A 57,671-nucleotide genomic window follows, 5' to 3' on the forward strand; every position below is an offset into this window, starting at 1 on the left:
CGACGTATGCGATGCACCAGCCGCCGGCACTGACGGTGTGGATGTCGATGATCGGCAAGAGCTTCGGAAAATGACCGACCGTTGACTCCGTCATCACCCCGAGATCGCCCTCAATCACGCACACGTCTGAGGAGGTACCGCCCATGTCGAACGAGATAACGGCAGAAAAGCCCGCGGCCTCGGCGACAGCGCGCGCGCCGACAACGCCGGCTGCCGGCCCTGAGAGAATCGTCTGGACGGCCGTCGCCTTGGCGCTGGCGGCCGAGATTGACCCGCCGTTCGACTGCATGAGACTCAGTCGGGCACGAGCCAGCTTCTCCTCCAGCCTGGAGAGGTACCGTGCCATCAGGGGCGTGACGTACGCGTTGACCACCGTGGTGCTCCACCGCTCGAATTCCCGGTACTCCGGGAGGATACGATGCGAAGCCGAGATGCAGAGTCCTGTCTTCGCCAACTGATCGGCGGCGAGTTGCTCGTGGACCGGGTTGGCATACGAGTGGAGCAGGCAGATCGCGACCGCCTCCGAGCCGCTCCGCAACAGCTCCTCGGCAAGTACGCCCATTGCCGCTGGATCGAGCGCCAAGACGACGTCCCCTTCGGCGGTGACGCGCTCGACCACAGCGAAAATCATCCCCGGCTCGACCAGAGGCCTTCGATCCTCCACAAAAATGTTGTACAGCTCGCGGCGGGTCTGCCTGCCGATGGCGAGCACGTCCTCGAACCCGGCGGTGGCCAGGAGCGCGACGCGGGCGCCCTTGCGCTCCAGAACGGCGTTGGTCGCGACCGTCGAGCCGTGCACGATATCGGCGCCGTCGACATTTCCCATGAGATCGTGGATGCCCAGGAGAATGGCCTGCGACGGGTCGTGGGGCGTCGAGCGAACCTTGTGGACCGTGACGGCGCGCTCGTCGAGCATGACCAGGTCAGTAAACGTGCCGCCGGTGTCGATACCAATTCGAGGCATGAAAGACTCCGGTCTCCGGATCTCACAGCGATCGTTGGCGTCACTGGCTCGACGTCGCCGGTCTGGGCCCGCCGCGCGCTGCTTTGACCGGACGCGGGCGGAAGAACGAGAGCCGCACGCCGTCGCGGAAGTCCTCCTCGAAACGCTTGACCTCCCAGCGGCTGTCGTGGAGGAGCTTGACGTTCGCCATCAGGTAGCCGAACTGACCGCGGGCCGCCATCTTCTCCATCCACTCGGGCGAAGCCGTCTCGTCGGGCATGTCGCACCCGAGGTCCAGCACCGTGATCTCCGGGTGCCGGCTCAGGAAACTGCGTCCCTCCCGGCCGCCGCCGCCATCGCCGCTGTCACCGCGTGGCCGGCCCCACAGGGAATTGACGTAGATCTCCCGGCTGAAGGGGCCTCCCACGGCGAACGAATACGAGTGATCGAAGAGGATGTTCATGCCCTTGTAGATCTCGAGGCGGAACGGGTCTGGCTCGTAGCGCCTGGCATACTTCTCGAAGCGGTGCACGAGCCGCTCGTTTGTGGCCCGAATCGCCGGAACGCCCTGCACTTCCTCGATGATCCGCTCGCGCAGTTCCAGGCCGACAGGCTTATGATCCGGAAAGTTCGGATCGTCTATGTGATGCAGGTTGATGTGGTATCCGCGCGGAATCCAGAACGCCATGAACCAGGGCACCTTGTAGCCGGCAAACTGGTGAACCCATTCGTGGCTGGGGTACCCGTGGGGGTTCATGTAAATGTCCGGCAGCCACGTGTAGTAAAGCTTCCGGCGCACTAAAGCTTCAGGCAGCAACGGGTCTTCGTCCCACACGTAGGCGCCGACGTCGCGGGCAACCGAGCTCCAGTACCCCGCGTGGAGGATGTAGGTCGGCTGAAGCTTGTAGAACTCCTGATGATTGGCTGCCCCATCCGGGTTCTCCATCGGGTGGTAGGCGATGTTCATCCTCTTCAAGTACTTGCGATACTCAGGGTCGGTTGCCAGCAGTTCCGCAAGCCTGAGCGCCGCGCTGGTGGCCGACACTTCGTTCGAGTGCTGCCGCGTCGAAATCAGAAGCACCGGCTTGAGCGCGGTCGCTTTCGCCTGCGACCAGATCTCGGACTGGATCGGGAGCATCACGTCCATGGCCCACACGTTGCGGCCGCGATACGTGCGGCCGGCCACGTACGAATTGATCTCGGGGAAGTTGCGGAAGCGCGGCAGGATCTCGTCCTCGAGTTCCGCGGGACCGATCACGTGGTCCCATGTCACGATCCGCTGCCCCGGTCCCGCCGGCTTCAGAGGTAAGGCGGCGTGCTTGCGCCCGGCGGTGGGGCGGATACTCCGGACGACGGTGGCCGTCGCGGAACCGACCTCCACGTGGAGCTCGCCGAGGCCAGCGTAGGCCAGCGCGCCTGCGACTCCCCCCGCAGTCTGAATGCGCGTCAGGGCCTCAACCCGACGCGCGACGGAAGACGCCTGCTCGAAGCTGCCGGCGCCGACCGTCGCCGTGACGCTCGCGACGCCGTCAGCGCCTGCGCGGACGCGCACCGCCGTCACATTCGGCCGCCCGACGCCCGCGTCGGTGAGCTGAATCGTCCGCCGCTCGGTGGCTCCGCCTCGAGTCCTGTAGGAGAGCACCACTCTCGGCGTCGGCACGTTGTTTCCCTTGAACGTGATCGCGACGCGGGGCGCCCTGCCCGGCTGGACCGGATGGATCATCGGCATGATCCGACCGGGGGCCACGTCACGGCTGCCCGGCCGGTTGCCACTGAAGATCGACCAGAAGTCGATCGTGTCGAACATCAAGTCCTCATGAAGGGAATCGAGCGATGAGATCCGCTCCTCGTCCACGTCCAGCCTGAAGTCCGGCTCGCTCATCGTGATGTCGAAGATCAGGTCGCGGAAGAAAGGCTGGTTCTCGGGCCCGAGGCGACCGCCCGTATATTCGCGGACGTAGTCCATCATCCGGGGCAGCGCCCTCGTCTGGTAGTAGTCCCAGAAGCGCTCCGGGTCGGTCCGCACGTTGAAGTCCGCCACGACCTGCCCGTTCACCCGCGCGAGGAGACCGGCCGTCGTGTAGTGAATTCGGGCGGTCGGCTTCTGCGGGAAGTACTCGCGTTCGACGAAGCGGGGCGAGAACTCATCCGAGTACACCGGCCGGCCCGCGCGATCCCTGGCCTCCACCCGGTAGACGATCGGGCCGTCGTCGACTTTCTGGAATCTGGTGGCGTCGACGCCGATCTTGAGCTCGCGCGCGAGGATCTCGTCGATCGGAAACAGCTCCTGCAGCCAGCGAATCGGGAGGCCATACCAGGGCTGCGATGGATCCGGGGGTCTGGCGGTCGGGAACCGTATCGCGATCGAGTCCACCGACTTGGTTTTCAGAGCGGGAAGGACATAGTCGGCGAGCCAGCTGAATCCCTGCTTGTAGGCGCAGATAACGCGGACAGACACGTCCGAGGCGCCCGCCTGTTTCACCGCCTGGCGAAGCTCCGCCTCGATCTCCCGCCGAATCTGCGGCCCTTCGCTGAGCAAGACCTCGAGCCGCACGTTGCTCCCACTTCCGATCTTGGGCAGCACTTCAGCGGCGAAACGCCGCCGAAGCTCGTCCACCTCCCACCCCAGGTCCGGCGAATCCTCGAAGATCGTCACGGGGCCGTAGCGGGACGGCGCCGAGGCAGCAACACGCGCCCCCTGGAAGCGCTTCTTCAGCAGCGATTCGAGGAATGCAGCGACCTGGGGGCTTTCCTCCTCGAGGTAGACCTTCGCGTCGATCGTTTCGACCTCCTCCTCGATGGAACCAACCGCCGCCTCAATCGCAGCGACGCCGGCGGCGGCCTGGCCCGCGGAGGATCGAACTCGGAGAAAAGCGTGGAATTCGTCCTCGATGTCGGCGAAGGTGACCTCGCCGCGACGCGGCTTCCAGAGATGTGGAACGGAGCGGGCGAAGTAGAAGGCGGCCGCATTCACGCCGGCGGCGTCGGCGCCGGTGACGAGCACGGCCGGGAAGGATCCGAACGCCCTGGGCACGATGCGAATGCTGCCTTCGCCAGCATTGAGGCCGACGGAGGGCAGGACCGCGGCGAGCTTGCCTGGCCCGACCACGATCGGGTTGGGCACCGTCGATGGGTCGGCGATCTCGCTCTCCACCCGCGCGAGCGGCAGCGACGCGCCCGTGCTCTCGAGCGCAATACGGGCGGCAAGATCGATCGCGCCGACCGCGCGGCCTGCGCCTTCGCCCACAATCAGCGCCGTCTCGGTCTCGTCGGCGATGAGATCGTCCCCACGTGAGTCGCCCAGGATGCCGGACGTCGTGAAGATCGAAGCCAGGCTCCACGCCTCAACCGGCGGGGTCCAGGGGTTGCGCGGAAACCTGCTTCTGTACGGCGGGCCGAACCGGTCGATGCGGACGGTCCTGCCACGCGACAGCCGCACTTCAAGCGTTTCCAGGCTGTGATAGTTGAGCGCGTCGGCCCGCCGATCGGTAAAGTCCGCCTGCCCGACGACGTGAGCGCGCGCAATTTCCTCCAACACCGTAGCGGCGCTGGCCTCCGACCCCGGCGACACGTCCACGTCCAATGCGAGCGTGCTCACCTGTTCTTTGCCTTTGTCGTACACGACGCGGGTTGCAGCGGATCGCACCACGCGCACGCCGCGGCCGGCCAGGACGCGCCGCAGGTCCTCCTGAACAGACTTCAGTGAATCGCTTCGAAGCTGCCACAGGTACGGAAGGCGTGCCGAGGCGGCCGCGGCGGCGGCGGCCGTGCCTGCGTCATCGGCGCCGGCAACGACCAGGGCATCATTCCCGCCGAAGGCGGCGGGAACGAACGCCACGGTCCCTTGACCGGGCTTGATATTTCCAAGGTCCAGCTTCTTTTCCGAGATCAACCGCTGGATAAGACTGTTGGTACGCCCGATCAGGATGAGCGGCTGCTGGTCCGCCCTCGTGTCACTGTCGAAGGCGCCCAGGCCGGGTGTGAATGCCGCAGCCTCGAATCCGAGCCGAGCGGCGATGTTGGCGCCTGCCGCGATGTCCTCGGGGGTGCCGGCCGACGGGACGACGATCCGTGCCCTGATGGCGTCGATCACGCCATCGTCGTTCTGATCCTGGAGGAATGGTCCTTTCGCAAAGACCTGCCCGAGATCGACGGCAGCCGGGTCGGGCGGCTGCGTTTGAGGCGAGGCGAGCGATGCCAGGAGCAACGCGAGGGTTACACACAAGCGCCGGCGGGCACCAGATGTCATGTGTTCTCTCCGCGGTTGACGAGAGCTAGAAGTTGAGCCGGATCGCAAGCTCCCCCTGTCTGCCGCTCGCCACCGCGGTGGACTGGCCAAACAGTGGCGACAGAGCGTTTCCGACCGCTGGCAGGTAGTTCGCGCGGTTCGTCAGGTTGAAGACCTGGAAGATCAGCTCCAGGCTCCGCTGCCCGCCGAACTCAAAGGTCTTCGACGCCTGCAGATCCAGCGTGAGGTACCCGCCACAGAAGAAGCTCGTCGCAGGGGCCAGCCTGTTCGCCTGGCGGTATTCGTTGACGGCTCCCAGATCGAGATCCCGACAGCCGGTATTGCGTGTGATCCCGGGCGGACGATCGTTGGTGATGGTGTCGCCGTTGAGATCGCGGCCCGCAAGGATGTTGACGGCGAGGTTGCTTTGGTATTTCAGAATGCTGCTGAACTGCACATCGTAGAACGTCTGAACGATGCCGCTCAGCGTGAGCCTGTGGCGCCGGTCGGCATCCGCCCACCCGTAGTCCGCACCCGGATCGAAGTGGTCGGCCGGGAACCCCTCGTTCGTATTTCTTGCGTAGCCGACGGTGTACGACCCTGTGAATTGCCACTGATCGGCCATTCGCCTGGTGACGCGCATCTCGACGGCTCGATACCGAAGCAGACCCTCGGTGCGGTTCTCCTGCACCTGGCCGAAGTTGGCATTCGGTCGGCGCCTCGCCGCCCGGGCCGCAGCGTCGGCGAAGTAGTTGAGGTCGCGTGTCGTCGCCTGCTTGTACCCGTTTGCGACCGTCCCATCCACACTGACGGCCATGTTCGAGCCGATCTGCCGCGTGGTTCCAAGGCTGAACTGGTGCGTGTGCGGCGTGCGATTGGCATTTCCCTGAATAGTGATATTCCTGACCGTGGCCGCGAGGACGTACGGATCGCGACCCTGGTACGGATCCGGATAGTTTGGATTCGCGATGATCACCAGTCGCTGCAGGGGGGAAAGCTCCGCCCGCTGCGGGTTCGCACGATACCGGTTGTAATACAGCCCATACGCAGCGCGAATGACCTGGCGACCCGTTCCGCTGACATCCCACGTCATGCCGATGCGCGGGCCGAAGTTGTTCCAGTCTCCCCGCGTGCTGCCGTCGTAGAAAGGAAAGAGCGTGGGATCCAGTTTGCCGGCCGGCCGAAGCACGCGATCGACGAGCCGCACCTCCGGCTGTTCCTGTTCGAGCAGGTCCTCGTTCCACACGCCGGTCTGGACGTCGTACCGCAGGCCGCCGTTGAGAGTGAGCGTTGAGGTCGGGCGCCACGTGTCCCCCACGTAAGCGGAATGCTCCGTGCTCGGAACGCGATCGTGCGTCGGCGACAGGCGCTGCTGGAAATTAAAAGGGTACGTCGCCCGGTTGTTGGGGTCGAACGGCGCATCGGTTGAAAACGAGAAGCTCCGGTTGCTGCCGAAGTTGTCCGGCGTCCACAGGATCCAGTTCAGGTCCACACCGACCGCGAGCTCGTGGCTGCCGATCGTGTAGGTCAGATCGTCCTTGATCTCGAACCGCCGCTCGGGACCGATAAAGGAACTGGCGTTTCCGAGCCGGAGACTCGGCCGCGTGACGATGTCCGGCAGCGAGTCAAGGCGCTCCTGGGGGAACGACCCGGCCTTGGTCCACTTGAGGCCCGGCACCGACGGCCAGCCAATATAGGTCGCCATAGCCCGTTGAAAACGGAACTCGTTGACGGCGCGGTTCGAGATGACCCAGGTTTCTCCCACGACGACGGCGTCCCGCGGCGCACTGAAGTTGGACCCGGCGCTCGGCGCCGCGATGCCTCCCGAACCGGTGTTCGACAGCAGGTTCCGCTGCAGGGCATACCGCGCAAAGAGACGGTGCTGGTCGCTCACGGTCTGGTCGAAGCGTCCGACCGCCATGTGGTTCCACTGCGGAGCGAGATACGTCCCCTCGTATTCCGGAAAAATCCCCCGCGTGTTGACCGTGAAATACTGGGACTCATCGGTGTACTCGTAGGCCGCGAAGAACTGGGCACGGTTCTGCACGACGGGACCGCCGAGCGCCCCGCCCATCTGGTGGCGGCGGTAGTTCGGTTTCTCCGACTGGAAGATCGTCCTCGCGTTGAGCGACTTGTCGCGGTAGAACTCGAACAGGTCGCCGTGAAACTCGTTCGTCCCGCTCTTCGTGACGGCGCTGAGGTACCCTCCCTGCGCGAAACCGTATACGGGCGGCGCATTGAAGGAGTGCACGCGGAATTCCGCGATCGAGTCCTGCGGGAAGTCCTGCCGCGGCTCTCCCTGCTGCTGCCAGTTGTTGGTGACGTTGTCAACGTAGAACCCATTCGAGTAGTAATTGATCCCGGCCCCGATGTTGACGCTGTTGTAGAACTGCGCGCGGATCGCGTCCTGGCCCGTGCCCGGCATCAGCGTGGCCAGGTTGATCCACTGCCGGCCCGTCACGGGCAGCGTCTTGATCTGCTCGGCCGTCACGTTCCCCCCCACCTCGCTGCGCTCGATCTCGACGAGGGGAGACTCGCCGACAACGACCACGGCCTCACGGACGCTTGCGAGCTCCAGCGTGAAGTCCACGCGCACCTGTGCCTCGAGACCAAGCGCGATGTCCTTTCTAGTCATCGTCGTAAAGCCGACGAGCTCGGCCACGACGGAGTACACGCCGAGCGGCAGCCCGACAATACGGTAATCGCCGCGATCGCTGGTCGGCACCGACTGCTTCAAACCGGTTCCCTGATTTGTCACCGTGACCGTGACGCCGGGGAGCACGGCCTTGCTTGCATCGGCAACCGTTCCATAGATGACCGCCTGCTGCGCGGCGGCCGGCATTACCGCGACGCCGAGCACTCCGGCGAGTGCCATCATCACAAGCCCCTTCATTGGTTCCTCCTGATCGCGGAAGACGACATCACTCCAGGCGCCGGTACACCAACCGCACGCCTGGCCCCGGCGCAGGCAAACGAGCTGGCAGGTTCACGACGAGCCGATTTCCTTCGACCGAATACGTGGCGACCGATTCCTGCCCCACCAGGTCTGGTCCGTTCGCAACCTGCCACCGCCGCCTGAGCGTCTGCCCTTCGACCGTGTACTCGCCGGCCGTCGATGCGTAGCGAAGCAACTGCTCGTAATGCTTCACCTGCTCCACGGCCGATCGCCGCGACAGCTCCGCACGGGTCAGACCCTGCCGGCTCCGCTGCATGCGTGCGACGCAGTGATGTCGCGCCGTGAACATCCAGATGGCGTCAATGGCCTGCTGATCGTGCCGGACCGCTCCCGTCGCTGCATCCGTCTCCGATACGAATCCCCACACGCCGGTAATCGGCGTCGGTCGCTCGCCAGGTCCCTCGAGCCGGCGGTAGACCACGCGCGTGGACGGCCCACCCTCCGGAGAACGCCGGGGCAAATCGACCGTCAGGCGGTCGCCTGCAATCGCGTAGTTCCCGAGTGACTCCTGTCCGACGAGGTCGGGAGTGACGCTCACCAGCCATTTGCGGCGAAGCGTCGGGCCTTCAATGGTGTAGGTCCCCGCTGTGGAGGAAAAGTGAACGAGCTGCTCGTAGTAACGCAGCTGCGCATCCGGCGGAAGCTTCGCGAGTTCCTCGCTGGGTATGCTCTTCCGGCCGTTCTCCATGCGCGCGAGGCAGTGGTAGCGATCGCTGAACATCCAGATCCCGGTCCACGTGCGATCGTCCCGTACTACTCTGGCGGCCTCGGTGTCAGTGTCCGAAACCAGAGCCCACACGCCCTTAATCGCCGTCTCTGACCGGCCCGGTACTGCCGCCGTAACAACCACGACCGCCGCGAGAAGCAGCGCGGCCACCGTCGATGCTGGGCCCACTGGTCGTTCTGGCATCTGCGCTCCTCGTCGATAGAAGCATCCCGCGCTGCGGCGCTCATGGTTGCTCGCTGGTGACCGTGGCGGAGCGCCGGCTCGGGACGATGACCGATGGGATGCCCCGGTCGCGGAGCATGGCGTTGAACGCCCGCAGATCGGTCTCGAGAGCCTGGGCTGCCGCCGTGAGTTGCTCGGTGAGCCGCAGCTTCAGGTCGTGGAACCGCGCCGCCGCCCCGGTGGTCGGCTTCGCGTCGGCACTGGCGACATATGCGTAGAGCGCGCGGTATTCGGCAATGAGCTTGGGTGGTGCGTCGAGGTTCTTCATCAGATGGTCGCGGTCGGTCGGCACGAGCACGTTCTCGACGGAGCTCAACTTCTCCAGAAGCGGATCGGCAGCCTTCTTCACCTCCGGACCGTGCCCGCTCGGGGCCATCCGTCCGACCAGATCGGCAATTTGCCCGCGCACCTCACGGAGGTCGCTGGCGGCCTGCGCAACGGTGCCGATCGTCTCGTGGATCTGCAGGAGCAGCGTGAATTGCTGCTGAAGATCCGCGTCGGTCACGTTCGTTCTCGGATCGGGAAGCACACGGAAGGAATGCATCTGAGTCCAGTCACGTGAAGTCACCCGCACCTGGTAGGTACCGGGCAGGGCCCTGGGGCCAAGCGCGTTACCGGGCACGCCGGGATAGCGCAGGTTCCAGACGAAGCGGTTCAATCCCGCCTTCCAGAAGGTGCTGGCTGGCTTGAGCCACGGGGACTCCGGCCTGGCGACCAACGACGCGTCCTTCGCGGCGTCGGCACTTCGGAAGCTGCGGACCACCTTGCCGCCACCGTCCAGAATCTCGAGCGTGACGTCACCTTGTGGCTCTTTGGCGAAATACGTGTAGATGGTTGTCCCATCCGGCGCGTCCGTACCGAGACGATGCCGGTCGATGCGGGCAACGCCGAACATGTCCCGAAGATTGCTGACGTACTCCGTGCCGGCGACGTACGCCTGGCTCGCTTCTTCCTCCGATGTCTGCACGCGATAGGCATCGCGCGGCCTGAACAGATATGCGGGGGCCGTCGTCAGCCGATCGCTGAGCTGATGGAGCGGTGTCAGGTCGTCCAGGATCCAGAACGATCGCCCGTTGGTCGCCAGGACCAGGTCCTTGCGATGGACGCGCAGATCGGTGACGGGCACAACCGGCAGGTTCAGCTGCAGCGACTGCCAGTGGGAACCGTCGTCGAACGAGACGTACATCCCGAATTCCGTGCCGGCGTACAGCAGTCCCTTGTGATCGGGGTCCTCCCGCACGGCCCGAACAAAGTGGTTGGCGGGAATGCCATTCGTCCCGCTGGTCAGCAACGTCCACGTCTTCCCATAGTCGGTAGTACGGAAGATGTATGGCTTGAAGTCATCCATCCGGTACCGTTGCACTGCGAGGAACGCACGCCCAGGGTCGTGTGGGGAAAGCTCGATCATGTTGACGGTCGCTGACTGCGGCATGCCCTTGGGCGTCACGTTTTCCCAGCGACCGCCGCCGTCACGCGACACGTGCACGAGTCCGTCGTCGGTCCCCGCCCAGAGGAGGCCTTGCTGGTGAGGCGATTCCTCGAAGGCGAAGATCGTGCAGTAGATCTCGACCGTCGTCTGGTCCCGGGTGATGGGGCCACCGGAGTAGCCCTGCTTGCTGGGGTCGTTGGTCGTCAGGTCCGGACTGATGACCTGGAAACTGTAGCCGCCGTCGGTGGACTTGTGCACGACCTGAGACGTCGTGTAGAGCACGTTGGGGTCGTGCGGCGACACGCGGATGGGAGCCGTCCACTGGTATCGATACCGGAGGTTCTTCGCGGCCGTCCCGCCGATCTCAGGGTACGGTTTGATTTCCTGGATGTACCGGCTGCGATGGTCGTAGCGGGTGAGCCGGCCGACGCCGCCGGAATAGACGATATTCGGGTCCTTGGGATTGACGGCGACGTCACCTCCTTCGAACCCGCCGACGCCGTGCCAGTTCTGCGGGTGGAGCTTCGCGCCAAAGTTCGCCGAGCGACTTGGGAGCGACATGGCCTCGTACTGGTCCTGCTGGGAGCCATAGACGCGATACGGGAACTGGTTGTCGACAGCGACGCGGTAGATCTCCGCTGTGGGCTGGTTGAGCTGCGTGGACCAGCTCCTTCCTCCGTTGAAGGAGACCTGAGCGCCTCCGTCGTTTGCCTCTATCATTACGTTCGGATCATTGGGGTTCAGCCACAGATCGTGCTGATCGCCGTGCGGCACCGCGATGGGCGCGAACGAGCGCCCGCCATCGGTGGATTTCATAAAGTGGCTGCTGCCGACGTAGACAGCGTTCTCGTCGCGGGGATCCGCGAAAATGTGCATGTAGTACCATGGGCGCGCCTGAAGCTCCCGGTCATCGTTCACCCGCTGCCAGGTGCCACCCGCGTCCTCTGAACGGAATACGCCACCATCTTCCGCTTCGACGATCGCCCAGACCCGGTTCGCATTCGCCGGCGACACGGCAACCCCGATGCGGCCGACGATTCCCTGCGGCAGTCCGTTCTTCACCTGCGTCCAGGTGTCGCCGCCGTCGGTCGTCTTGTAGAGGCCGCCATCGGCGCTGCCGGAAGTGAACGTCCAGGGCTTGCGCTCGGCACTCCACATCGCGGCGTACAGGATGCGGGGGTTGGTGGCGTCCATGGAGAGATCGACGGCGCCGGTGCGCTCGTTGACGAACAGGAGCTTCTCCCACGTCTTGCCACCGTCCTTCGTGCGAAAGACGCCGCGCTCCTTGTTGGGACCGAACGCGTGACCCAGCGCCGCCACATACGCCACGTCTGCGTTCGATGGATGGACGCGGACCCGGGCGATCTGGCCGGCATCATCCAGGCCGATGTGTTGCCAGCTCCGGCCCGCGTCGGTCGACTTATACATCCCGATGCCCGGCGATACGTTTCCACGGATGCAGGCGGAGCCGGTGCCGACATACACCACGTTGTGATCGGAATCCGCGACGGCAATCGCACCGACCGATCCGGCTTTGAAATACTCGTCTGACACGTTCACCCATGTTTCGCCACCATCGGTGGTCTTCCAGACACCACCTGCGGCTGGCGCCATGTAGAACGTCTCCCGCTGGCTGGGCACTCCGGCGACGGCTGTCGAACGGGATCCCCGGTGGGGCCCGATCATCCTGTAGCGGAGAGCCTGGTAGAGGAGCGGGTCGTACACCACGTTTGACGGCGTCGGCGTGCGCGGCGCCTGACCATCAGCAACCACTCCCGCGGAAAGGCAGGCCAGCGTGGCGATGACGAGCACCTGTGGAGTGGATCGCAGAGTTCGCCTCATGGACCGATCCTCCGAGTGGGTCAGACCGCATCCGACGGCCGATAGAAACTGAAGTTTGCGACACGGATTGCCGGCATGACATTCCCGTCGAGGCCCTCCGAGCCAAAGAGAGCCGTCTTATAAGGCTTCGAAATGTCCTCGATCTGGCCGAGGACGTCCTCTATCCGCACCCGGTACCACGCGTTTTTCAGCGGAGTGGTCACCTTTCCGTTCTCGATCAGGAACAGTCCGTTCTTGGTCACGCCGTTGACGTAGCCGGCTGCGAGATCTCGCAGTGATCCACCGGCCTGCGTCACCAGAACGCCACGCTTCAGATCGGCGACCAGGGCCTCGATCGGCCGCGAGCTGCCGTCGACCACCAGGTGCTCGGCCGGTCCGGCCTCGCCGCCCGGCAGGTTGCGGACGATTCCCTTCTCGATCCAAATCGCCTCTCGTGCGGGATGGCCGCGGTGTCCGTAGGGACTCGCCATGATGAGCGGATGATCCGGCTTGCTTCGGACCGTGAGCCTCTCGCTCGCGCGCTTCTCGCCGACGCGGCCGGGCGCACCCCACTGGTCGACCGCCACCGAGCTGCCGCTGATGAGCCCGAGCAGCTGCCGCACGAAGCCGGCCGTCACAGCCGGCTCCAGGATGACCGTGTAGGCACCCATCTCGAAGGGCTGCGGGTTCATCGAGCGTCGTGCTTTGTCGATTGCGATCGCGGTCAAGCTCTCAATGTCGACGTCGTCCACGCGGCGCATGTCACCGATTCCCGCCCAGCCTGATCCGATGCGACTCGATTCGCGGCCTGTCGTGCTGTCCGAACGCACCGTCACGGTATAGCCCGTCTTGGTCGCACGCCGGTAGAACCACAACCCGGCGCTGGTCACGTGCGCCTCCAGCGTGTCGTCCACGTGGAAGTAGCCGGAGCCGTTCAGCTTTTCGCGCTGGAGCCGATCGAGCACAACTGCGACGTGCTGGTACCGCTCTTCCGCCGTGAGGCCGGCGGTGCGGGCGTCGTATCCCGCAATGACGGGATACTTCTGAGGTCCCAGAACGGGGCGATGGTCGGTCGTCGGTCTCGCGGCACGGGCAACCGCCTCGGCGCGGCGTACGGCGTCGACAATCGAGTTGCGGTCCAGCCGATTGGTGATCGCCAGCGCTTCGCGATTGCCGAAGGCTACTTTGACCGTCAGCGGATAACAGGGGCGGACGTGTGTGTGGTCACGAATGTAGTTGTTCGAAAAGCGGATGACATTCGTCACACCGCAGACGATTTCCCGATTCTGTTCGTTGTACCACGCCATCGACAGCTCGACGTCGTTCGCCGTCGCGGCGCCGAAAGCCGTCTTGAAGACGTCCCGGACGTCGCTTTCCGAGAGGCTCATATCGTCGGGCCTCCCACTTTCATGTTGCGGAAGCGCGCCCAGGGCGCTCCGTGCGAGTTGTGATTGCGCTGGGTGGGCTGGCCGATGTCGTCGGAGTCTAGAGCAGCCGGCTCCCAGGACGCACGGTTCGTCACCGCATCCATCGCCTGCCAGATCTCGCGAGGGTTGTCGCCCTGGTAGTACACGTCACGCAGCATGCGGCCTTTCTTGCCGTTCTTGATTTCCCAGACCGCGTCTGCCGTGTACGTATGATTCCGGCGCTGATGATCCTGGACGATAAAGATGGCGAAACCGGAAAAGAGGAGACCGTCCTTCGTGTCCGCAATGAGCTGGTCCGGGCTGGGGGCGTCGTCGCCGCCGCCCTCGAGCCCCAGATTCGGAATGCGCGCCTGAGGAACGCGGTCCCAGGACTCGGTGAGACAGCAGCCGCGGCTCCGCGGCTCGTTGAGGTATCCGGCAAAGTCTCGCGTGGTCTGAAATCCGACGAGCACGCCCTCGCGAATGATGTCCCACTGTTGCGTCTTGACCCCCTCGTCGTCGTAGCCGCACGTGGCGCGTAGCGTTGGCCGGCTCCGGTCTGCGACGACGTTCATGATCTTCGGGCCGTAGCGATAACGTCCAAGATCGGCGGGACTCAGGAACGTCGAGCCGGCGAAGTTGGTTTCGACGAGCAGGGTTCGATTCAATTCCGTCGGATGCCCGATCGACTCGTGCTCCAGTAGACAGATGTTCTGCGGATCCATGATTACCGTGGTCCGCTTCTCGCCCGACAGCCGTGCCGCCGTCGCCTTCTCGACGGCCTCTGCGGCGATTCGATCTGCCTCGTCCAGGAGCCTCGAGCGTCGAATGTACTCGTAGCCGATATTCAGCGGGTTCAGGAAGAACCGCCGTTGCGCGCGCACGCCGTTGACGAGCGCTCGCGCCATGTACGAACCATCCGAACGGACGATGCGCTGGTCGATCGAGGAGCCGTCTGAGTTGGCGTAATACTTCCTGTCGTCCCAGAAATCCAGCCAGGAGTACGCGCGATCGATGCGCGCTTCGCTCCGCAGGCGCTCGTTAATCCGGAGCAACAGGGAGAGTTTCTCGTCGAGCGGGACCGCAAAGGGATCTTCCTCGTGTGGCGTGACGTACGTGTCGACGTAGGCCGGCTCCGCGACGAGCGTAATGCGGGCCGGCATGGTCCGCGCACTCAGCTCGGCGAGATCGCAGGCCATATCGGCCACGGCGCGGCACTCGTCCTCCATGAACACCGGGCTTGCCGCAAATCCCCACGCGCCGTTCTTGAGCACGCGAACGTTGAACCCGACGTCCTGTTTCTCGCCGACGCGGTTCGGCCACGCGCCATAGACACGCTCGCCCACCCCAATCACCTGGTCGTTTTTCGCAACCAGCATCTGATTGATGCGGCGTACGATGCGCACGTCGGCAAAGGCGGCGCCGCGGCGCTTTGCCACGTCCAGGGCGATTGACGCAAAGGCACGCCGGCCTTCCACGGTGTCGGGCCAGGCATCGGCCGCCGCCGTTGGGGAAGGGCTCGAAGAGCGACACGCATAGGGTGCTCCGAGCACAACCGCCGACGAGCCACAGAGCCTCAGAAATCCGCGCCTGGACAGGTCCATACGTTTCGAGACCCCCGGATTGCAAGCGGCTTTCCAGCAGCGTCGGAGCGACGAGGCGCTGCGCCGGCCGCAAAACGGAATGACGGATCGCGTCCGCTGCCTGGCGCAGACCCTCATGGCGAAACAGACTGTTTCGACAAACTGTTGCACGCCGGCTCTAGTTGCGCCCGCGCGGTCACTCACTCGCAGCGCAGGGACGCCAGCCAGACAGTCTTCAAAACTGGATCAACGGCGTGAACTTCACGAGGAGGCTTTGTGACCGCAGGCCTCGCGGCATTTCAAGAGTCTCGCTCGTCCGGCTGTAGACGACGTACAGACTGCTGCCCGGGCGGTAGCGCCAGCCCAGCCGAGCGTTGATATCGAGCTCGCCGGTGCTGTTGTTCCACTGGACCAAAGCGGCGCCGTATAGCTGCGCCGTTGCCGAGTAGTTGAGACGCACGCCCAGCAGATGCGCCACGGCGCGCGCAAACGCGAGCCGGACGTCGTTGACCTGATAGTTCACGTCGGCGTAGAAATGCCGGTCGCCTTTGAGGGTGGCGCTGGCGGACAGCTCGCGCCGCCGGCCGTCGTAGTATCCGCCATCGCGGTACTGGATGCGGCCCGCAAGACGACGGCTTTTCGCCGTGTCCCAGCTGGCGATGTACTCGTTGAACGCGTACGACCCTGGGGCAACCTGTAGTCCGCGGCCGACGCGAAAGGACGCGCGTGGTGAGTCGATGCGCCGGCCGGCCGTGACCTGCACGACGTCAGCCGAGTGGAATTCGAGCTTGAACAGCGCAAGCAGGTCCCGGCTCTCCAGGCGTGCTGCGCCGTCGCGCACGTAATCCAGGCTGAGGGCGCCGTACGCCTTGCGGACCGGGCCGTGGCCGATCCTCGGACTCGCCTGCACCCTGCCGAACCACCGATCGATGTCGCGTCGGCGAACGAAGCCCGCCTGAGGATCGAAGTTCCGCCCGACTCTCAGGTAGTCGATCTCCATCGCGTAGCGGTCGTTCTCGTTGACCGCGTGGAGTCGGCCCGCCCAGCTGTCCTCTGCAAGCGTGGCCGTCCACGCCCTCGCCATCAACCCCTCGATCCGCGCCCGGCTGCCGAACGCGAAAAGCGCGTCCGCGCCGATCGCATCGTTCGCCCCGGATGCCTCGCGTCTGTCCACGGCGATGAAGCCGAGGCTCGAGCGGCCGAGCACGTCACGTTTCAGACGCACGACGCTGTAGGTCGCCGCGGGCGTCTGGCCGTCCTCGCCGGTCCTGATCGCCAGCGCGCCAACGGAGTAGCTGCCCGCCTTGCCGGTCAGGCGGGTACCTCCCACGATGGGGACCGGCTCATTCCCTTCGAGACCCACGCGCCGGCTGAAGAAAGGCAGCAACCGATAGTCGCCGGACTCGGACGGGTTCTGGGCCACCCCGAAGTCGAAAATGCCCTTCCCCTCCAGGAAGAACTGTCGCTTTTCAGGAAAGAAGAGGCTGAACCTGGTGAAATTGACCTGCTGTTCGTCCGCCTCGATCTGGGAAAAGTCGGTGTTATAGGTCAGGTCCAGCGTGAGGTTTGGCGTCAGGCCGTACTTCGCGTCGATGCCCTGATCGCGGCGTACTTCGGTCGGGCAATCGCCCGTCTCGCACCGCAGTTGCACGGCACCACCGAGCACGTACGGATGCAGCTCGAGGTTCAAGCTGCGGCGGCCGATCTCCAGTCCTTCGAGCACCGCCTCGGACGAGAACTTCCCTATGCCCTGTCCAGCCCATTCAGGCGGAATCGGCGTGGCGTAAACCCACTCGTTCTTCGCCAGGACGATGCGGCGGAAGTTGATGCCCCATCGCTGGGGCCCCTGCGTTTCGAATCGAAGGCTGCGAAAGGGCAGCCGGACTTCGGCTGTCCATCCCGACGATTCGATTGTGGTCCTGACATTCCACACGGTGTCCCAGTCCTGCGACCACACTCGGCCCTCGTCCCAGCAGGCCCAATCCGCCACCGCGCCGTAGGGGTTGAAGTAAAAGATGTATCCGTTCCGCCCGTCGAAAAACGTGTCGAGTGCGATCGTGAATGTGTCGTTCCGTTCGTGCATGCGGCCGGCATCTCGCCGCAGCTCGTTCGCCACGATCCTCACGCCTGGCTCCTGAAACGCGCGGACGCCCACGTACAGTGCGTCGTCGTCGAAGACGATCCGAACCTCTGTCCGCTCCGTTCCTGGAGCCCCTGGCCGGGGCACCTGCTGAACGAACTCGGAAAAGACCGGCGCGTCCTGCCAAGCCGCCTCGTCCAACCTCCCGTCGAGGAATATAGGTCCTCGGGCGCGAACCGCGTGGACGGTGATCCTGTCGGCCGAGGCCGCTGCCGGCGCCGCAAGCCACAGCAGGAGGAGAAGGCGGCAGCAGCGGCATATCAGTCTCACGTCGGCCTCCCGGCTGCGACGCCCGCGCTTGGACGATTTGTTTCAACAAACGGTTACAGCGTAACCACGTCGACGCCAGCCTGGACGAGGCGTTCAAGCGCCTGACCGCCGACGGGCAAACAGATCCAGGAGCGTCGCCAGCAGGACCGGCTTGACGAGCAGGGCCGCGTCGAGCGCGAAGGCACGGGCATGGTCCGCTTCCGTCAGCAGCGATGCAGTCATCAATACGAGGCCGATGGCGGGCCAACGCCGCCGGATTCGCTGCACCAGTTCGAAGCCGTTGACATCCGGCATCTTGACGTCGCAGACGACCCAGTCGTAGGGTCTGCGCTCCGTCAGCAGCCAGGCTTCAGCGGCAGTGGCCGCTGTGTCAACGGCAAACCCGTGATCTTCGAGACCAATCGCGAGCGAGTGGCGCGTGTTTCGATGGTCGTCAACAACGAGGATGTGCGTACCCAGTTGGTCGTTCATGCACGCCGCACCCTGGCGAGCGCAGCGCGTGCCGTGCAACACCTATTCCCGGCACGATCCTCTCGCGCGGCTTGGGAGGAGCGCGGACCCTCCACCCACCACGTGGGCCGAGAATCCGGGATCGTCAGGCTTGAATCCGGTATTCCCTCAGCTTCCGCCACAGCGTCGTGCGACTCATGCCGAGCGTTTCGGCTGCGCGACTCTGGTTCCAGCGGCACTGTTCGAGCACCGAGACTAGCCGTTCGCGCTCGTTTGCCTCCTCGAACGGTTGCACGCCGTGCGAGGCCGAAGCTCCGACGGTGACGGCGGCAGGAAGGTCGGCGTCGGCAATCTCCTTTCCAGAAGCCATATTCAAAGCCCGCTCGATTGCGTTTTCCAGTTCCCGCACGTTGCCCGGCCAGTCGTACGCCTTCAGGAGCGCCATGGCACCTGCTGAGAATTCGCATGGGGGTCGTCGCAACCTGGCGGCCAGACGTGCGACGAAGTGTTCGGCAAGCGGCTCAATGTCCTCCGGTCGCTCGCGCAGGGGTGGAATATGCAGCCCTACTACGTTGATGCGATAGAAGAAGTCCTGGCGAAACCGGCCTCGGGAGACCTCTTCTTCCAGCGAACGGTGCGTGGCGAGCAGCAGCCGGACGTCCACCTGTCTGGTCGCGGTGTCGCCGATGCGACGAACCTCGCCCCCCTGCAGGAACCTGAGCAATCTGACCTGCATCGATAACGGCATCTCGCCGACTTCGTCAAGGAACAGCACGCCCGAGTGCGCCTCCTCGACAAGCCCCTTTTTGTCGACAATGGCGCCCGTAAACGCGCCCTTCCGATGGCCGAACAACTCGCTCTCGAGCATCGTCTCGGGAATCGCGCCGCAATTGATCGGCACGAACTTGGCCGTTCGGCGTGGACTCTGCTCGTGGATGGCCCGTGCCACGAGCTCTTTGCCGGTGCCGCTTTCTCCGGTGATGACCACAGTGCTGTCGGTACGGGCAAGCTGGCTGACTCTCTGCAGCACGGCCTGCATCGCCCGGCTCTCCGCGACGATGCGATCGCCTCCGCCCACCTGAGCGCGCAGTTGTCTGATCTCGCGACCAAGCGCCCGCCGCTCGGCCGCGCGCCGCACGGCAATGAGCAGGCGGTCCAGATCGAAGGGTTTGGTCAGATAGTCATAGGCTCCCGCCTTGATCGCTTCGACAGCGGCGTCGATCGTGCCGAACGCCGTCACCAGTACGACCTCGNNNNCTCGATCTCGGCGTCTTGAGACTTGATGGAGCGAAGCAGCGTTGCGCCATCTTCCTCGCCGGTCATCCGGACGTCGGTGACGACGACGTCCACTTCCGCCTTCGCGAGGAGACCCAATGCCTCGGCCGCGCTGGACGCCTCATGAACCCGATGGCCATCCTGCTCCAGGCCGATGGCGATTGAGCGGCGCATGTTCAACTGGTCGTCGACGACAAGAACCCTGGCCATCACTCAGGCCCCCTCAGAGCCGGTCACCGCGGATGGCAGATCGATCGTGAATCGCGCACCCAGGCCTCGCACATTCGCGACCCGAATGGCGCCTCCGTGCTCGCGGACGATTCTCGAGACAACGGCCAGGCCCAGTCCGGTTCCGTGCGGCTTGGTCGTGTAGAACGGCTCGAAGATCGCCGCGACGTCGGCCACCCCGGGTCCGTTGTCCGTGACGGACACGGCCACCATCTGACCGCCATCGGCCGGCTGAGCATCGACGTCTATGGTGCCTGTCCAGGACGTCGCCTCGGCAGCGTTGGCCAGCAGGTTCCAGAGCACTTCCCTCATCTGTCTTGGATCGACCATGATCGCGGGACAGTCCGCGCTGCATCGTACCCGAACTTCCAGCCGATCGATGCCTTTCCGCGCACGCTGGAACAGCTCAACCGTGCTCTCCACAAGTGTTGCGACCTCGCAAGGTACCGCCGCCCGCGCGGGTGGACGGGCGAACATCAGGAACTCGCCGATGATCGTGTTCAACCGGTCGGCTTCTTCGCTGACGATGTCGAGCAGGCGTTGGTCGGCAGCCGCCGCACCTGACCTTCGAAGGACGTTGATGGAGTTGACGATAGCGCCGAGGGGATTGCGGATCTCGTGGGCGATGCTGGCGGCCATGCGGCCAAGATCGGCCATCCGCTCGGCCCGCGCGATCTGTTCCCTGAACTGCCGGCGCTCCGTGATGTCGTGTGCGACGCATTGGACGCCGGTCACGCCGCCAGATTCGTCGCGCAGCGGGACGGTGGTCTGCGAGAACCACCTCACCCGTGCGCCGTCGGCGTGAACCATCCGGAACTCGAGCGCCCGGAGAACCTCGCCTGACAGCATATGGGGAAGGCAGCTGGCCACCTCCTCGCGGTCGTCGGGATGGATCAGCGACAGGATTGTCAACCGACCCGCGTGAACGTCGCGCGAGCTGTGGCCGAGGAGCCGCTCGAACGCCGGATTTGCGTAGGCGATCCGGCCGTCTGGATCGGCGAGGTAAATCAGGTCCTCCGCGTTTTCAACCAGTCGCCGGAACTTCCGCTCGGAAGCGCGCAACTCGAAAAAAAGCCTCGTATTGGCGACCGCGAGGCCTATTTGCGACGCCATCGACGTCAGGAGTTGGACCTCCTCCTCGGAGAACGCCCGGTCGGCCCGGCTGTGGACGTTCAACGTGCCGTAGGTCTTGAAATTCGACCGCAGCGGCACTGACGCGAACGCCTGAAACTGCTCGGCCCTTGCAGCCATTCGGGTCAGCCTCGGATCGTCCTTCAGGTTACGAAGCACGATCGGCTCCCCTGTGAGGACGACGCGACCCGACAGCCCCTCGCCGAGCTTCAGGTGATCGAAATCGCGAGAGGCTTCGTCAGAGAGCCCGCGATGGACCCCCAGCTTCAGTTCGCCGCGCGCCTCATCCAAGAGGTAGACGCTGCCAGCCTCGGTTCCGACGACCTCCAAGACCTTCTCGAGCGCGTAGTCGAGCATGTCCTCGACGCTCGAGAAGCGGCCGATCGCTAACGCGACCGAATTGATCGCACGAAGGGCGTTCGTCCGCATTGAACGTTAGACCACCCGATAATCGGACCTTGAAACGAGAGATTCCCCCTAGCGCCGGAATCGGCGTGATACTACACCCGCATACGGGGACTCTGCTGGAGATTTAATCGTCCCCTTCGGATCAGCGGGAACTCCACGTCAACGTTTTGCCTGGCATAGAGTGCGAACCCCAACGTGGGTTCTGCGTCTTCCGCGGTTTCTGCGGTGAAGAGGCGGCCCTGCGGCTCAGAAATCGCCGCGCCGGTCGGCGCTGTTGGCGAACGCTCCGAACGCGGTCCGCTTGAAGTTCGTCCTTGCTGTTCTGACATTCCGGCGGTCACTCGATCCCGCCTTCCGCGGGCTCTGCGCGCGTCCTCCCTCTCCAAATCAGGTACACCGGAGCGCCGGCCAGCGCGAGCCCGAGTCCCACGGCCGCCCGGCCAGGCTGGCTGACGATGGTGTTGAGCACCAGTGCAATCGCCGCGAGGATGAAGGCGAGCGGGGTCAACGGGTACCCGGGCACGCGGTAAGGACGCTCGGCGTGCGGCATGCGCTTCCGGTAGATGAATACGCTGGCTGCGGCAAGCGCATAGAAGATCCAGCCGACGAACACGACGTACGTGAGTAGTTGCTCGAAGGTGCCGCTCACGGCAAGCACTGCCGCCCACCCCGCTGCGCCTGCCACGGCATACGCCGGCGTCCCGAACCTGGGATGCACCTCGGCGAAGGACTTGAAGAACAGGTGATCCCGTGCCATGGCAAAACACACGCGCGGCGCCGTGAGAATCACGGAATTCGCCGCGCTGAACATCGATATGAGGATCACGATCGTGACGAGCCTGGCGACAGCCGGATTGATGACCGTGGCCAGCGCGGTCGCCGCCACGCGGTTCGAGCGTGCGACGCCATCCGCTCCAAGCGCCGCGACGTAGCCGGCATTGGCGACCAGATAGATCACGATCAGCGCCGCTGAACCGGCGAGAAACGCGATAGGAAAATTGCGCTGCGGGTTCACGGCCTCACCGGCGCTGTAGGTGGCGTACTGCCAGCCTTCGTAGGCCCAGAGCACGCTGATCATGGCGACGCCAAAGCCCGAGGCGAGCGATCCCGTGCCGGACAACGAAAGCGTCGCGGCGGGCAATATCGAATGGCTTCCGAACCACAGCAGCGCGGCGCTCATCGCGAGGATGCCCGCAACCTTGATTCCTGTCGTCACGTTCTGAAGGTTCGCGCTCTGCCGCGTCCCCCGTACGTTGACGATGCCAATCACGCCGAGGATCGCGACGGAGACCAGTTTCCTCCCCCACGGAGTGAGCTCGACCAGCTCACCCAGGTAGTTGCTGAACGCGACGGCCAGCGTGGCTGCGGATCCTGAACTGATGACGAAGAACAACGTCCAACCGAACAGGAACGCGAGGAACGGACCGTAACAGTCCCGGATGTACACGTACAGGCCGCCGGTCTGGGGCTTCATGGCGCTCAGCTCTCCATACGTCAGAGCGCCGAGAAGTGAGAGCACGCCGCCGGTCAGCCACACGGCTGCTGCCAGCGTGATGGAATTGCCGAGCGGCTGGAGGATGGCGCCCGGCACAAGAAAGATCCCGGACCCGATCACCGTCCCCATCACCAGCAGGACCAGGTCCCACACTCCCAGAACCCGCTGCAGGTCCGCAGCAGGACGGCTCATGAGGTCGCCGCCGTGCCGGTCGTCGCGAGCGACAGCGTGTCGGTCCACTCCTTCCGGCGCACGGTCAGGGCATCGACGCGGTCGAGGCGCACCGCGTACCCGAGCCCGGGCGTGTCGGGCACGCGGATCGTGCCGCGCGATGACACTTCCACCGGCGGATCGATGATGTCTTCCTCCCAGTACCGGTGGCTCGCCGAGATGTCTCCCGGCAACGAGAAGCCGGGCAGTGTGGACATCGCGATGTTGTGGGCGCGGCCCACGCCAGACTCCAGCATGCCGCCGCACCAGACGGGGACCTGGTTCCGCACACAGTTGTCGTGCACCCGCCTCGCCTCATGGTGTCCGCCGACGCGACCGAGCTTGATGTTGATGACGCGGCATGCCCGAAGGCCGATCGCGGCTCCCGCTTGATGCGCGTTGTGAATGGACTCGTCCAGGCATAAGGGCGTGTGGAGCCTGGACTGGAGGGTGGCATGATCGACGATGTCGTCCCACTGCAGCGGCTGCTCGATCATCATCAGATCGAATCGATCCATCTGCTGTATCAGCTCGGCGTCGGCCAGCGTGTAGGCCGAGTTGGCGTCGGCCATCAGCTTGATGGATGGGTAGCGGCGCCGGATGCCTTCGAGCACCTCGATATCTTTGCCGGGCTTGATCTTGACCTTGATGCGCTGGTACCCGGCTGCCAGCTCCCGGTCGATGTTCGCCAGCAGGGCCTCCGGCTGCTCTTGAATCCCGAGCGACACGCCGCAGCCGATCTCATCCTGGGCTCCGCCGAGCAGGCGGTACAAAGGCATGCGTTCCATCTGCGACTGCAGATCCCAGGCGGCGTTCTCGACTCCGGCCAGGGCCATCTCGTGGCCGCGAATCGCGCTCGTGGATCATCGGAACGATGAAGTCCGTCAGCACGGACCAGGCTGTGTCGGTAGTCTCGCCGTTGTAGAACGGCGATTCCGGCGCCGTGATTTCCCCCCACCCCCGCAGCCCGCCAGACCGGATCTCAACCAGCAGAATGCGGCGATGCCATGTCGTGCCGAAGCTGGTCTCGAACGGCGCCCTCAGGCGCATGTGCAGCTCGCGCGCGGTAATGGATTCGATCTTCATAGAGGACTCGCGGCGATTAGCTCTTCGATCTCGCAGTCGGTGTGCGCGGCGAGCATCCACTCGTAATAGCGGCGTGCGCGCGCCGCGTTCGCCTCCGACGCGAGGCCGGACCGCATCTCGGCGCCGGGGATCGCTCTGGTGACACGCTCGGCGAGCTCGATCTCCAGCTCGCTGCGGGTTTGAAACGAAGCCGTTGCGGTGGTGACAAACATGTGAATCACTGACGGGCGCGTGCAGCGGCCAGCAGCCGCCGCGCCGCTTCCAAGGTCGGATCGATGGCGAGGGCCTGTTCGAGCGCAGTGATAGCCCCGGCACGATCGCCGATCTTCCAGCGCGTAGCACCCAGTCCGGCATGGGCCGCCGCCAGATCTGGTCGCAGTTCGACGGCTCGCTCAGCGTGCGCGCGGGCCTCGTCATCGTGGCGACCGGCGCCAAGCAGGGCGAGTGCGAGATTGATGTGCGCCTCCGCGTAGGTCCCTTCCGCTGCCAGGGCACGGCGATAGTACTCGACGGCCCGGTCCCGCCATCCGCGTTTCTCGGCAAGCAACCCGAGGTTGTTCAGCGCCTGCGGATACCCCGGTCTGAACTCGAGAGCCTGTTGATACGCGGCTTCAGCCTCGTCGTCTTGGCCAGCCAGGTCGAGGACGAGGCCGCGGTTGTAGTGGGCGGCCGCGTGCCTCGGGTCCGCTCGGAGCGCGCGGTCAAAGGCCGCCAGCGCTGCGCTGTGATTTCGTTGGGCGAGGTAGATTGATCCCAGGTTCACGAGACTTCCGACATGAGTGGGATCGAGCCGGAGGGCGCGGACGTACGCCGCCTCCCCCTCGGCCGCGCGGCCCGTGCGTCCGTAGGCAACACCCAGGTTGTATGCGGCGTCCGCATTTTCAGGCTCCAATTCGGCCGCCCGGTGCAAGGACGCCACGGCTTGGACTCCCTGGCCACGTTGGAGGAAAAGCAGCCCGAGATTGGTGTGCGCGATTCCGGCGCCAGGATTCATTGCAACAGCAAGCCGGTAGGCCTCTTGTGCCTGTTCGAGGGCTCCCATTTCCTCAAATGCAAGCCCCTGATTGAACGGGGGCTCCCAATTCCGTGGATCGAGACGGGCCGCATCCTCGAACTCACGCAACGCGGCGCCCGTGTCTCCCTGCGACAACTTGACCAGGCCGAGGCGATTGTGCGCGGACACGTCGGTAGGGTGTTCCTTCAGCCGGCCTTCGAGCAACCGCCCCCACGAGACCTCGGTCGCACGGACGTCGCCGATCAAACGGCCGATCTGCCGATCGCCCGCATTGATCGCTTCTGCTGCGCGATAGTACGCAATCGTCGTTCGATAGTCGTGATTCCCCCGTTGAAAGATCGCATGACCGCGGATCAACCGATCGGCGGCTCGCCAATACGCGTCAAACGCGACCCGGTCACGCTCGCTCGCCGTCCGCATGGACGGCGGATGCCGCTCGCGAAGCAGGGCGAGCAGGTTACGACTGATCGTGAATCCACTGAAGCCCCTGCGTGGCACCGAGAATTCGAGAATCGGGCGAGAGTCCGTGTTGATCGGGGCGCCCTCGGCGAAGCGCGCAGCGGCGTCTGCGCCAAAGAGAAAGCCGCTCACAATCTTCCACGAATCGGCGACGCCGATCTCAGCCAGATCCTGGGCCACCTCCTTCTCGGTGAGCTGTTTGCGCACACTCGCAATGTCGATCGGGACATCACGGTCAGACCCGACCAACAGTACATAGTGGGCCGGCACGTTGTTCATGTACCACAGGCTCATACTCGGAAAGACCTCCCGGAAGGTGGCGATTGCCACGCGGAGGTCGTCGGTCGACAATCCTCCCAACGGCAGCCACACCACGGTGAGCCCTCCCGGGTTCAGCCGCCGTTGACAGAGCTGAAAGTACTCGCGCGTGTAGAGGGACGCGTTGCTCTTGTAACGGAGATCGGTGCAGTCGGTCGAGATGATGTCGTAGGTGCGACTCGTGCGTCGAAGGAAACTGCGGGCATCATCGAGGATGAGCTGAAATTTCGGATTCCTGAAGACATCATGATGACTCTCCCGAAAATGGCCGGCTGCCTCCAGAACAGTCGGATCTATCTCGACGCAATCGACCTGCCGCAGGCGGGAATACGTCGTGAAGGACCATGAGGCGCCGCCCGAGCCAAACCCGACCGTCAGCGCACGCCGTGCCCGAGGGTGCAGCAACATCGGCACATGAGCGAGGCTCTTCTGGTCGGTCATCATCACTGCGTCGGTGCCGGCCACCGGAATCTTGTCAATGTGCAGCGTCTTGAAGCCACCCGCATTCTCGGCAACGCTCACGGTCGACAGTCGTCCTTCACGGTAGAACAGGAGACGACTCCCGACGTCGGGTTGGTGGAGGGGTTTCTGAATCGGCCGGGCCAGCGGGAGCGCGAGTGACATCAACGCCGCCGGGATCCCGAGCCGGAGGCCCGCCGCCCCACCGTCGGCTGTCACCAGCACCGCGGCCATCAGCAGGTTCCCAGCCGCGAGGAGCACGATGGTCTCCTGAATTCCGCGCGTGGGGATGAACAGGAACGCCGCCGCCAACGCCCCCCCGATCGCACCACACGTGTTGGCGGCGTACACACGACCTACTGCGGCGCCAAGCGGTGCGCGCGTGCCGGCATACGCGGCACACGCGAAAGGAAAGGCGGCTCCCATCACCACCGTCGCAGGCAGGAGCGCGCCGGCCGCAGCCCCAAAACCGATCGCGGTGGCTGTGATCCACGAGGTCTCGATGGCCTGTTGTGTCGCCGTCGCGACGTGTTCCGCGAAGCGAACGTACGCGAGCAGCGAGACCACTCCCACAATTCCGACCAGCCCCTGAACCAGCCCAAGAGCCCTCGCCGGCCGCCGAACGACGCGAGCCGCAAGGGTGGCCCCCCAGCTCCCGAGCGCCAGCCCGCCAAGAAACACGGTGAGCATCGTGGCAAACGCGTACGTTGTGCTTCCCAGACCAAACACGAGGAGGCGCGTCCATGCGACTTCCGCTGCCAGCGAACCGAACCCGGACACTGCGGCCGCCAGCGCCACCAGCCGGCGCAGTCCCGCCCGCGGCAACGTCCCAACACCGATCGCTGGCTCCGGCGCACTCGAGCGTGACTCCGCCGGGTTCGTGGCAGCGCTTCTCGCGAGGGCCAGCGCCGCCCCGGCAGCGAGCAGGTTGATCGCCGCAGCGACGTAGGTGGCTCGCAGCCCGATCAGGGGCAGGAGGATGAAGCCGGCCGTAAAGGCGCCAGCAGCTGCGCCAAACGTGTTGACGGCGTACACCGTTGCGACGCCGCGCGCGACGCGATCCGGAGGAACGACCGCACGGGTCAGCGCCGGAAACGTGCCTCCCATCAGGACCGTCGACATCATCAGAACGACGGTCGAGAGCAGGAACTGCACAACGGCTATCGTCAGCGAAGGCGCCGCTGAACCGGGCTGCAACGACCCGTACAGCGGTGTGAGTACTCCGAGCAGCGGCGGAACGCTCAGACCCGCAACGGCAATCCCGGCCTCAATCGCGGCGAAGAGGCGAAGCGGCGATGCGCAGCGATCCACATAAGTGCCCAGCGCGACGCTCCCCACGGCGATACCGCCCATAAAAGCGGCCAGAACCGCAGCGGTGGCGGCCGACGTGCTACCGAGCACCGCCGTCAACAGCCGCATCCAGATGACCTCGTAAATCAACGAGGCGAACCCCGACGCCGCGATGAGGCCCAGCAAGAAGCCGTAGGCGGACCGCGAGCCTGAGAAGCCTGCCCGCAGGATCATCGCTCTCGATGTTTGTCGGTTGCGCACCGGGCCCGCTTGCATACGGGACTCAGTCGGTGCCCTCAGATCGGCGCGGCTTGCGCAACACCTTCCCGGGAAGGGCACCTGTGTGTCCGCCGCGATCGACGACGAGCGTTCCATTGACCAACACGTACTCGATGCCGACGGAGTACTGTTTGGGATCTTCGAAGGTCGCTCGATCGATGACGCGCCGCGGATCGAAGACGACGATGTCCGCCCAGAACCCCTCTCTCAGCAAGCCGCGATCGCGCAGTCCCAGGCGCTGGGCGGCGAGCGATGTCATCTTGCGGATTGCATCTTCAAGCGAGAGGATCCCGAGCTCCCGCACGTAGCGACCCAGGATCCGGGGGAACGTGCCGAAATGACGAGGATGCGGGTGCCCCTGCCCGAGAGGCCCGTCGACATCGAGTGCCGATCCGTCTGAGCCGATGCTGAGCCACGGCGCCGCCATCGCCGTCTGCACGTCTTTCTCGTTCATGATGAAAAGAACCCCGTGCACCTGTCCCTTCTCCTCCAGCAGGAGGTCGAAGAACGCGTCGGCCGGATCCTTCCCTCTCATGACTGCGAAGTCGGCGAGTGTCTTGCCCGCGAGCGTCTTGTTCCTTTCGCTTCGTGCGTCGGAAATCATGACGCCCTTCCAGCCGCCCGACTGCTGTACGTAGTTGTGGCGCCAGCCCGGCGCGCCCTCCTCGATCTCCTTTTTCATCCGGGCGCGGAGCTGGGGATCCTGGAGCCTCTTCAACGTCTTCTCGACGCCGCCATCCAGAGCCCATGGCGGGAGCAGTGGCAGCAACGGATGAGCGCCGGCGATGTACGGATACTGGTTGGCTGTGATGTCGATGCCGCGCGCGCGGGCTGCTTCAATTGCCTTCAACGCCTCGGGAATCCGGCCCCAGACCTTGGCGCCGGACGCCTTCAAGTGGAAGACGTCGACCGGCACTTGTGCCCGCTCTCCGATCTCGATCGCCTCGTTGAGGGCTTCCATCAACTCCTCTGATTCGCCGCGCAAGTGCGTCGCATAGATGCCGCCGTAGCGCTTGACGACCTTGGCCAGCTCGATGATTTCCGCTGTTGAAGCGAAACCCCGCGTCCCCTCCAGGGAGGTGACGAGCCCCCACGCGCCTTCCGCCATCGCCTGCGCGACCAACTGCCGCATCTCGGCCAACTCCGCCGCCTGCGGCGGTCTATTCTCGAACCCGATCACGCACGCCCGTACTTGTCCGGCCGCAACGTACGAGACGACATTCGTGGCGACGCCCTGCTTCTCGAGTCGGGCGAAGTACTCGCCCAGGGTCGCCCATGTTGGCTCAATGCCGTATCTGGCCAACGACGGCTTCATCGCGGCGAGAGCGGGCCCCTTGATCGGACCGGCGGTCTCACCCTCACCGAGCACTTCCGTCGTGACGCCCTGCCGCACCTTGCTCTGCGCCCGGCCATCCACCAGCAGCGGGTAGTCGGAATGCGTGTGCATGTCGATGAACCCTGGCGCAACGACCTTCCCTGCCGCATCGATGACCTGAGCCGCACGAACGTCGGCGAACTGGCCGACCTTTGTGATCTTGCCCGCCTGCACGCCGATGTCCGCTGCAATCCATGGGTTGCCGGTGCCGTCGATCACCCGGCCGCCGCGGATGATGAGGTCGTACTCCGGCACCTTGGCGCCGGCTCCGCCGCAGGCGGTCACCGATGCAAGCACAACTGCGATGACGTAGAGGCTCCCGCGTTCCATAGTCAACTCCAGTGCTATCGCAACACGGTCCGCTGAACGAACCAGTAGAGCGCTAGAGCCGTGGTCACGAGAGATACGGCAGTAGTCAGCTGGCTCCTCCACCGGGACGAGCGCATCAACAGCAACGCCGGGAAGACAGCCGCGACAAACACGACCTGTCCGACTTCGACGCCGGCATTGAACGAAAAAAGCGAGATGGCAAGGCGCCCGCGAGGCAGTCCGAGTTCCCGCAGAACGTTGGAAAAGCCGAACCCGTGCACCAGGCCGAACACAAACGTGATCCCCCACCGGCTGACCGCGACCCTTGTGCACATGTTCTCGATCGCCACGTAAGCGATGCTGAGGGCAATAAGACTCTCAACGAGCCGGGGCGGAACCGTGACGAGGCCGAAGCTGGCGAAAGCGAGGGTGAGGCTGTGAGCGACAGTGAACGATGTGATGACCTTCAGCAACGCAAACAGGCCGCTGGTGCCCGCCAGCAAGGCCGTCAGAAAGGCGAGGTGGTCGTATCCGCTGAAGATGTGCTCAACACCCAGACGCACAAAGCTTCGCACCGTCTCCCATCCGCTCGCGCGGCCCACGCCTCCCAGGCGGGCAACCGGTTGAGCGAAGTCAAGCAGCGCCTGCTGGATAACGCCGTCCCTATCGACCCGGAGCAGATGCTGGTGGTTCGGCTGAGTGATCTGGGGAAGCGTCGAGGCTACCGCGAGGCTGGTGACCTCCCGGCGGAAGGTGTAGACGACCTGCATTGCGAGAACATTGTCAGCAACCAGGTCATACCGCTCGAGAGTAATCGCGCTCGGCTCGTCGGGCGCGCGAAGATGATAGTGATTCTTGATCGCCCCGTAGACCGCGTCGATGCTCTCGTCGAGTTCGTCGTCACTGATGATCTCGTCCTGGTTGGCGTCGATGACAGGTCCCAAATGCAGATCGAACGGGCTCAACGTGAACACGATGCGGACCTGTTTCCCGTCCACGACCAGCCTGGAATAGCTCGTCGACCTGTCGTGAGCCGCCAGGGCAGCAACGCTCAGGACGCACACGACCGGCACCAGGACGACGGCGCTGGCTGTTCTGCGCGAGCCCGGAAGACACCGTGCGCCGAGACTCATCACGACACTCAAGCGAAAACGAGGCGGCCGGAACGTCGACCTCGGCGCTCCGGCCCGAACGCGGCACACGGAATCGGCGTCTCTCGGGAGTCAGTCGGTTGCACCCGACAGCTCGATCACGCCTACTCCGTCGACGAATCGGATGTCGACACCGAACGGCCTCGAAAGCCTCGCGAGACGCTCGATGATCTTCCGCGCCAGCGCCGGATGAGCCAGGCGGGGCGTCCCGCTCTGCGATCGGGGCAGCCCGTGGCCGAGATCGACGGGGTGAAGCACGATCGACTTCAGCCGCCCCGCTTCGAACCGCGATACCGCGACCACGCTCTCCCACCAGAAGTCCTCACGAAACGACGCGCCCCACCCAGGAACGGCCCCGTAGAGATCGGCAATCGTCGCGCGGAACGGATCCAGGTTCGTCCTGCTCTCAAAGACGTCATAGGCCTGCGGCTCCAGCGTCTGGTAGTGGAAGAAGAAATTCCCCAGGCTGTAGAAGATCGGCTTCCCCTTGTAGATTTCGATCCCACGCAACATGTGAGGTCCGTGGCCAAGAAACATGTCCGCACCGGCGTCGATGGCGGCGCGGGCGAAACCGGGTAGGAAGTCTGGGGGCGGCTCGATCCCATTCCCCGGCTCGTGCGCATGTATCGTGACGACCACCAGATCAGCCTGCTGCCGTGCGCTCCTCACCTGGGCGATGATTTCCTTCACGTCACGCTCGTCCGCCACCAGCTCAACGCGGTTCCTGTCGCCTTTCTTGATGCGAGTCCCGAAAAGGTTGACTTCGTCGTCGGGGGACGGCGGCGCCTGAGCAAGCGGGGTACGCCACGATTCCGCGGCCGTCTTCACCTTGGCAAACGTCGCCGGGTCGAAGAACACCTGCCGGCTCCAGCGCAAGGGGCTCAAGCCGGGTCTTCCCTTGATGTCAACACGCGCGTAGGTGGCGCGAGACGACGGCGAGTGGGAAGACGCCGTCGAGATCATCGCGACGCGTGCGACGGCGGTCTGGAAGTACGCAGGCGCTCGGGCGTGACCCAGCGTCGCTCCGGAGCCTGCGTGCACGATTCCGAGATCATCCAGAATCTGATTCGTCTGCAGCATGCCTTCCACGCCGTAGTCGGTCGTGTGATTGTTGGCTCTCGAGACCATATCGAAGCCGAGCCACTTCAGCTCCTTGGCCTGCGCCGGCGACCCATGCACCCACAGGCCGCCATACTCGGCCTGCGGTGTCGGCTCGAACTTGGCGGTGTCAAACACGCTCATCTCAAAATTCGTGAAAGCGACCGTCGACCCGCGAAGGAGCTTCAGAATGTCTGCGAACGCCGACTCGCTCTCGTACACCGACACTGGACGCAGCAGGATGGAATCACCCGTCGCGGCGAACGACAGCTCGCCCGTCACAGTTGGACCGACCGGCGGCGGTTGTTGGGCAGGGGATCCTGCGGGCGTGGATTGCGCGCTTGGCGCTTCCGGCACCCCTGCGTGGACTCCAAGCCACACGACGCAGACCAGAACGACGAACGGCAAAGCGCGCTTCATCATCTCCTCCCGCGTAGAGCACGGCGTCGAACTTGGGTCAATGAGTGAGCGTCTGTCCCAGATCGATGACCCCGATGTTGTTCTCGAGGCGCACGATCGTGCCGTACGGCTTCGAGAGCCTCGCGAGGCGCTCGATAATCTTCCGCGCGAGCGCGGGCGAAGCGGTTCGCGGGGTGCCCTTCTGAGCACGTGGGAGCCCGTGTCCCAGGTCAATGGGATGAAGCTCGATCGTCTTCACTGCTCCGTTCTCCCATACTGACCGTGCCACGACACTCTCCCACCAGACGTCTTCTTTGAACTCAAGCCCTTTGCCTTTCAGCGAATTGAAGAATTCCCCGATAGTCGTCCGAAAGAGATCCAGGTTGTAGGTCTCGTAGACGTCGGCAGCCTGCGGGCCAAACGTCTCAAACTGAAACAGAAAGTTGCCAAGGCTGTAGAAGATCGGTCGACCTCTGTAAATTTCGATACCGCGCACTTGGTGGGGCCCGTGCCCGAGGACCATGTCTGCGCCGGCATCGATCGCAGCCCGTGCGAACTGCTCGAGAAACGCCGGAGGCACCTCGCTCCAATTCCCGGGCTCGTGCGCGTGAATGGTCACAAAGACGAAATCCGCCTGGTGGCGCGCGCTCCGCACGTGCTGGACGATCTCGGCGACGTCGCGCTCATCGGCCCCGAGCTCCAGGCGGTTCGCATCCCCTTTCCTGACGCGCGTGCCGAAGAACATCATCTCGTCTTCGCCCGGAGGCGTCCGAGACACCTCCATGGCGATGCTTGCATTTCGCAGTGCGCCGTACGTGGAAGCATCGAGCGTCACCGTCCGCACGATGCGCAGGAAGCTCAGCCCGGGGCGCCCCCGGATGTCCGGCCGCGTGTGAGCGGCGCGCGACAGTGGCGAATGAGACGAAGCCGTCGAAATCATCGCGACGCGCCCCGCCGCCGTTTGAAAGAACGCAGGTGCGCGCGCCTCCGCGAGATTCTGGCCGGAACCCGCGTGGACGATCCCGGCTCTGTCCAGGATCCGGTTGCTTTCGACCATCCCCTCGGTTCCCCAGTCGGTCGTGTGATTGTTCGCCCGGGAAACCATGTCGAAGCCGAGCCACTTCAGCTCGTCGACCTCCGCCGGGGTTGCGAAATTCCACAAGCCCCCAAACTCGGCTTGCGGTGGCGGAACGAACTCCCGGGGGTTAAACACGGTTGTCTCGAAGTTGGTGAACGCGACGGTGGCATCGCGGATCGTGCGAGCGACGCTTTGAAACGCGGCCTCGTTCCGGTAGACGGAGACCGGACGTGAAATGATCGAATCACCGGTGGCCACAAAGCTCATGGTTCCGGAGAGCGTGGGTGAACCCGCGCCCGCCTGCCCGAGCAGTCGCGGGCCAATCCAAACCGCCAAGGACGCGGCGCCAAGCCACGCAATTCCCCCGGTGAAGGCTCCTCTTCTCATGACGTGCCTCCAGTGGCGCTATTCGTCGCCTGGGCGGCGAATAGCGCCCGGCTGGGATGCCCGCACACCAGTCCTCGAACTCAGAACTTGATATCGAGCCCGAACTGCACCTGCCGCCCCAGGTCCACGCGGCTCGGTCGCCCTTGCGCCGTGAATGCCGTCTGGACGCTGATGACGTTCACCCTGTTCGTCAGGTTGAGAATCTGCGCGGTCGGCCGGATCGTGAGACGAGGCGTCCGGATGTCTCTCGAAAGGCCGAAGTCGATCGAGTAGCTGTTCGACATCCGGTAGATGTTTCGACCGGCAGGCTTGCCGTCCTTGTCGACGTACGCCTCCGCCGTTCCGACCTGTGCGTTGTCGATCGAGTACGGCCGGCCTGTGATGTACTTGAACACGCCGGAGGCCTCCACGTTGCCAGGGAACAGATAGCTCGCCGTCACCCTCGAGGCGTGCGGCGAGTCCCAGTCCATGAGCGCGTACCGATAGGGCGCCTGCAACGGCGTGAGCGTAGACGGCGTGTCCCCTTCGGTCCGCGACAATGTGTAAGACGCCAGCATCTGGAACCGCTTCGTCAAGTACTTCCGCAGCGACAGCTCCAGCCCTTTGTAGTTCGTCTCTCCGCCTATCTCGTACTCAATCCGATCGGGATACCGCGTGGCGATCTGCTGGTTGCGAATCTGACTCCACGCGAACGTCGCGGTCGCACGCGTATCGGATCGGAGCTCGCGCTCGTAAGACACCGTTCCGGCGTACGTCTTTGGGTTCTCCAGGTCGCCGAGCCGAGCATTGCGAAATTCACTTAACAACGTCTCAGGGCCGATCAAGGATCCCGGAGGGGCGGCCACGCGATACAACCGCTGGACCTCCAGGATCCCCACCGAGTAGGCCGTGCCGGGCACGACCTGGTGCATGATTCCCCAGCTTGCAGACAGCTTGTTCCGGCCGTCGCCCGTCATGGCGTAGCTCAGCCCGATCCGCGGCTGAACGATCACATCGCCCACGACGTGCTGGTAGTCGGCACGGACGCCGTACTGGAGCGTCATGGGCCCGTGAATCCACTGGTCCTGCGCGAACGCGTCGAACCATCGGTCGTCAAGCGGGAAAGGGCTCGCGTACACGTTCGCAGTCCGGGTGAGGGACCCGCCAATGGGACGGCGGTCGTTGTAGATAGGAACCTCCTCAACCGAAAACCGGTCGCCCCATGAGTAGGAGTAATCGGCACCGACCTTGAAGGTGTGGTTGCTGGTGGCTCGCGTCAGTTTGACCGTCCCCTTGATCCGACGCTCCGTCCAGCCCGTGAAGGTTGAATTCTGTCCCGACGTCCAGCTCCCGGTCCGGCTCACAGTCGTCACCTGCGGATTGCCGGTCCTGTGCATGATTGGCGAGGTTTGGCCCAGGTAGAAATACATGACCTGCGACTCCAGCACAGCCACGGGGCTGAACTGGTGCGTCTGTGAAGCACTCGACATCAGGATGTCGAAGTTCTGTCCTCCTTGAGACTCTGCCGAGACTGTTGACGACAGGTTGTTGTTCTTCTGCCGACCGCTATTGCCATCGATTTGGAAGACCCACAGATCGTTCGGGCCCTGGTTGTAGTTCAGCTTCACGTGCATGTTGTGGTGATCGCCGGTTCGAATGTTTCGCGACAAGATGTTGCCCGCATCCTCACCGCGGAACTGGTACGAGACGAAGTAGAACATCTTGTCCCGCTTGAGCGGCCCGCCCAGGACTGCTTCCTCGAAATGCGTATCGCCCATCGCGGAGTCGACCACCTGGCCTGGGATGCCGGAAACCACTTTGCTGTTGAACCGGTCGTCACGATACAGAAACGAGTAGGCACCCCTGACCCGGTTCGTGCCTGATTTCGTGATGATGTTGAAGATTCCGCCGGGCTGCTCACCGTACTCGGGCGCCATGCCCCCGCTCACGAAATCGATCTGCTCGATCGAGTTGGGACTCAACGTGTTTGCCGCCCGCCCCAGGTACGGCCCCAGTACGTCAGCGCCGTCCTGCCGGTAGCCGTGGCCTGTCGTCGCCTGACCGCGCACGTGGAACTGCGTGAACGTGGGGCTGTTGTCGGCGGCGGTCTGCAGGACCGCGGGAAAGAGGCTGGCGAGTTCCGCGTGGTTGCGGCCGGCCAACGGCGCCTTCTCCGCCAGACTGCTGTCCATCGTCTCCCTGGTTTCCGGACTCTTGGTATCGACCATGAGGCGAGCGGCCCCCACCGTAACGGTCTCCTTGAGGCCGCCGATTCTCATCGAAAACTTGAAGGCCTGCGTCGAACCGGCCCCTACCGCGATTCCGTCGATCACTTGAGTCGTGAATCCCTCGAGTTCCGCCTTGAGCTGGTAATTGGTGCCCAACGGCACATTCAGGAACCGGAACGTCCCACGCTGCTCGACGACGCCGGTTCGCGTCGCGCCGGTGCTCCGGTCCGTCAGCGTGAGGATCGCCCCCGGAAGCACCGCGCCGGTTTCGTCCGCGATCTGCACTTCAATGGTCCCGGTCGTCACCGCCTGCGTGCCCGCGGTGCGCGGCGCGAGAACAAGAAGAAGGAAAAGAAAGAAAAACACGGCATCGACTCGGGCAGGAGCCAAACCACCTTGCGGTCTTCTCTTCGTCCTCATAGAAATCTCCTCCGCTGAACCGGCAGGATCCACCAGCGCATCACGGTTGCGAGGGTTCCGTCGCGCTCCGTCTCGTCACGATTGGCGCGATGCCCTTGCTACGGGCGAGATCGTTGAACGACCGCACGTCGGCCGTCATGGTGTGCTGCAGAACGTCCAGCCACTTCTGGAGCTCGAGCTTGATGTCGTCGAATCGCTCGGCCATTCCGCGAGTCAGCCGGCGTTCCGTTTCCGTCACCTCGCTGTACAAGGTGATGAACTGGCTGTCGAGGCGCGGCGGGAAGTTCAATCCATCCTGACCTGATTCACCTTCCAGCTGCGTCAACTCGCCTTCGACTGCGGTGAACTTGCCAGAGAGTGCTTTGGCAGCCTTCGCGAGGTCGTCGCCATAACCCTGTTTCCGCATCCGTTCGCCGAGCTGTGACGCCTGCTCCTTGATGTCGCGGACTTGTGCCAGGGCGTCGTACAACGCCGCGGTCCTCCGGCCGACTTCCATCGCAACCCGAAGCTGCTCCTGGTACTCGGCGTTGGTCGTCTTCTGGCGCGGATCCGGCCTCACTTCGAATGACTGTGTCTGACTCCAGGTCCCGCTGCGCAGGCGGACCTGGTACGTGCCGGGCACCACCTTCGGACCCGGTACTTTTCCTCCGCGGGGACCGCCCCAGAGAACGGCGCCTCGTGGAATGTCGAACGGTGGGAGGTGGCGCCGGTTCCACTCGAACCGGTTGAGGCCGACCTTGGTGTTCTTCACACGCTCCTCGTAGACCACGCCGCCGTTTTGGTCGAGAATTTCGACGTGCGCTTCGTCCTTCGTGGCGGCAGGCAGGTAGTAGAAGGCGTGGGCCGCGGCCATACCCTCCCGGTACGTAGTATCCGGCTTGAAGAGGTGCGCGGACTTTTCCATGCCGGCCCTGATCTGCCGCACAACCGCCAAATCGTCGAGCACCCAAAAGGCGCGACCCTGCGTGCTGACGACGAGATCGTCATAGGCTGGATGCACATACAGATCGGTGACTGGAGTGACCGGCAGGTTCATCTGGAACCGCTGCCAGTGCCCGCCGTCGTCGAATGAGATGTACATGCCGAACTCGGTCCCGGCGTAGAGGAGCCCCTTACGCTTCGCGTCCTCGCGGACGACGCGTACGAAGTGATTGCCTGGGATCCCGTTCTTCCCATCCGTCAACCGCTTCCAGGTCTTGCCGAAGTCGTTGGTCTGGAAGATGTACGGCGTGAAGTCGTTCTGCCGGTACTTATAGACGGCGATGTGCGCCCGGCCGGCATCGTGCGCGGAGAGGTCAATCAGGTTGACGCAGCCCCACTCCGGCATCTCCCTCGGTGTAATGTTCTGCCACGTCTTGCCGTCGTCCTGCGAGACGTGCACCAGGCCGTCGTCGCTGCCGGCCCACAGGAGCCCCGCACGGTGTGGCGACTCTTCGAACGCGAACACGGTGCCGTAGACCTCGACTGTCGTGCTGTCCTTGGTGATCCCCTTGCCGCCCGAGTAGTCCTGCTTGCTCTTGTCGTTGCGTGTCAGATCCGGGCTGATGACCTGCCAGTTCACGCCGGCGTCCTTCGTCCGCTGCACGTACTGCGACGTGTGGTAGACGATGTTGGCGTCGTGCGGCGAAATGCGGATGGGCGCGTTCCACTGGACGCGGTACTTCATATCGAGCGCCCGCTGCCCCGTGAGGAGCTGGGGGTAGGCGCGCACGCTTTCGGTCAGGCGCGTGCTTGTGTCGGTCCGCGTGATCGCTCCGCTGTGACTCCCGGCGTAGACAACATTCGGATTGCTGGGGTCGACGGCGATGTGTCCGCTCTCCCCGCCGCCGACCGGGTAGAAGTCGACAGCACCGCGGAACTGCGTCGGTCCGTATGCGGTGACCGAGACCGTGCTGTTGTCCTGTTGTGCCCCGTAGACTCGATATGGAAAGCGCGTGTCAACGGCTATCCTGTAGATCTCTGCGGTCGGCTGGCCCATCTGATCGGTCCATGACTCGCCACCGTTGAATGAGACGTTCACTCCGCCATCGTTGGCGTTGATCATGACCCGCGGGTTGTTCGGGTTGATCCAGAGGTCGTGGTTGTCGCCGTGAGGCACCGCGTACGCCTGGAAGGTGCGCCCCCCGTCGATCGATTTGTAGAAGCCGGTGTTGAGCGCGTAGACAGTATCGGGAGCAACCGGATCTGCGAAGACATGCGTGTAGTACCACGCTCGCTGCTGCAGGATCCGCTGCTTGTTCACGCGCTCCCAGCTCGCGCCGACGTCATCCGACCGGTACAGCCCGCCCTGGTCTCCGGCTGCCTCCACCTGCGCCCACACGCGGCTGGGCCTTGCGGGTGAGACCGTGACGGCGATCTTCCCTACCAGTACCTCCGTCGGTAGCCCGTTGGTCAGTTTCGTCCAGGTCGCACCCCCGTCGGTGGATTTGAAGATCCCGCCGACCATGCTTCCGCTGTCGATCGTCCACGGCTTCCGCTCCACGGTCCACATCCCCGCGTACAAGATGCGCGGGTTCGTGGCGTCCATCGAGAGGTCGCTTGCACCCGTCCGATCGTCGACGTAGAGCACGTTCTCCCAGTTCAGTCCGCCATCGCTTGACCGGAAGATGCCACGCGTCCGGCTGGCGCCGAACACATTTCCCAGCACAGCGACGTACACGAGGTCCGGGTTGGTCGGATGGATCGCGATGCGGCTAATCTGGCCGGCATCCCGCAGTCCGACGTGTTTCCAGCTCCTTCCGGTGTCCACCGACTTGTAAATACCGATGCCGGGGGAGACGTTGCCGCGCGGGCAGGCTGACCCGGTCCCAACGTAGATCACGTTCGAGTCGGATGGGGCCACCGCGATGGCGCCGATCGAGCCGGCCTCGAAGAAGGCATCGCTGATGTTGCCCCAGGTTCGACCGGCGTCCGTTGTCTTCCAGACGCCGCCACCGGTGGAGCCGAAATAGTAGATGAGTGGATCACCGGGAATGCCGGTCACGGTGGTTGATCGACCGCCCCGACTGAACCCCAGCGATCGAAACTCGAGCGCCCCGTACAGCATTGGCTCGACCGTCGTGTTCGCGTCACGCGATTGTTGAAGCTGGATCCCGATCAGGGGCCGCCCGCCAGCGGCGAACGCGGCCAACATGATCAGCGATCCGAGCGCCACTCTCGCCCACCGCATCTTCATGTCCTCTCCTCCGAATGCGCACTCCAGGCGTATGTGGTACGTTTCGATACGGATAGCTGCGCGGTTTCAGCAGCTCCCGCGGAGCAGACCATTCTCGTTGGCATCCGAGGGCCGCGCCGGCCGTTCGACGGAACACGACGAAGGGCACGGCCGGGACGGTGGCCGTGGGGCTTGGGCAGTCGCCGCCTGCGGCAGGAATCGCATCGCGGCGGACAGCAGAAGCAGCAGTGCGGGGGGACGACGACACCGAGCGGGCAGCGCATCGTAGACCTCCGTGTGACGCGGGAGCGGGCACGCCGATCCCGAACAGGTGTTACAGACGTCACATTGCCCTGGGTGACGATCGGAGCGCGGATTATAACAAGTCTGGTCGCCTGGTCAAATACGGGCGTTACTGTAGCAGCTCGTTATGATACGTTTGCATCATAAAATGGCCGTCTATGACAGACAAAAACCGCCGACCGCCGATTGACAAGCTCCCGCCGGAGCTGGTCCGCCGGCTCAGCCCGCGCCGGCGCGAATTGATCCGCCCCGTCCTCGACCATCCGCGCGATTTCGTGCTGCTGAGCGTCCGCAAGCTCGCCGCCGCCATCGGCTCTGACGCGATGACGGTTCTCCGGACGATCCGCGGGATGGGGTTCGAGGGGTACCCCGAGTTCCGGCACTACCTGCACGAGCTGGCGCTCGTGCAGACGACGCAGATCGATCTGATGCAGGGCGGCTTGGCGCGCGACTCCGATGTGCCCGAGCGCCTGCGCACCACGCTCGCGCACGACTCGAGCAATCTCGCCGCGCTCCGCCACGGCCTCGACTTCGGGCGCCTCCAGGCGGTGGCGGCCCGCCTCTACGAGGCGCGGCGGATCGTGCTGATCGCGGGGGACGTCGCCTCGGTGCTCGTGGAGTTCCTGCAGTACAACCTGGCCGTCATCGACCTGCCCGCGATTGCCTGCACCAGAACCGGCGACGTCGCGCACGCCGTCCGTTCCCTGCAGCGGACAGACCTCGTCATCGCCTTCACCTTCAGGCGCGGCCTGCGGCAGACCGTCGAAGGGCTCCAGCAGGCGCGGGCGCGCGGCGCCTACTGCGTGGCGATTACCGACACCCACCTCTCGCCCCTCGCGCGCTTCGCGCACGAGTACTTCATCATTCCGGTGGAGGGGACGGTCTACGGGGTCTCGTACGTGGCGCCGATGGCGTTCCTGAACGTGCTGCTGGCCGCGTGCGCCGCGACCCGACGCGCGAGGACGCTCCGGCTCCTCAAGGCCGCCGACGTCGAGCAGCGTACGGGGTTCCGCTGGTACCGCGACGGCGATCTGCCCGACGCGACGGCGCCGGCGGCCGCCTCCAGGCGCCCGCCTCGGCGGAAGGGGTGAGCGGCGGGACGGCGGCCCTGCGGCTCAGAGATCGCCGCCGACCGCGATCAGCGTCTTGCCGTACAGCTCGCGGCGTTCGTACGCTTCGTGCAGCTGCCGCACCTCGTCGAGCCCCACGGCCCTGACGATCGGCACCCGCCAGCGGCCCGTTCGCAGCGCGTCGTGAATGGCCGCCTTTTCCGCGCCTCGCGTCGCCGCCATCGCGACGTACACGACGAAGCCGCGCACGGCGATGGTCTTCAGGTAGAGCTGCCGGCTGATGTCCACCGGCGGCGGGGCCCCCTGGATCGCGCCGATGTAGATCACCTCGCCGAGCGGCGCCGCCGCGTCGTAGTTTCGCGGCGCGTGTGGGCCCGCGACGCCATCGATGATGAGGTCGGCGCCCCGCCCGCCGGTGAGCCGCATCACCGCCGCGACCCAGTCGGTGCCGCGGTAGTCGATCAGGTGGTCGTACCCGAACGCCCTGGCGAACTCGATCTTGCCGGCGCTGCACGTGCCGATGACCGTGACGCCGGCCTCCTTGGCGATCTGCGCCGCCATGATCGCCACCGATCCGGCGGCTGCGTGCAGCAGGACGACATCGCCGGGCTTCACGCGGCCGACGGTGTGAACCAGGTGCCACGCCGAGTACGTCCCGGTCTGGAAGGCGGTCCCGATCTTCCAGTCGAAGCCCTCCGGGATCGGCGTCACTCGCGCCGCGGTCGCAATCGCGTACTCGGCGCAGCCGCCCCACTCCCCGACTGACGCGACTCGCCGCCCCGTCATCGACCGCTCCACGCCCTCGCCGACCGCGTCGACAATGCCGCTGTACTCGTACCCGGGAGTGAACGGGAACGCCGGCGCGTTCCATGACACGCGCTGCGCGCGCGCGTGCGCGTCGAGCGGGTTGAGGTCGGCGTAGGCCACGCGGATGCGGACCTGCCCCGGCCCCGGCTCCGGAACGGGAATGTCCCTGAGGTGGAGCACGTCCGGCCCGCCGGCTGTCTCGGCGACGATCGCTTGCATGGAATTCGGCCCTCCCCTGCCGGCCTCGTTCTAGCGGAACCCGGCACGCCGGTCGTACTCGACCAGCTCGTAATACGTCTGCATGTAGCCCGTGCAGTGCGCTTTCAGGACGACGTACGAGCCGTCGCTGGTGACCCACGTGTGATACGGCGGGTGGCGATCGGTTCCCATGTACTCATCGTCCTCGTTCTCGCCGATGCGGAAGTGCAGCGCGTCGAACGTGCCCGCCTCGACGCTCACGCGCTCGCGGCCGACGAAGTACAGCTCGAGATCCGGATGGGTCAGCAGCGCAGGCCCGTCGGCGCCGCGGTGGTGGAGCGAGCACATCAGGAACGACGGAACGATCTGCACCCCGGGCCCTTTGGAGGGGTCGTACTTGGCGGTCAGCCACGCGTCCGCCTGGATCGGGTGCGTGCCGAAGAACCCCGTGGGTCCGTCCAGGCGGCGCCGCTCCGAAATCCGCCCCTCGGCCACGGTGAACCCCTCGCACTCCGCCGCGTCCGGGGTGAACCGGTACCACGCCGAGCCGGCGAACCGGTCGTCGATCGAGATCTGCACGAAGGCGGAGGCGGGCCGCCACTCCCCGTCGACGTTCAGCACGACGTCGCGCAGCACGCGCGGCGAGTCCTCGTCGATGGCGCAGTGGGCGCGCAGCGCCCTGCGCCCGTCCGGGTGGAGCGTAATCGTGAAATCCTCGCCGCCGCGCACCCGGTCGAGCATGTGGGGCTTCTTCGACGTGTAGCGCAGCCGCCCGCGAATCGTATGGTGGTCCATCTGTCCTCGTTCACTCTCCGATGGGGCGCGCTCAGTTCGAGCCTTGCCTCGCGCGCGGTCGTGTGTCCTTGATGACCTGCCCGCCCTTGATCACGACGCTGACGTGTTCGAGCACGCGCACGTCGGCCAGCGGGTCTCCGCTGACGGCGACGAGATCCGCGTACCGGCCCGGCTCGATCGTCCCGACGCGATCGGGCCAGCCGATCGCGTCCGCGGCGCGAACGGTCGCCGCCTGGATCGCCTCCATCGGCGTCATCCCGCGCTGGACGAGGGAGGCGAACTCCCTCGCGTTCAGCCCGTGCGGGTAGACCCCGATGCCGGTGCCGAAGACGACCTTCACGCCCCCCTTGATCGCGCGGCCCAGGTTCTCGCCCGCGACGCTCGTGACCCGCCGCACCTTCTCCACGTAGGGATCGTTCGGCGCCGTGCTCTTGCCGTAGTGCTCGGCGATCCAGTCATTGAGATACAGCGTCGGCGCGAGCCAGGTCCCCCGCTCCTTCATCAGCGCGATCAGCGAGTCGTCGATGAACGACCCGTGCTCGATCGAATCGACCCCCGCGAGCACCGCCTGGCGGATCCCTCGCGCGCCGTGTGCGTGCGCGGAAACCTTGCGCCCGAGCCGGTGCGCCTCCTGGACCAGCGCGCTCAGTTCCTCGTCGCTGAACTGCTCGGCGTCGGGCGAGTCACCTTTCGAGATCATGCCGCCGGTACCGCAGTACTTGATGACATCTGCCCCGTACTTCGCGACCTCGCGCACCTTGGCGATCACGGCAGACGGGCCGTCGGCGACGGCATCGTAGCGGTGCCTGAACTCGGGAGCGAGCAGCGTGTCGTCGCAGTGGCCGCCGGTCGCGCCAAGGGCCTGCGACGAGACGAGCAGGCGGGGACCGGGCAGCTCACCGGCGTCGATTGACTCCCGCAATGCGACGTCGGAGTAGCCGAACGAGGCGAGGTTTCTCACCGTCGTGAACCCCGCTTCGAGCGTGATGCGCGCGTTCTTGGCGCCGTACAGCGCCTGCCGCGGGACCGAGATCGAGAGGATCTTCAATCCCACGTGGTCGGGGTCGGCGGTGATGTGGACGTGGGTGTCGATCAGGCCGGGCAGCACCGTCATCCCGGAAAGATCGATCACTTCCGCCCCCTCGGCCTTTGCGGCCAGCGCGTCGGCGGGACCGACCTCGCGCACGCGATCCCCTTCGACGAGGACCGCCTGGTTCGTCCGGACCGCACCCGCGCGCGCGTCGACGAGACGGCCGGCCTTGATCAGCACGCGGCGCGCCTCTCCGGCGCCGCGGACGGGAACGACGAGCGCGGCCGCCAGGAGCGCGGCGGCGGCCACCCGCAGAGACAACACGCGATGAATCATGGCATCACCCTCTTGTATGAAAGACGAAGAAGTACGCCTACCGGAATAAGTACGTGCTGCAGACGCTGCAGCGCAGGTTGAAGACGGAGAGGAGCGTCATCACGATGATGAGCACCCAGATCATGAAGACCCACGGCATGCCCCAGTTCATGTCCCGCCGGATCTCGGCGTTCAGCTCGGCGACGTTGGGGGCGCCCGCCTTGATGGCCTCGAGGTTCCGCAGGGCGGTTCCCGAGATCGGGATCAACACGACGGCGGAGATGACAATCAGCCCGTACATCAGGTGCTTCCAGCTCAGCCACGTGGTGGTGAAGACCGGCGTATCGGTCAGCCAGCACAGGATCAGGCCGACCGGCAGCGTCAGGATGAACAGGTACGCGACCACGGTGTCGACGCCGTGCATGACCCGGGCGCGCTCGAGCCGCTCGATGAGGTCGGCGCTGGAGTCCTTCACCTTCAAGTGCATCCAGAACACGATGAAGTCGAACAGGAGCCACGCCGCCACCATGAAGGCGTGGATGCCCCTGAAGAAGACCTCAAGCGCGTGGTGCAGTTCCGGCGACATCCTGACCTCCGAGTACGTTTATCTTCGATGCCCGCCGCCGGCCGCGCGGCGGCGCCACAGCCGCCGGATGCGCGGCACCGCCGCGACGGCGCAGCCCAGGTACACCACCGCGTTCAGCAGGTTGACGACGCTCGGCGCGCCGGTGAGCGCCATCGTCAGCGCTGCCCCTCCCATGTAGGCGCCGCCACACAGGACGAACAGCCAGAAGAACCAGGCCATGAACATTGCTGCCTCCTGGGCCTCACGCCGGCGTCGCGTCGGTCGGGTCGTTCCGGCGGGCGGCCGCCCGCGCGAACGCGGCGGCGCGCGTGCCGGCCGCCAGCACGTGGCTGGGCAGCGGGCGTCCCAGGAACGCCTGGATCTCGCGCGACGCGTTCATGATGGCTTCCACGTCGACGCCCGTGCGGATACCTGTTTCATCGAGCAGGTGCACCAGGTCCTCGGTGGCGATGTTGCCGGTCGCGCCGGCCACCACCGGGCACCCTCCGAGCCCGCCGATCGACGCATCGAACATCGTGACCCCTTCGTCGAGCCCCGCGAGCACGTTGCACAATCCCAGGCCGCGCGTATCGTGCAGGTGAAGCGACCACTCGATCCCGCCGAACTCCCACTGCAGCCGCCGCATCATCCGCGACACGGCCGAGGGGTGCGCGAAGCCGGCCGAATCGGCAATCGAGATGTGCCGGATGCCGATCTCGACCGCGCGCCCGGCCAGCCGCACGACGGCCTCCGGATCGATCGGTCCCTCCAGCGGGCATCCGAACGACACGGCGATCACGAGCTCGACGGGAACCGATGCGGCCTTCGACTTCATCTCCTGCAGCATCGCGACCGACTGATCGACGGTCAGCCCGACGTTGCGGCGGTTGTACGTCTCGCTCGCGCAGATCACCAGCTTCACGGCGTCGGCGCCCGCGGCAATCGCGTTCTCAGCCCCGCGTGCGTTCGGCACCAGCGCGACGCAGACGACGCCCGGGTGCCGCGCGATGCGCCGCATGACCTCGGCGGCGTCGGCCATCTGCGGGATGACCTTCGGGCTGACAAACGACGTCGCCTCGAGCTTCCGGATGCCGGCCGCGATCACCGCGTCGATCGTCTTCACCTTCAGATCGGTCGGGATGAGCTCGCGCTCCATCTGGAAACCGTCGCGCGGGCCGACCTCGACGATCGTCGCCGCCTCAGGAACGTTCATCGCTGCTCCCGGCCGCTCCGGCGAGGTGCTGGAGAACCGCCCGGATCGACACCACGTCGGCGTACTTGCCGTCCAGGTCGAGCAGGTTGGCGCGGTGCGGCCCCGGGGCGCGATCGCCGACGCACTCGCGAGGCACGATCACCCGGTAGCCGTACTGCAGCCCGTCCACCGCCGACGCGCGCACGCACCCGCTCGTCGTCACGCCCGCGACGATGAGGGTGTCGACGCCGCGCGCGGCCAGGTGCGAGGCGAGCGGCGTCCCGAAAAACGCGCTCGCGAACTGCTTCTCGAGCAGCGTCTCGTCCGGGCGCCGGCGCAGGCGCTTGTCGAGCGCCACCCACCGGGACCCGCGCACGAGGTATCGCAGCGAGGGCACCTTCTCGACGAAGACGCCGGCCTCGCGGCACTCGGCGTCGTAGGCCGTGGTCGTGAAGAACACCGGGAGGCCTGCGCGCCGGGCGGCCGCGAGGAGCCGCCGCGTGGCCGAGACTTCCGCGTCGAAGTTGCCGGCCAGCGGCGAGCGCAGGTCGGTGAATCCGACGATCAGGTCGATCACGAGGACCGCCGGCCGCCGGCCGAAGCCGACGCGCCCCAGGAAACCTTTCCGGCGGTACAGCGCGCGCGTGGCATCAGCACTCATGGCCGGTCCTCAGATGACCCCGTCGGCGTGCAGCCGCGACCGTTCTTCGTCGCTGATGCCGAGCAGGTCGCCATAGACTTCGGCATTGTGCGCGCCCAACGCCGGGCCGGCCCAGTCGGTGCCGCCCGGCGTGGCCGAGAAGAACGGCGTGAAGGTCGGCAGCAGCACCGTGTCGGACGGGTCGGAGGGCAGCGGCACGCGCTCGAACAGGCCGCGCGCGCGGAAATGCGGATCGTTGATCTGATCGGCGACCGAGTAAATCGCGCCCGCCGGCACTTCCGCCCGCTCGAGCGCCTCGAGCACCTCGCCGAAGGTGTGGGCGCTGGTCCAGGCGGTAATCGCCTCGTCGATCTCCTGTTCGTACTGCACGCGATCGTTGTTGTGCGCGAAGCGGGGATCGGCCGCCATGTCATCCCGGCCCGCGGCTGTCATCAATCTCCGGAAGATGCTGTCGCCGTTGCCGCCGATGATGATGTACTTGCCGTCCTTGCACGGGTACGTGTTGGTCGGCACGATGCCCGTCAGCTTCGATCCCTGGCGGTCGCGGATGAGGCCCGTCTTGTCGTACTCGGGCACCATCGACTCCATCAGATTGAAGATGCCTTCGTAGATGGCGACGTCGATCACCTGCCCTTCACCCGTGGCCTTCACGTCGCGGTGGTACACCGCCGTCAGGATGCCGAGCGCGGCGTGCAGCCCTGCGATGGTGTCGCCGAGGCTCAGGTTCGGCCGCACCGGGGGGCGATCCGGGAAGCCGCAGACCTGCCGCAGCCCGCCGGCTCCTTCGGCCACCGACGCGTACCCCGGCTTGTGGCTGTACGGGCCGGTCTGTCCCCACCCCGACACGCGGCACATGATCACGCGCGGGTTGATGCGCGTGAGATCCCCGGGGCCGAGTCCCCATTCCTCCATCCGGCCGGGACGGAAGTTTTCGAGCACCACGTCACAGTGCTCGACGAGGCGACGGACGAGGCTGCGCCCTTCCGGTTTGCGGAGGTTCAGCGTCACGCACCGCTTGTTGCGCCCGAGGATGTACCACCACAGGGCGGTACCTTTGTACATCGACCGCCACGTGCGCAGCGGATCGCCGCCGTCGGGCGGCTCCACTTTGATGACGTCCGCACCGAACCACGCCAGCAGCACCGAGGCAAACGGCCCCGCCAGCAACTGCCCCATCTCGAGGATGCGGAGCCCCTCGAGCGGACGCCGTTTGCCGCCTTCCCCAACCATCAACTCGCCCCTTCGTCCCGGAACAGCGGCGAACGTCAGCCGTTCGCCTTTACAATCCCCATCGGTTCCGGTACGGGCCCGAAGGTGAACGTCCCTGCTGCCGGCCGCGACTCGCGGATCTGCCGCCGGCACGCCTCGGTCGCCGCGGCATCCAGCGCGTACGTCTTCTTGTCGACGATGACGCCGTAGTCGCGCCGCGCCTTCTCCACCGAGACCAGCCGGCGCGCCACGTCTGCCGCGACCCGCTCGGCCGGCCGATCCAGCGGATCCTTCCACCCGCCGCCACCTGCCGTCCGGTAGATCAGCCGGTCTCCCTTCTTCACGGGCACCTGGGAGACCTTCGATCGCAGCGGCACTTTCTCGCCGCTGACGCGCACGAGCGTCTTCGTGCTGGGCGCGCCCGGCAGCCCGCCGAGGATCCCCCACGGGTGCGATCGCTCGCGGTCGTCGTGGATGGCGACCTCGCCGTCCGACTCGAACCGGTACACCTTGTGGACGCCGTTGCCGCCGCGGTGGAACCCGGCGCCGCCCGAGTCGATGAGCGATCCGTACTCGAGGACGGTGATCGGGTAGTAGCTCTCGAGGTACTCGCTCGGGATGTTCTCGAAGAGCGGCCACCACGAGTGGGCGTCCATGCCGTCGCCGATCGGCCGCCCCGGAATGCCGCCGAAGGAGATCTCCATCAGGTGGAAGAACTCGCCCGACGCGTCGTACCCGTTGTAGAGCAGGTACGGCGAGGTGCCGTAGCCGGCCGCCGTCGAGAGCTCCGGCGCGCCGTGCCCGAGCGCGCCGCCGAGCACGTCGAACAGCCGCGACAGCGCGTGCGTGCGGCAGCCGAGCGGCGCGGGGAACTTCGGGGAGACCAGCGATCCGTCCGGCATGATGACGTGCAGCAGCGGGTAGAACCCGTCGTTGAAGAGGATCTGGGGGTCGAACACCATGATCAGGTAGACCCCGATGAACATCTTGAACATCTCCTCGTTCAAGAAGAAGTTGATCGGGCCCGGGGCCTGCGGGTCGGTGCCGGTCCAGTCGAAGTAGGCCTGGTCCCCTTTCCGCCAGATCGTCAGCTTCATCTTGTACGGTCCGTTGCCGCGCCCGTCGTCGTCGATGAAGTCCTCGAAGCTGACCTTCTTCTCCGGCAGGTTCTGCAGGATCAACTGGCGCATCATGCGGCGGGTGCGATCGAGCAGCGCCTCGCAGGCGGAGAGGTAGGTCGGCGTGCCGAACCGCCTGCAGATTTCCTTGACGCGCTTCTCCGCCGTCCGGCACGCCGCGATGATCGCCATCAGGTCGAAATAGTTCATCGTCGGCATGCGGCTGTTGTTGAGGATCAGATCGAGCACGTCCTCGTTCAGCTTGCCGCCGGCGAAGAGCTTCACGGGCGGGATGCGCGTGCCCTCCCCGAAGATCGTCGTGGCGTCGGTCGGCAGCGATCCCGACACCGGCCCGCCGATGTCGATCGTGTGGCCGAACTGCGATCCCCAGCCGACCAGCTCGCCGTCGACGAAGATCGGCAGGAGCACCATCCAGTCGTTGATGTGCGAGATCGCCCCCTTGCACTTGTACGGGTCGCTGAGCAGGAAGACGTCCCCCTCGTGGATGCCGCGCTTCCACTCCTGGATGAAGCCGGCGATGTAGGAGCCGAACTGGCCGACGACCATCCGGCCGTCCGGCGTCGCGATCAGCGGGAACCCGTCGTGCTGCTCGCGGATGACCGGCGACATCGCCGACCGGAACAGCGTCGTGTCCATCTCGTGGCGCGCGTTGCGCAGCGCGTTCTCGATGATGTCCAGCGTGATCTTGTCCACGGGCGGGAGTTTCCGGCCCGCCGCCTTGCCTCTTGCCTTTGCCTTTCGCGCCAGCATCGTTGCCATGGCTTCGCTCCTCGTGACGGCGTTCAGCGGCCGTTGCGGTGCCGGACGCCGTCCGGCCAGATCAGGATGTTCTCGTACGGATCCACGTCGCCGTGGTGTCCGGGCAGGATCAACGTCGTCGAGTCGTTCTGGGTGATCACCGCCGGACCCTTGATGCGGTCGCCGGCGCGAAGCGTGTACCGGTCGTAGATCGGCGCCGGCACGGTCTTGCCGCGATAGTGAATCTTGTGCCGCTGCACCGGGTCGGGGCCCGCGCGACGCCCGGTCACCCGCTGCCGCGTCACCTCGACCTTCGGCACGACGCCGATCGCCACCGCGCGGAGGTTCACGACCTCGATGTGGTGGTCGATGTTGAAGCCGTAGTTCTGCTCGTGAACCGCTTTGAACCGCGTGACGACCCGGTCGAAGCCGTCGGTGCGGTCGAGCCACTCGAGCTGCATGTCGATCGGGAACTCATAACCCTGGCGGTGGTACCGCAGATCGATCTGGTACTGGATCTTCCGGTTCTTGGGGGCGATGTTCTCGGCCGCCAGCCACCGCTCGGCCTGCTTGCCCAGTTCCGCGAACTGCCGCTTGGCCGTCGCGCGGTCGAACTCCCCGAGCGTGCGGATGACGGTGCGCGAGAACTCGTTGCGAATGTCGGAGTGCAGGAAGCCGAGCGCCGACAACACGCCCGGCGTCGGCGGGATGATGGACGGCCAGGAGCCGAGCAGGATCGAGAGCGCGTTGGCGTGCAGCGGCCCGGCTCCACCAAGCGCCACCAGCGCGAAGTCCGCCGGGTCGTAGCCGCGCTGCACGGACACCAGCCTCAGCGCCCCGAACATGTTCTCGTTGACGATGTCGTAGATGCCCTCGGCCGCCTGCAGGAGCGAGAGCCCCATCGCGGAGGCAATCTTCTGCACGGCGGCGGCGGCCAGCGCCGGCTGCAGCGGCATCTCGCCCCCGAGCAGCTGCGGCGGCAGGTAGCCGAGCACGACGCTGGCGTCGGTCACCGTGGGCTCCTGCCCGCCGGCGCCGTAGCAGGCGGGCCCCGGCTCGGCGCCGGCCGACTGCGGCCCGACGCGGAGCGCCCCGGTGAGCGGCACGTGCGCGATCGATCCGCCGCCGGCGCCCACCGTTCGCACGTCCACGCTGGGGGCCTTCACCGGGTAGTACCCCACCCGCGTCTCCCGCTGGACGTTCGGCGTGCCGCCGAAGGAGATGGCCACGTCGGTGGACGTGCCGCCCATGTCGAACGACAGGACGTCGCGGAAGCCGGCCAGCTCCCCGATATAGGAGGACGCCACCGCGCCGCCCGACGGGCCGGAGAGCAGCGTGTTGACCGGGCGCTCCGCCGCGGCGTCGAGGCTCATCACCCCACCGTCCGACCGGACGATGCTCATCTTGCCGCGCAGGTGCGCGTCCTGCAGCTTCTGCTTCATCCCGTCGAGGTACAGCCGCATCTTGGGGCGCACGTACGAGTTCATCACCGTCGTGAGCGTGCGCTCGTACTCGCGGAACTCCGGCAGGATGTCGGTCGAGATCGTCACCGGCAGCGACGGGAACATCTCGAGGGCGATGTCGCGCGCCCGCCGCTCGTGCGCCGGGTTGGCGAACGCGTTGATGAGCGAGATCGTGAGCGCCTGGATCCCGCCGTCGTGCAGCTCCTGCGTGACGCGCCGCACTTCCGCCTCGTCGAGCGGCGCACGCTCCTCGCCGCGCGCGCTGACCCGCGCCGACAGCCCGCGCGTCAGCTCGAGCGGCGCGAGCGGATCGGGCTTCTGCATGATGATCCAGCCGGCGAGCGGCCCGGGCGTCTGCCCGCGCGCCACGTGCAGGATCTGCTCGAATCCGCGCGACGTGATCAGGCCGACGCGCGCCCCCTTGCCCTCGAGCACGGCGTTGGTCGCGACGGTCGTGCCGTGCAGGATCAGGCCGATCTCGTTCGGATCGATGCCCGCCTGCTCGGCAATCTTCCGGATGCCGCTCAAGACGCCGACCGACTGGTCGGCCGGTGTCGAGGGAACCTTGGTCAGGTGAAGCTTCCCGCTCCGCTCGTTGTACAGCAGGAAATCCGTGAACGTGCCGCCGACGTCAACACCCAGTCTGTAGCTCATGGCTGTTCAACCTCTAATCTCGTGCGATGAGTCCCCGCTCGACCAGCCGATCGATGGTCCGGCGGTGGGCCTCGACCAGCTGCTCGCGATCGCGAATCCCCTCTGGAAACTGGTCCGGCGGGCAGAACGAGTGCGCCGCGTACATCGGCGCGTACAGCTCGAAGCGCTGGCGCGCGACGACGTTCTGCATCCCGGGGTGGCAACGACGGCGGCGCAGGGCGGCGACGTCGATTTCGGCGTGGGCCGTGACGGTCTCCCCCTGTTCGGCTTCGGCGAGCACCAGCCCGCGGTCGTCGATGATCTTCGAGTGCCCGTCCGCCGAGTGCTCCGGCATCGCGGTGCCGGCTATCCCGGCGGTGTTGGCGGAGATCACGTAGGCGGCGTTCTCGACCGCGCGCGCGACCTTGGCCACCTGCTTCGGCATGCCGGCGTGCCCCGCCACGTCCGACGTCGAGTGGACGAAGATCTCGGCGCCGTGCATCAGGAGGCAGCGCGCGACCTCGGGGTACAGAATCTCCTCCGAGGCGATGGCCGCCAGCCGTCCGAGCGGCGTGTCGGCGACCGGGAACAGCTCGCGGAGCGAATAGCGCTCGCGGTACCGCGTCCACAGGTCGTGCGGCGAGAGCGCGTACAGGCTGTTCAGCCGCCGGTATTTCAGCGCGAGCCCCGCGGGACCGACGATCCAGCTCGCCTGGAAGTACATCCCCGGCCACTCCGGATCCGCCTCGTAGCTGTTGCCGGCGATCCAGATCCCGGTGGCCGCGGAGAAGGCGGCCACGCGATCGATCTCCGGCCCGGGGATGCGGATGCACGCCTTCTCGATCCACGTGGCGGCGGATTCGCCCGCGGGGAACGAGGTCAGGACGTACTCGGGCAGGACCACAAGGCGCAGATCGGAGCCGAGGAACGACGCGGCCGCGCGCGTCGCCGCGAACACCCGCTCGAGCGCGGTGTCGATGTGCCGCTGGCTCGCGGCGCGATCGGGACACCCGTTCACCGCGTGGCACCGGAGCTGCATCGCCAGCGCGCGGTACGGCTGCACCCCCGCGCTCATCGCCGCGCGTCCTCCGCGGTGGCCCGCCCGCCGCAAATCGGGCAACTTGTCATGATGTTATAACAAGTTGACTTGTAGACCAGGACCGGCCGGTTGTCAAGCCGGAGCCGCGGCGCCACGCCCGCATTCACGGCTCGCGCACCCACGACGTGAGCACGTATTCGAGATCCAGCTCTCCCCAGTCGTAGCGCACCAGGATGTCGTCCTCGCCGGTCACCCACACGTCCGACGGCGGCGACGGAACCGCGTCGGACTCGAACCGGTAGTGACGACACGTGAAGGTGCCGGCCGGCACCGTGATCGTCTCCTCCCCGAGCGCGCGCACGCGCAGCGTCTCGAGGCGCCCGAGCGGGCCGTCGGTGCCGTTCCAGCGCGTCGAGGTGTTGTAGACCGGCAGCGCCTGCTCCCCGCCGCGCTCCGCGTCGTAGGCCCAGAACGGCCATCCGTCCAGCATCACGGCGTGCGTCGTCACGTGGAAGCGCGGCGGGACCGGCACGACCTGCACGGTGTGCCCGGTGTCAGCGGTGTCCGTCGTGATGTGAAGCTGGTCTCCGGCCGTGCGGAAGTAGCCGGTGCCGACGAGGCGGTCGCGCAGCTGCAGCCGGACGAAGGCATCGCGCGGCCGGCGGTCCGCGCCGAGCGTGTAGGTGACGTCGCGCACGAACTGCGAGTCGGCGGTCATCGCGACGCTGCGCATCGTGCGAGACCCGTCCCGGTTGCGCGTCAGGCTCCAGTGCTCGACGCCGCGCTCGCGGCCGCTGGAACGCTGCCGGTAGGCAAGCCGGCCGTACTGGTACGACACGCCGGCGGCCGCCGAGACCGTGGGCGCCGGGGCGCCGGGGCGGGGCGTCTGCGCCGCCACGAGCGGCCCGCCCGCCGCCAGGGCGATCAAGAGGAACAGGAAAGGAAGACGGGTTCGCATCATGTCGTGAGCACTCCGTGGTTGGGCGCCGCCGGGGGGTCTCGCCCCCATCGCTCACCGCCGCACCGGTCGTTCGTGAATCTCGATCCGCAGCCCGGCGGGCGACCGCAGGCCGAGCACCCGGCCCTCTCCGAAGATCGTCCGTACCTCGCCGTGCTCGGTCACGGCGCGTCCGGCCCGCGCCGCGGCGGTGCGAATGGGCGCCAGGTCGCGCGCCATGAACGCCACGCCGAGCGCGCCGGTGGCCGGGGGGCGCGCCCGCGCGTAACGGTCCTCTCCGTCCACCCCTTCGTACCGGACGATCTCGATTCGCCCGAACGGCGAACGGCGCGAGCCGAGCAGCCGCATGTCGAGCCCCGCGCCGGGCGGCAGGCCCACCATCTGCTCGATCTCCGGGCCGGTCAGCCGGTGCGCCATCACGAGCGGGAGCCCCAGAACCGACTGGAAGAACTCCGCTTCCACCGCCCCATCGCCGACCACCGTGACAATCGACGAGACGCTCGTGTAGCCCGCGGCCGTGTACGGCAGCCGCTCGCCGACGACCTCGGCGAGCACGATGTTCGTCTCGTCCGGGCCGGGCATCTGGACCTCGCGCACGCGATCGGCGTCGATCGGGTACTCGACCCAGCGCGAGCGGAAGCGATGTCCCAGCGCCAGGAGTTCCTCGTACCGGTCCGGGAGATCGCGGGCGCGCACGTCCAGGTTCTTTGGCGCGCGCGCGGTGGGCGCCGCGCCGGCGCGGACCGGCGCCTCGGGATCGCGGAACTGCACGAAGTGAATGCGCCCGCACGCCTCGCCCGGCAGCCCCACGAGCGCCTGCGCGACGATGCGATCGGGCGCGAGCCCCCAGAGCCGCGCCAGCTCCGGATCGGCGCCGCGCCGCTCGGCGATGACCGTCAGGCCAAAGCGCCGGACCCACAGGTCGAGCGCGCGCTCGAGGTCGGCCACGCCGACGGTGATGTGCGAGGCCGCCTCGCCGATCACCACGGGCGAGTCCGCCGCGTGCAGCATGGCGATAGCCGTCAGCGCCACCAGGACCGCCGCCGTGGACGCGGCGCAGTGCCCCGCGCCCGCGTGGGGCGCCATCTGGGGCGGGCGGACGGGGGAGCGGCCGGTCACGCGCGAGGCGCCGCCAGCGCCTCGTCCTCGCGAACGCCGATCGGATCCGCGGGGAGCAGGAGAAAGAACATGCCTGAGACGAAGATCGGCAGGATGCCGCAGATGGTGTACGCGAGCGGCCAGCCGAGATGCGCCACCGCGTACGACAGCGCGAGCGGGCCGCTCGCCACGCCGAGATTCACCGCGAGCGAGCCGGAGAAGGTCACACCGGTGGCGCGCAGGCGGGCGGGAAAATTCTCGGCGATGAAGGTGAATTTCACCGCCGTGGTCCCGTAGAAGAAGACCGTCATCAGGCAGAAGGCCACCGCGGTCGCCGCCCACGACTCGGTCCACCAGATGAGCGCCGCGAACGCCACCGACCCGAGCCACGCCCAGACGATGATCGTGTTGCGGCGCTTCATCACGAACTCGCCGACGATCGCCGCGAGCACGTAGCCGATGGCCCCGATCCCGTACGACCAGCCGACCAGCCACACGGAATCGGCCGGAGCCCACCCGCGGTATTCCTGGAAGTACGCAGTCAGGAGGATCGTGGACCCGTACGCGAACACGTGGAAGTACTCGCCGAGAAACAGCACGACGGTGCGGAAGCGCATGTCGGGCGCGAACAGGTCGCGCATCGACGGCTGGACCGCGACGCCGCCGCCCTCCACCGCCGCGCTGCGCGCCGCCTTCGCCGCCTCGAACGCCGGCGTCTCCCGCAGGTACCGCCGAATCACCCAGAGGTACGGCACGCTGAGCAGGCTGACGAAGAACACCTGCCGCCAGCTCCAGCGGACCATCACGAACACGGCCAGCTGCGAGGCGAGGAACCACCCGATCGGATAGCCGATCTGCAGGATGCCGGTCAGCAGGCCGCGGTACCGCGGCGGCGACTCCTCGACGACGATCGTGCCGACGACGGGCGACATGATGCCGCCCATCGCGAAGCCGGTCGTGCGCAGCACCACCATCGACCAGGTGCTGCGCGCCCAGTACATGGCCGTGACGAAGAGCGATCCGACCAGCATCGACGTGCTGAACACCGCCTTCCGTCCGGCACGATCGGTGAGCACGCCGAGGGAGGCGATGCCGAGCCCGGCGAGGCTGTACGTCACGGCAATGTACCAGCCGCGCTCGATCACCGACCAGCCGAGTTCCTTCGAGATCTGCGGGAGGACGAAGGCGAAGAGCGCCTGGTCCATGTTCTCGAGGCTGACGCCCGCGAGGCAGATCAGGAACGCGCGCGCCGGGTAGCCGCGGACGGCGCTCCACAGCCCCTCGGCCGCCGGCGGGTGGGACGGGACGGCGGTGGCCGCCGCGGGCATGCGGATCGGGTTGGCTTCAGACATCCAGAGGGCTCAGGGACGACACGTGCGGGACGCCCGGGTTCGGGCCGGGCGCCCCGCATGGGATTATCCGTCGCGCCGGCTCAGTTGAACGCGTAGCGGATCGTCACGCTGACGCGGCGCGGCGGGTTCAGGTAGACCGACTGGAACCTCAGCGGCGCGCCGAACGTGAAGCTGCCGATCTGATACTGCTCGTCCCAGATGTTCTCCACGACCCCCGTGACCCGCACGCGGCCGTTCCGCGTCTCGTAGGCCACCGACAGATCCCCGATCTGGAACCCGTCTTCCGACCCCGCCTCGGGGTTGCAGAACGAGTGGTAGAACTTCGTCTTGCCGCTCACGGTGCCGGCGATCGACCAGGAGCCGTTCAGCAACGCCTGGGGGAACATGTACACGCCGGTCAGGCTGTAGCTCTGGTGCGGCGACATCTTCAGCTCCAGCTTCTTGCTCCCGGTGCCGTACGGCGCGCAGTCCACCGCCTGGTTGAAGTTCACCGACGTGAATTCGGTGCGCAGCAGCGACAGCTGGCCGCTCAATTCGAGCCCCTGCACCGGGGTCGCCCGGGCCTCCAGCTCGAGCCCCTTCGTCTGCACGTCGCCGATGGTGAAGCGGCGGAAATTCCCTTCCGGATCCGTGCCGCTCCCCTGCAGATCTTTCCAGTCGTTCAGGAACGCGGCCAGGTTCACGCGCAGCCGGTGCTGCAGCCAGTCGCTCTTGATGCCCCCTTCGTAGGTCCAGAGGGTCTCCTGCGAGATCGGCTGCAGGAACGGGATCTGGCCGGCGGTCATGTTGCGGCCGTCGAACGCGCCGGACTTGAATCCCCGGCTCGCGCTCGCATACAGCATCTGGCCCCCCGAGAACGCGTAGTCCACCGCGAAACGCGGCGTCAGGCCGCTGAACGACGGCGTGAGGAACCGCTCGACCGCGCCGGTGCGCGCGCCCGCCGGATCGGTGGGCAGGCACGCCCGGCTGGCGCCGTGGAGCGAACGGCCGTCGGCCGAGTAGCAGGCCAGCACCGGCGCGCCGCTCGCCTGCAGCAGGTGGTGCGCGTAGTCCTTCTTGTCGTCGGTGTACCGCACCCCGATCGTCGCCGACAGACCGGAGGTCGGCTGCACGGTCACGTTGCCGTAGACGGCGTTGCTGTCGGTGGTCAGCGCCACGTCCGAGTAGTTGCCGCCGCGCGCCGCGCGGAAGACCAGGTTCTCGGTAATCTGCCGGTTCCGCTCGTGGAAGTAGAAGTACCCGCCGATCACCCGAACGTGCGGGCCGAGCTGCCCTGAGACCTGCAACTCCTGGCTCCACTGCTCCTGCTTCTGATCCTGGTACAGGTGGAAGAGCGGCAGCTTCGCGAGCGCCGTGCCGGCCGGGAAGGTGTTGTTGCCCACCTGCCCGTCGGCATCGACGAGGAACAGGTTGTACATGTTCCGGTACGCCGTCACCGACTTGAGGACGTAGTTGTCGCCGATGGCGTAGCTGATCGTGCTCGATGCACCGCGCTGGAAGATGTCGTTGAGCGGGTTCGTCAGGTCGGAGGCCAGCGTGTGGACGTCGGTGTCGCCGTCGACCTGCTGCGCGAGGTCATGGTTGCCCATGCCGGCGCCGTTGACGACCGGCGGCTGCGCGATGAGCCCGAGCGCATAGCCGGGCGTCGAGCGCTCCTGCAGGTAGTCGCCGACGAGCAGGATGTTGAAGTTCGGCACCGG

35 protein-coding genes and 2 pseudogenes (1 of these 37 running past the window's edge) are annotated in these 57,671 nt (G+C 65.9%); 1 reads left to right on the forward strand and 36 read right to left on the reverse strand.

Annotation, left to right across the window (positions count from 1 at the left end):
• From HYU53_12120 to HYU53_12220, 21 genes and pseudogenes are all read right to left on the reverse strand, one after another.
• Window positions 1–964: hydantoinase/oxoprolinase family protein (locus HYU53_12120; GenBank protein ID MBI2221939.1), on the reverse strand; the 964-nt coding region annotated here is incomplete at its 3' end.
• 40 nt (window positions 965–1,004) lie between these two features.
• A complete protein-coding gene (locus tag HYU53_12125; protein MBI2221940.1) occupies window positions 1,005–5,168 on the reverse strand; it encodes a hypothetical protein in 4,164 nt (1,387 codons plus the stop codon).
• 49 nt (window positions 5,169–5,217) lie between these two features.
• Entirely contained in the window at window positions 5,218–8,064 is a 2,847-nt protein-coding gene (locus HYU53_12130; GenBank protein MBI2221941.1) for a TonB-dependent receptor, read from the reverse strand.
• 28 nt (window positions 8,065–8,092) lie between these two features.
• A complete protein-coding gene (locus tag HYU53_12135; GenBank protein MBI2221942.1) occupies window positions 8,093–9,037 on the reverse strand; it encodes a lipocalin-like domain-containing protein in 945 nt (314 codons plus the stop codon).
• 40 nt (window positions 9,038–9,077) lie between these two features.
• Window positions 9,078–12,347 carry a glycosyl hydrolase gene (locus HYU53_12140; protein MBI2221943.1) on the reverse strand — a complete coding sequence of 1,090 codons (3,270 nt, stop codon included), beginning with the start codon at window positions 12,345–12,347 and terminating at the stop codon, window positions 9,078–9,080.
• A gap of 20 nt (window positions 12,348–12,367) precedes the next feature.
• Window positions 12,368–13,714, reverse strand: a complete 1,347-nt coding sequence (locus HYU53_12145; protein MBI2221944.1) for a hypothetical protein — start codon at window positions 13,712–13,714, stop codon at window positions 12,368–12,370.
• The gene (locus HYU53_12150; GenBank protein ID MBI2221945.1) at window positions 13,711–15,210 is read right to left on the reverse strand and encodes a TldD/PmbA family protein; all 1,500 of its coding nucleotides are present in this window, start codon (window positions 15,208–15,210) and stop codon (window positions 13,711–13,713) included. The genes HYU53_12145 and HYU53_12150 overlap by 4 nt, the downstream gene beginning before the upstream one ends.
• Window positions 15,211–15,550: 340 nt before the next feature.
• Window positions 15,551–17,440, reverse strand: coding sequence for a hypothetical protein (locus tag HYU53_12155; GenBank protein ID MBI2221946.1), 1,890 nt, complete (start codon window positions 17,438–17,440; stop codon window positions 15,551–15,553).
• A 378-nt stretch (window positions 17,441–17,818) separates the two neighbouring features.
• Complete coding sequence (locus HYU53_12160; GenBank protein MBI2221947.1) at window positions 17,819–18,196, reverse strand: response regulator; 378 nt, start codon at window positions 18,194–18,196, stop codon at window positions 17,819–17,821.
• A gap of 124 nt (window positions 18,197–18,320) precedes the next feature.
• Window positions 18,321–19,660, reverse strand: a pseudogene (locus tag HYU53_12165) (sigma-54-dependent Fis family transcriptional regulator).
• A gap of 3 nt (window positions 19,661–19,663) precedes the next feature.
• Entirely contained in the window at window positions 19,664–21,238 is a 1,575-nt protein-coding gene (locus HYU53_12170; GenBank protein MBI2221948.1) for a GAF domain-containing protein, read from the reverse strand.
• 316 nt (window positions 21,239–21,554) lie between these two features.
• Window positions 21,555–22,904, reverse strand: coding sequence for an amino acid permease (locus HYU53_12175; GenBank protein MBI2221949.1), 1,350 nt, complete (start codon window positions 22,902–22,904; stop codon window positions 21,555–21,557).
• Window positions 22,901–24,008, reverse strand: a pseudogene (gene menC / locus HYU53_12180) (o-succinylbenzoate synthase). Before menC ends, HYU53_12175 begins: the two are co-directional and overlap by 4 nt.
• Window positions 24,005–24,220 (reverse strand): hypothetical protein, encoded by a 216-nt coding sequence (locus HYU53_12185; protein ID MBI2221950.1) that lies wholly within the window; start codon window positions 24,218–24,220, stop codon window positions 24,005–24,007. The pseudogene menC and the gene HYU53_12185 overlap by 4 nt, the downstream one beginning before the upstream one ends.
• A gap of 5 nt (window positions 24,221–24,225) precedes the next feature.
• On the reverse strand, window positions 24,226–27,783 hold the full coding sequence (locus tag HYU53_12190; protein ID MBI2221951.1) for a fused MFS/spermidine synthase: 3,558 nt from the start codon (window positions 27,781–27,783) through the stop codon (window positions 24,226–24,228).
• Between the two features lie 49 nt (window positions 27,784–27,832).
• Window positions 27,833–29,533 (reverse strand): D-aminoacylase, encoded by a 1,701-nt coding sequence (locus HYU53_12195; GenBank protein ID MBI2221952.1) that lies wholly within the window; start codon window positions 29,531–29,533, stop codon window positions 27,833–27,835.
• 14 nt (window positions 29,534–29,547) lie between these two features.
• Window positions 29,548–30,585, reverse strand: a complete 1,038-nt coding sequence (locus tag HYU53_12200; GenBank protein MBI2221953.1) for a HupE/UreJ family protein — start codon at window positions 30,583–30,585, stop codon at window positions 29,548–29,550.
• Window positions 30,586–30,735: 150 nt separating this feature from the next.
• Complete coding sequence (locus tag HYU53_12205; protein ID MBI2221954.1) at window positions 30,736–32,043, reverse strand: CapA family protein; 1,308 nt, start codon at window positions 32,041–32,043, stop codon at window positions 30,736–30,738.
• Between the two features lie 175 nt (window positions 32,044–32,218).
• Window positions 32,219–33,625 carry a CapA family protein gene (locus tag HYU53_12210; GenBank protein ID MBI2221955.1) on the reverse strand — a complete coding sequence of 469 codons (1,407 nt, stop codon included), beginning with the start codon at window positions 33,623–33,625 and terminating at the stop codon, window positions 32,219–32,221.
• 80 nt (window positions 33,626–33,705) lie between these two features.
• Window positions 33,706–36,198: a TonB-dependent receptor gene (locus tag HYU53_12215; GenBank protein ID MBI2221956.1), complete on the reverse strand. Its 2,493-nt coding sequence runs from the start codon at window positions 36,196–36,198 to the stop codon at window positions 33,706–33,708.
• Between the two features lie 94 nt (window positions 36,199–36,292).
• Window positions 36,293–39,427, reverse strand: coding sequence for a glycosyl hydrolase (locus HYU53_12220; GenBank protein ID MBI2221957.1), 3,135 nt, complete (start codon window positions 39,425–39,427; stop codon window positions 36,293–36,295).
• A gap of 440 nt (window positions 39,428–39,867) precedes the next feature.
• Between HYU53_12220 and HYU53_12225 the strand changes: the two genes are divergently transcribed.
• Window positions 39,868–40,800, forward strand: a complete 933-nt coding sequence (locus HYU53_12225) for a MurR/RpiR family transcriptional regulator (protein MBI2221958.1) — start codon at window positions 39,868–39,870, stop codon at window positions 40,798–40,800.
• A 24-nt stretch (window positions 40,801–40,824) separates the two neighbouring features.
• Here the strand turns inward: HYU53_12225 and HYU53_12230 are convergent, their stop codons facing one another.
• The 15 genes from HYU53_12230 to HYU53_12300 all read right to left on the reverse strand — a co-directional run.
• Window positions 40,825–41,805 (reverse strand): zinc-binding dehydrogenase, encoded by a 981-nt coding sequence (locus HYU53_12230; protein MBI2221959.1) that lies wholly within the window; start codon window positions 41,803–41,805, stop codon window positions 40,825–40,827.
• Between the two features lie 30 nt (window positions 41,806–41,835).
• Window positions 41,836–42,579 carry a hypothetical protein gene (locus HYU53_12235; GenBank protein MBI2221960.1) on the reverse strand — a complete coding sequence of 248 codons (744 nt, stop codon included), beginning with the start codon at window positions 42,577–42,579 and terminating at the stop codon, window positions 41,836–41,838.
• A gap of 31 nt (window positions 42,580–42,610) precedes the next feature.
• Window positions 42,611–43,945: an amidohydrolase family protein gene (locus HYU53_12240; GenBank protein ID MBI2221961.1), complete on the reverse strand. Its 1,335-nt coding sequence runs from the start codon at window positions 43,943–43,945 to the stop codon at window positions 42,611–42,613.
• Window positions 43,946–43,982: 37 nt separating this feature from the next.
• Window positions 43,983–44,510, reverse strand: coding sequence for a hypothetical protein (locus HYU53_12245; GenBank protein MBI2221962.1), 528 nt, complete (start codon window positions 44,508–44,510; stop codon window positions 43,983–43,985).
• A gap of 18 nt (window positions 44,511–44,528) precedes the next feature.
• On the reverse strand, window positions 44,529–44,735 hold the full coding sequence (locus HYU53_12250) for a hypothetical protein (protein MBI2221963.1): 207 nt from the start codon (window positions 44,733–44,735) through the stop codon (window positions 44,529–44,531).
• Window positions 44,736–44,751: 16 nt separating this feature from the next.
• On the reverse strand, window positions 44,752–45,702 hold the full coding sequence (locus HYU53_12255; protein MBI2221964.1) for a hydroxymethylglutaryl-CoA lyase: 951 nt from the start codon (window positions 45,700–45,702) through the stop codon (window positions 44,752–44,754).
• Window positions 45,689–46,342, reverse strand: coding sequence for an isochorismatase family protein (locus HYU53_12260; GenBank protein ID MBI2221965.1), 654 nt, complete (start codon window positions 46,340–46,342; stop codon window positions 45,689–45,691). The genes HYU53_12255 and HYU53_12260 overlap by 14 nt, the downstream gene beginning before the upstream one ends.
• 9 nt (window positions 46,343–46,351) lie before the next feature.
• Window positions 46,352–47,572, reverse strand: coding sequence for a CoA transferase (locus HYU53_12265; protein MBI2221966.1), 1,221 nt, complete (start codon window positions 47,570–47,572; stop codon window positions 46,352–46,354).
• A gap of 35 nt (window positions 47,573–47,607) precedes the next feature.
• A complete protein-coding gene (locus HYU53_12270) occupies window positions 47,608–49,440 on the reverse strand; it encodes a hydantoinase B/oxoprolinase family protein (GenBank protein MBI2221967.1) in 1,833 nt (610 codons plus the stop codon).
• Window positions 49,441–49,472: 32 nt separating this feature from the next.
• On the reverse strand, window positions 49,473–51,545 hold the full coding sequence (locus HYU53_12275; GenBank protein ID MBI2221968.1) for a hydantoinase/oxoprolinase family protein: 2,073 nt from the start codon (window positions 51,543–51,545) through the stop codon (window positions 49,473–49,475).
• Between the two features lie 13 nt (window positions 51,546–51,558).
• Window positions 51,559–52,599 (reverse strand): nitrilase, encoded by a 1,041-nt coding sequence (locus HYU53_12280; GenBank protein MBI2221969.1) that lies wholly within the window; start codon window positions 52,597–52,599, stop codon window positions 51,559–51,561.
• Between the two features lie 127 nt (window positions 52,600–52,726).
• Window positions 52,727–53,524, reverse strand: coding sequence for a hypothetical protein (locus tag HYU53_12285; GenBank protein ID MBI2221970.1), 798 nt, complete (start codon window positions 53,522–53,524; stop codon window positions 52,727–52,729).
• A 51-nt stretch (window positions 53,525–53,575) separates the two neighbouring features.
• The gene (locus HYU53_12290) at window positions 53,576–54,640 is read right to left on the reverse strand and encodes a hypothetical protein (protein ID MBI2221971.1); all 1,065 of its coding nucleotides are present in this window, start codon (window positions 54,638–54,640) and stop codon (window positions 53,576–53,578) included.
• Complete coding sequence (locus HYU53_12295) at window positions 54,637–55,971, reverse strand: MFS transporter (GenBank protein ID MBI2221972.1); 1,335 nt, start codon at window positions 55,969–55,971, stop codon at window positions 54,637–54,639. Before HYU53_12295 ends, HYU53_12290 begins: the two co-directional genes overlap by 4 nt.
• Window positions 55,972–56,051: 80 nt before the next feature.
• Window positions 56,052–57,671, reverse strand: the 3' portion of a protein-coding gene (locus HYU53_12300; protein ID MBI2221973.1) for a TonB-dependent receptor. 975 nt of this gene lie beyond the right edge of the window; the window shows 1,620 of its 2,595 coding nt (coding positions 976–2,595); the start codon falls outside the window, past its right edge; its stop codon occupies window positions 56,052–56,054.

The sequence above is a fragment of the Acidobacteriota bacterium genome, from assembly GCA_016184105.1.
Lineage (GTDB): Bacteria > Acidobacteriota > Vicinamibacteria > Vicinamibacterales > 2-12-FULL-66-21 > JACPDI01.

What these genes read in the sequence shown, in the direction of transcription:
- HYU53_12130 (MBI2221941.1), bottom strand. Translation starts at nt 8,064, where the DNA reads ATGAAGGGGCTTGTGATGATGGCACTCGCCGGAGTGCTCGGCGTCGCG.
- HYU53_12135 (MBI2221942.1), bottom strand. Translation starts at nt 9,037, where the DNA reads ATGCCAGAACGACCAGTGGGCCCAGCATCGACGGTGGCCGCGCTGCTT.
- HYU53_12140 (MBI2221943.1), bottom strand. Translation starts at nt 12,347, where the DNA reads ATGAGGCGAACTCTGCGATCCACTCCACAGGTGCTCGTCATCGCCACG.
- HYU53_12145 (MBI2221944.1), bottom strand. Translation starts at nt 13,714, where the DNA reads ATGAGCCTCTCGGAAAGCGACGTCCGGGACGTCTTCAAGACGGCTTTC.
- HYU53_12160 (MBI2221947.1), bottom strand. Translation starts at nt 18,196, where the DNA reads ATGAACGACCAACTGGGTACGCACATCCTCGTTGTTGACGACCATCGA.
- HYU53_12170 (MBI2221948.1), bottom strand. Translation starts at nt 21,238, where the DNA reads ATGCGGACGAACGCCCTTCGTGCGATCAATTCGGTCGCGTTAGCGATC.
- HYU53_12175 (MBI2221949.1), bottom strand. Translation starts at nt 22,904, where the DNA reads ATGAGCCGTCCTGCTGCGGACCTGCAGCGGGTTCTGGGAGTGTGGGAC.
- HYU53_12185 (MBI2221950.1), bottom strand. Translation starts at nt 24,220, where the DNA reads ATGTTTGTCACCACCGCAACGGCTTCGTTTCAAACCCGCAGCGAGCTG.
- HYU53_12190 (MBI2221951.1), bottom strand. Translation starts at nt 27,783, where the DNA reads ATGATCCTGCGGGCAGGCTTCTCAGGCTCGCGGTCCGCCTACGGCTTC.
- HYU53_12195 (MBI2221952.1), bottom strand. Translation starts at nt 29,533, where the DNA reads ATGGAACGCGGGAGCCTCTACGTCATCGCAGTTGTGCTTGCATCGGTG.
- HYU53_12210 (MBI2221955.1), bottom strand. Translation starts at nt 33,625, where the DNA reads ATGAGAAGAGGAGCCTTCACCGGGGGAATTGCGTGGCTTGGCGCCGCG.
- HYU53_12220 (MBI2221957.1), bottom strand. Translation starts at nt 39,427, where the DNA reads ATGAAGATGCGGTGGGCGAGAGTGGCGCTCGGATCGCTGATCATGTTG.
- HYU53_12225 (MBI2221958.1), top strand. Translation starts at nt 39,868, where the DNA reads ATGACAGACAAAAACCGCCGACCGCCGATTGACAAGCTCCCGCCGGAG.
- HYU53_12230 (MBI2221959.1), bottom strand. Translation starts at nt 41,805, where the DNA reads ATGCAAGCGATCGTCGCCGAGACAGCCGGCGGGCCGGACGTGCTCCAC.
- HYU53_12235 (MBI2221960.1), bottom strand. Translation starts at nt 42,579, where the DNA reads ATGGACCACCATACGATTCGCGGGCGGCTGCGCTACACGTCGAAGAAG.
- HYU53_12240 (MBI2221961.1), bottom strand. Translation starts at nt 43,945, where the DNA reads ATGATTCATCGCGTGTTGTCTCTGCGGGTGGCCGCCGCCGCGCTCCTG.
- HYU53_12245 (MBI2221962.1), bottom strand. Translation starts at nt 44,510, where the DNA reads ATGTCGCCGGAACTGCACCACGCGCTTGAGGTCTTCTTCAGGGGCATC.
- HYU53_12250 (MBI2221963.1), bottom strand. Translation starts at nt 44,735, where the DNA reads ATGTTCATGGCCTGGTTCTTCTGGCTGTTCGTCCTGTGTGGCGGCGCC.
- HYU53_12255 (MBI2221964.1), bottom strand. Translation starts at nt 45,702, where the DNA reads ATGAACGTTCCTGAGGCGGCGACGATCGTCGAGGTCGGCCCGCGCGAC.
- HYU53_12260 (MBI2221965.1), bottom strand. Translation starts at nt 46,342, where the DNA reads ATGAGTGCTGATGCCACGCGCGCGCTGTACCGCCGGAAAGGTTTCCTG.
- HYU53_12265 (MBI2221966.1), bottom strand. Translation starts at nt 47,572, where the DNA reads ATGGTTGGGGAAGGCGGCAAACGGCGTCCGCTCGAGGGGCTCCGCATC.
- HYU53_12270 (MBI2221967.1), bottom strand. Translation starts at nt 49,440, where the DNA reads ATGCTGGCGCGAAAGGCAAAGGCAAGAGGCAAGGCGGCGGGCCGGAAA.
- HYU53_12275 (MBI2221968.1), bottom strand. Translation starts at nt 51,545, where the DNA reads ATGAGCTACAGACTGGGTGTTGACGTCGGCGGCACGTTCACGGATTTC.
- HYU53_12280 (MBI2221969.1), bottom strand. Translation starts at nt 52,599, where the DNA reads ATGAGCGCGGGGGTGCAGCCGTACCGCGCGCTGGCGATGCAGCTCCGG.
- HYU53_12285 (MBI2221970.1), bottom strand. Translation starts at nt 53,524, where the DNA reads ATGATGCGAACCCGTCTTCCTTTCCTGTTCCTCTTGATCGCCCTGGCG.
- HYU53_12295 (MBI2221972.1), bottom strand. Translation starts at nt 55,971, where the DNA reads ATGTCTGAAGCCAACCCGATCCGCATGCCCGCGGCGGCCACCGCCGTC.